The organism is Bradyrhizobium sp. CAR08, from assembly GCF_052871955.1.
In genome coordinates this window covers 55510-112149 of sequence record NZ_JBIXJX010000021.1, presented here as the reverse complement: position 1 = coordinate 112149, position 56640 = coordinate 55510, and the positions used below count along the sequence as shown (strand labels likewise).

The following is a 56640-nucleotide window of genomic DNA, read 5'->3' as shown; positions in this document are numbered from 1 at the left end:
GCATCGAGCCCGGCAAATTTTTGGAGACGCTGGTGCGCGAGGCCTTCGACGGCAGGGTTCTGACTGTGGGCGCCCGCGAGTCGATCATCGTCAGGGCCGTGCAGCAGGTCGGCGAGGAATACGGCCTCAAGATGCTGCCGCCGCTGACGACGCCGTTTGCCGCGGAGACGCTGCGCGACCGTGTCGCGATGCTGTTGCCCGAGGAGCCGGCGCCGAGCCCCGCCGTGCACGTCGGCGAGGCCCTGCACGCCGGCTGGCTCGAGCTCTGGTACCAACCCAAGATCGACGCGCGCACGCTGATTCGCAATAGCGCCGAGGCGCTGGTGCGGATGCGGCATCCGACCTGGGGCGTGGTGCCGCCCGCCTATTTCATCCCCGAAGAGCACGACCCGAATATGCGCGACCTCTCCGAATTCGTGATCGAGCGCGCCATGCAGGACTGGCACTATCTACTGGAGCAGCAGAGCCCGGTCGATCTCGCGATCAATTTGCCGGCGTCCTATCTGAAGGAGCCGCAAGCCGTGCGTGATCTCTGCCGGCGCATGCCGACGCATCCGGCGTTCGGCGGGCTGACGATCGAAATCGACAGCGAGGAGGCGATCCGCGATCTCGATCTCCTGGCCGAGGTCGCCCGCGAACTGCGTCTGCACAATATCGGCCTGTCGGTCGACAATCTCGGCGCCAACTGGCCGTCGCTGATGGACCTTGGAAAAATTCCCTTCATCAAGCTGAAGGCCGACCGGCACTTCGTCACCGGCAGCGGCACTGATCGCCTCAAGCGCACGGTGTGCCGCCACATCGTCGAGCTTTCGCATGGCTATGGCGTGCGCGCCATCGCCGAGGGCGTCGAGAGCCGCGCCGACCTCGTCGCCGCCAACGAGCTCGGCTTCGACCTCGTGCAGGGTTTTCTGTTCGGCAAGCCGATGCCGCTGAAGAAGTTTGCGCGGAGCACGCTGACGCGGACGGTGATGGGGTGATTCCTTGCGCGAGCGGCGGATTACGCTGTTGCCGCGCACCCCTCAGCCGTCGAGTGCACGGAGCTCGTTTCACCCATTGGGCTGCGTGCCTCGACCTGTTCGACGTGAAGCGCGAAGCCGGTCGCGCCGGAATGCCCAAGTCCTGCGCGGAGCCGCATGCTCGGAATCAGGTAATCGCCGCCATTCTGGCGCCGGTAGGGAATCGGGGATGTCGTCGCAAGCGTTCGCATCCTCTCGCGCAAACGTTCGGCAGTCGCCTGGAAACCCGCTTCGTCCAGTTTGTCGGCCTTGTAGACGGCGAACGGCGGAAGCACGTCATAGCCGGGATAATAGAGGATGCCGTGATTGATCGGGAACAGCAGGTCGTCGATCGGCCCGTTGATCCCGCGCGCCGAATAATGCTCCTGCCAGCCGCCGGCGGTCACGATCAGCATCGCGCGTTTGCCCGCCAGCCTGCCTTCGCCGTAACGGTCGCCCCACCGCTTGTCGCTGTGCTCGCCGACGCCATAGGCGAAACCGTAGGCGAACACGCGGTCGACCCAGCCCTTGAGGATGGCCGGCATGCTGAACCACCACAGCGGGAATTGCAGGATCAGAACGTCCGCCCACAGCAGCTTCTCGATCTCGGCCTTGACGTCCGCCGTGAGTGTGCCCGACTCGAACGCCTGCTTGGAGGCGGCGGCCGGCGCCAGCCGCGCGTCCGGCGGCAGCAGCGGAAAATCGGCGCGGCCGATTTCGGATGTCCATCCCTCGGCGTAAAGGTCTGACACCCGCACCTCGTGTCCCTCAGCCTCGAGTTCTCTGACGGCGACATCGCGGAGCGAGCTATTGAGGGAACGCGGCTCGGGGTGAGCGAAGACGATCAACACTTTCATGATCAGCACCTTGGTTGACGATTGCGAGCAGCAGGTAGCGCCTCCGACTGCAATCCGGTAGTTGTCGCCGATGGATAGGATCATGCCGAAATATGGATAAATCGGACGTGACGCTCGAACGCATGCGCAGCTTCGTGCGGGTCGCCGAGCGCGGAAGCCTGTCCGCGGTCGCGCGCGAGCTTGGTCTCGGCCAGTCGACAGTGACGCGACATCTTCGGGAACTGGAGCAGGCCGTCGGCGTGCCGCTGCTCACGCGGACGACGCGCAGCGTGACGATGACGGAGGAGGGGCGCCGCTATTACGCCGACTGCGTGCAGATCCTGCGCCTGGTCGAACTCGCCGGCGACGAGGCGCGCAGCACACGCGGCGCGCCTGCCGGAACGGTACGCGTCTCCTGCACCGCGGCTTTCGGCGTGCTCCACGTCAGTCGTTTGCTGTTCGCGTTCCAGGACCGCTATCCGGACGTGGCGGTGGATCTCAGCCTGACCGACGAGCGGATCGACCTTGTGCGGGAAGGTGTCGATATCGCCCTGCGCCTGGGGCCACTCCCCGACAGCTCGATGAAGCTCAGGCTGCTTGGTCAGTCGCGGCGGGTGCTTGTGGCCGCACCGGACTATCTGGCGTCGCGCGGCAGGCCCGCGCGCCCGCAAGACCTCGCCAGCCACGAGGGTGTCAGGATGTCGAACATCGCCGGCAGCGACGTGCTCGTGCTGCACGGGCGCCGCGGCGGCCGTCATGTGGTCCCCTTCGCAGGGCGGCTGCGGGTGGATCACGGGCTTGCCGCACGCGAGGCGCTCGCGGCCGGTCGTGGCATTGCGCCGGCGCATCTTTGGCTCGTCGACGACCTGCTTGCCTCCGGCCAACTCGAGCGCGTGCTTGAAGACTACGCGCCGCCGTCCGTTCCGCTCAACATGCTGATCGTCCCGGAGCGGTCCGGCATCGCGCGGGTCCGGCTGCTGGTCGATTTTCTCGCCAAGGGAATCGCGCAGCTGCCGGGGATTGAAAAACCGCAACCGGGCAAGAGGTAAGGCCGCATCAATCCGGCCTCAGGCAAACCGCCGTGCGAAGAAGACGCAGGCGACCACCAGCGCGGTCGCGACGATCATGCTCCAGGCCACAGGTTCGTGCAGGAGCAGGCCTGCAAGCGCAAGGCCGAAGAACGGCTGGAGCTGCTGCAACTGGCCGACGCGGGCGATGCCGCCGATCGCAAGCCCGCGGTACCAGAAGATGAAACCGACGAACATGCTGAAGACCGAGACGTAGGCGAGTCCGATCCAGGCGGGCACACCGACGCCGCTCCATGTCGACGGCCAGGTTAGAATCGCGACCGGCACCATCAGCGGCAGCGACAGCAGCAGCGCCCAGGAGATCACCTGCCAGCCGCCGAGCCGGCGCGACAGCGCGGCGCCTTCGGCATAGCCGAGCCCGCACAGCACGATCGCCGCGACCATCAGCAGATCGCCGGTCAGCGATGCGGTGCCGTCGTTGGAGAGCGCAAAGCCGGCGACAGTGGCGCTGCCCAGAATTGCAAAGAGCCAGAACATCGGCTGCGGCCGCTCGCCGCCGCGCAGCACGCCGAAGATCGCGGTCGACAGCGGCAAGAGGCCAATGAAGACGATCGAATGCGCCGAGGTGATGTGCTGCAGCGCAAGCGCCGTCAGCAAGGGAAAGCCGACCACGACGCCGATGGCGACGATCGCGAGCGAGACGAGATCCTTGCGCTGCGGCCGCGCCTGACGGAGCAGGCCGAGCACGGCCACACCGATCAGCGCCGCGATGACCGCGCGCGCCGAGGTCAGGAACAGCGCGGAAAACCCGCCGACCGCCACGCGGGTCGCCGGCAGCGATGCGCTGAAGATGATGACGCCAAGAAGCCCGTTGCCCAAGCCGCTGCCGGAAGAGTGCATGCCCATCTCGCCTTGTCGGTGGTGATCCGAACTGGCGAGGCCAGCCGGTGTCGCGACGATTACCTGTAAGCCTCCCAAGGCCCAACAACAAAAAGCGCGAAAACAACCCCATGCACAGTAGCCGGGAGCTGCAAGATCAATGACTTACGCCGGGGCGGAATCGTGTTTCTAGACCGCGATCGTGATGCGGCGGGCGCTGAAGGCGAGCCGGGGATGATTGCCGACGAGCAGCAGGGCTGCGTGGGACACTTAATTCGCCTTGATGCCCGCTTCACTGATCAGCTTGCCCCATTTCGAGCTTTCGCTTTGGATGAAGCGGCTGAACTCCTCCGGCGAGGTCGGTGCAGGCTCTGCGCCAAGCGTCCGGATCTTCTCGACCACCGATGGATCCTTCAGGGCCTTTCCGAAGGCTTCGTTCAACCGGCCGACGATATCGGCTGGCGTGCCGGCCGGAGCAACCAGCCCGAACCAGCCAACGGATTCGAAACCCGCAATACCGCTCTCGGCGAGTGTCGGCACATCAGGCAAGGACGACAGACGCTGCGCAGACGACACACCGATGGCGTTGAGCTTACCTTCGAGGATCAGTTGCCTCGATGCGGGGATATCCAGTACCGCGAAGGGGACATGGCCTGCGAGAACATCGACCGTCGCCGGCGCGGTCCCGCGATAGGGGACCAGCTCCATGGCGATCCCGGTCTTCTGCGTGAACAGTGCCGCGGTCAAGTGCATGGCGGTCGAATTGCCGCCATGCCCGATCGACAACGCGCCCGGCTTGGCCTTGGCGAGCGCGATCGATTCCGCGACCGTATGCGCCGGCACGTTCGCTGACGCAACCAGCACGAAGGGAATTTTCGCGAGCAGGGTGATCGGCGCAAGATCCTTCGGATCGAACGGCATCGACGAATTGAGATGCGGATTGACCGTCAGGCTGCCTGCCGGCGCAATGCCGAGCGTATAGCCGTCAGGCTTGGCCTGCGCGACCGCGGCCATGCCGATGTTGCCTCCAGCACCCGCGCGGTTCTCGATCACGAGACCCTGTTTGAGCTCGGCAGTGACCAGCGGTTCGAGCGCGCGGATGACGGTATCGGCGCTGCCGCCGGGCGGAAAGGTCACGATGATCTTGATCAATTGCTCGGGATAGACCGCTCGGACCGCCTCCAGCGGCAGCACGGCGAAACTCGCGGCCGTCAGCACGGCCAAAATGCGGCGGCTTGCAACGTGAAACACGTTTCCCTCCTGGTGCGAGTCTTTTTTTGTTTTGTGAACCACGACTTTGTAAATCACCTGCCGGCGGACTTCGCCGCGAGACCGTCCGCTTCAAACCGCCTTACGCCCAAGCGCCGGTGATGCGCGTCAGCAAGCCTTGTGGGTCCGCTGGCGCGGCCTGCCCGCGCCAGGCGATGTGCTGATCGGGCCGCGCCAGCACCAGCTTCTCGGCATACGCGCCGTTCGCTTCGTCCGGCGCAATGTCGAGCAGCGCGAGCGGAATGCCGCGCTGCTCTGCGGCAGACTTCAATGGCGCTACATCGATCGCCGGATCGAACCGCAGCAAAGTGTAGCCGACGCCGAAGGCATCGTAGAGCGATCGCCCGTCCCGCAGAAACAGGTGCGGCGCGCGAGCGCCCGGCACGGTGGAGGGGGTGAAGCTGCCCATCGCGTAAGCGGGCGGCGTCTCGCCGTCATAGGCGATGATCGGCGAGGCATCGTAATAGTAGCCGAAGTTCAATCCGGCACAGCAATATTGCTGCACGTTGAGATCGTAGGCCGCCCTGGCCAGCGCTGCGCGCGCGGCGTGGCCGCGCGGCGTGTCGTCCTCGATCTCCGCGGAGACTCCACCACGCTGCGCCATCATCTTCATCGCATGGTCCATGGCAAAGCGCGACACCTGTTCGGTGATGGGCTGACGCTCCGCCTCGTAGGCATCCAGGATCGAAGCCGGCGCCCACCCGTTCAGATGCGCCGCCACCTGCCAGCACAGGTCGACGGCGTCCGCAATCCCCGCATTCATGCCGTAGCCCGCATACGGCATCCACAGATGCGCGGCGTCGCCGCAGATGAAGACTCTGCGTTCGCGGAAGCGATCGGCGACAAGCCGGCGGCCGACCCAGTCCTCCTTGCTGAGGACGCGGTATTCGAAGCGCTCGTCGACGCCGAGAATGGCGCGGATCGCCCAGTCCCGATCGACCGAATCAAATTCGGGCTCGTCTGGCTTCAGGTGATTATGGATCAGCCAGCGGTCCTGACCGTCGATCGCCACCGTCGTGCCTGAGCGTCGCGGGTTGAGCGAGAGCACCATCCAGGCCGGCTTGTGCGCGCCCATCAGCTCCTTGAGCTGCGGCGCTTCGATGAAGGTCGATTGCACGCGCTGGATCACCGGCGTGCCGGACAGGTTGGCGCCGATCGATCTGCGAACCAGGGAACGGCTGCCATCGCAACCGATCACAAAGGAAGCCTCGATGCGGAGCGAGCTTCCGCTGTCGAGGTCGCGCGCCAATGCGACCACATGGTCGTCATTCTGCTCGATGTCCGTGATTTCCGTGCGCGCCAGAATGGTGATGCGCGACTGAGCGGCGGCATGGCTGAACAGGATCGGCTCGAGATAGACTTGGTTGATCCGGTGCGGCGGCTCCGGCGTCGGCCACCAGGTGTCGGGGCCGCCGGTGGCGCTGTAGCGGCGTGCGCGCGAGGGAATGTCGATGCGGCACAGCTCGATGCCGGTCGCCGTGGTCCGGTAGGAGCAGTCGTTCGGGAAATCTGCGGGCAGGCCTGCGTCGCGCAGCTTTGCGGCGACGCCGAGCCGGCGGAAGATCTCCATCGAACGCGCCGAGACGTGATTGCATTTGACGCTGGGCGGATCGCCGGCATGGCGGATCTCCGCGACCACGACGTCGATCCCACGGGAAGCCAGATCCATCGCCGCGGTCAATCCGACGGGCCCGGCGCCCACCACCAGCACCTGTGTCCTCATGTTCGTTTCCAATCCCTTGGCGATCGCCGCTTCACCGACCACGGCATGCATTTTATTGCATGCTCGCTTATGTGATAAGCCGGAAAGAACTCATCAATTCATGAGCTTTGCCTATGAACGTCACCTTACGGCAATTGCAGGCCTTCACCGGCGTGTACCGTACGCGCAGCATCACGCGGGCTGCGCGCGAGCTGGGGATCACGCAATCGGCGGCGAGCCTGTTGATCCAACAGCTCGAAGCGCAGCTCGGCGTCAAACTGTTCGATCGCTCCACTCGTTCGGTGCAGCCGACGCGGGCCGCTGACGAGGCAGTTCATGCCGCCGAACGGATGCTGGGCGATGCGCTGGGCCTGTCGCGGCGCATGCGTGACCTCGCGCAGGCGCGCGCCGGCCGAGTCGCGTTTCTCGCCTCAGCCGGTACCGCATCGGCACTGCTGCCCTCGGTGCTGGCAAAATTCCGGGCAGGCTATCCCGACATCGAAATCGACATGCGCGACGTCGCCGCCGACGATCTCGTTCCACGTCTGATCGCGACGGATGCGGAGTTCGCGATCGGCAGCGTCGAGGGAGAATTCGCGGAGCTGACGATCGAGACGCTGACCCGCGGCCGCCTGAGCGCCATCGGCCGGCGCACCCCCGACTTCGCGGCACGGCGCTCACTGACATGGGACGAATTGGATCAGATGCCGACGATCGCGATGCGGCGCGAGACGCGGATACGCATGCAGATCGATCAGGCGCTGGGGAGCCAGGGCAAGCACCTCAACCCGACCTATGAAGTGACGCTGATCAACACCGCGCTCGCCATGACGGCGCAGGGCCTCGGCCTTGCTATCCTTCCTGCGACGATGCTGCCGGCCGATCAATTTCCAACTCTGATCGCAAAGCCGCTGATACGCCCTGCCATCACCCGCCCGGTGTCGCTGCTGCAGCGCCAGGGTCGGACGCTGTCGCCGGCCGCGCAGGCGTTCGTGGCGACGGCGCGGACGGTGCTGGCGGAGCGAGAGCCGGCAAGATCAGACTGATCTGCCGAGCTTTCTGGAAAGCCGTTTTATTGTGGCGGATGATGTTGGCGGAGAGGGAGGGATTCGAACCCCCGATAGGCTTGCACCTATGCCGCATTTCGAGTGCGGTGCATTCGACCACTCTGCCACCTCTCCTGAAGGCGCCAAGTAAGGAGCATGGCCCCTGTGGTTCGGGCGTTAATAGGCGAGGATGGCGGGCCAGACAAGGCTTGCGAGGGCGAAAATCGGGCCGGTTTTCCGGCTGGACCCACGAGTCACGGTGATGATCGGGGGCGATCGCGGATTTCGGCGGCGGTTTGCGCGGGAATGGGCCTGAGCCGTTCGCCACTGACCCGGCGCGAGCCCGATGCGGCACGTCGGTGCCGAATCACTGGTACCCGCAAAAGGCGGGGTGGGACCGCCAGACGCGGTAAACACTGGCGGTCCCGGTGCCGCTCATTGAAATACTGGCTGGGAAGGGCGGCTTCGCCGGCCAGGTGAGGCGACGGTTTCGACCGTAGCGTGCGGGCGGTGCACCGCAACGCAATCCGGTCCTTAACCTAACCAGTCAAGGTTACTCCTTGTCGGACTTGGCCTTTTTCTTCCCGTTCTCCGTAGAATCGCGGTCTTTGTCTTTGTCCTTGCCGTTGTCCTTGCGGCGGTTGGTGAAGCGGGCATTGCCGAGGCCGGTGCCGATGGTGAGCACGCCCCAGCGATCGACGTCCTGCATGAACGGCACCTCGGAGAGGCCCTGAACCACGCCGTCATTGTGCATCAGGATCGCGGTGTCGTGCTCGCCGATCTGCGGAATGCCCTCGAGCAGGCTCGCCGGCAGGTTGAACTTGCTGCTCTCCCAATTGCCCGGCAGGTTCTGTGCGCCTTTCTCGATGGAGCCGTCCGCGTTGATCACGCCGGGACAGGCGATGCCGATGAACGGCGCCAGCTTGTAGCCTTCCTTCTCGGCCTCGGTGATCAGCCCCTTCAGCATCTTCGTCAGCCGCTTCACCGCGCCTTCGCGCGTCGGCTCGTCGTCGGCATGACGCCACAGCTCGGACTTCACGACCTTGGCTTTCGACAGGTCTTTTGCCTTTTTCCAGCTGGTCTCAACCAGGCCGCAGCGGATGTTGGTGCCGCCGATATCGACGGCGAGGATGCTGTCATGGGCCTCGAAGATCCACGACGGCGCCAAATGCAGCGCGCCGATCAGGCCGGCCTCGTCGGGATGATGGCGGATCGGCAGCATGTCGATCTTGAAGCCCTCGGCGATGAGGATAATCTCGGTGCGCGCGATCGCGAGCTCGCCGAGCCGGGAATCGCGAAAACCGCCGCCGACCACGATGCGCTCGGTCTTGGCCCAGGCCTTGGACTTGAGGAAGCGGCGGGTGACGTAAGCGAGCTCCTGGGCGAAGTCCTCGATGGCGCTATGCACCACCGCCCAGGCCTCGGTGTCATCGCCGACCAGGATGGCGTCCAGCGTCTTCTTGCTGATCTCGTCCGACGGCTCCTTGCCGAACGGGTCCTCGCCGGACTTGCGCAGCGGCTTGCGCCAGCGCTCGAGGATCTCCCTGAACGCGCCCTTGCTGGCGCGGTCGCCGATGAAGCCGTCCTCGTCCTTCATCTCGATGTTGAAGCTGTCGATATCCACCGACGGCAGCCGCTCGGCGCCGTGATGGGCGATGCCCGTCGTCGTCTTGACCAGCTCGTCTGTTGCCATGGTAAGCCCCTTGCCCGTGTGACCGAATTCGCCGGGACAACGGCGGGGGAACCTGTTGGTTGCGGCGCGGTTCGAAATTCGCCTGCGGGCCGGATCGGGCCCAAATGCTTCAAATCCGGGCCGTTTTCGCCGGCTTTTCCTTGACTCCGGGGGATCAGCGGCTATAAATCCCGCAACCGGCGCGGGGCGTTTCTCGCGCCGCTTGTTTTTGCGTGGGTTTTCAAAGGGATAACTCCCGCCCGCACAAAACTCGCATAAACCCATAACGACTGACAAAAAGCCGGCCCCGACAATATGTCGCGAGGCCGGGAATGAACACGAAGGAAAACAACGATGTTCGCAGTCATCAAAACCGGCGGCCGGCAGTACCGCGTCGTTCCGGATGATGTCCTGGAAGTAGGCAAGATCGAAGGCGAAGTCGGCTCGATCGTGCAGCTCAATGAAGTTCTCCTGGTCGGCGGCGACACGCCGATCCTGGGTCTGCCCACGGTCGCGGGCGCCTCCGTCGCGGTCGAGGTGCTCGACCACAAGCGCGGTCCCAAGGTCATCGCTTTCAAGAAGCGCCGCCGCAAGAACTCGCGCCGCAAGCGCGGCTATCGCGACGAGATCACGGTGCTGCGCATCTCGGAGATCCTGACGGACGGCGCCAAGCCCACCAAGGGGCCGCGTCCGAAGCGGGAGAAGGTCGTCAAGGAAACGACCACCGAAGAGGCCGCCGCATAATTGATCACGCGCCATCACGAATTGATGCGTGAGAAATTGTGAAATGATTCCGTCAAGGAATTGATCTAGAAATACTCAGGATTTCGGAGACGAGCCATGGCTCACAAAAAAGCAGGCGGTTCATCGCGCAACGGTCGCGATTCCAAGGGCAAGCGCCTCGGTATCAAGGCGTTCGGCGGGGAAGTTGTGATTCCCGGCAACATCATTGCGCGTCAGCGCGGCACCACCTGGCATCCCGGCCTTAATGTCGGCATGGGCACGGACCACACCTTGTTCGCCAAGATCGAGGGTCGCGTAACGTTCCAGGCCAAAGCCAACGGCCGCACCTTCATCTCGGTGCTCCCGCTCGCAGAGGCGGCTGAATAGACGGTGGATCAAATTTGGAGTCCGCCGGGTCCCAGACCGAACCGGCGGAGTCCTTGAGATCACAGAGATCGAAGGCTCCAGGGGAGGCGGGAAACCGGCCTCCCCTTTCGTTTGCGTGCTCACTTTTCACTTTAGTGACTTCGACGGAGCCGGACATGTTGCAGGACTTTTCGAGCGTGACCTTGCGGGAGGCGAGACCCAGCGTCGTCGCCACCGAGCGGCTGACCTTGCGGCGGCCGACCCTCGCCGACGTCAGGACCATCGCCCTCCTCGCCAACGACCGTCGCGTCGCCGAAAACACCAGGCGCCTCCCGCATCCCTATTCGCAGGACGACGCCATCGCCTTCATCCGCGCCAGCGCCCTGCCCGGCGGCGAGACCGTGTTCCTGATCGAGCATGACAGCGGCCCCATCGGCATGGTCGGCATCGACTGCTCCACGCCCCAGAATGCCGAGCTCGGCTATTGGCTCGGCGTCGAGCATTGGGGCCGGGGCTTTGCCACCGAGGCCGCGCGCGGCGCGATCGACTTCTTCTTCGAGGAGTTCGAGGACGATCATCTCTATGCAGGCGCGCGCGTCACCAACCCGGCCTCGCGCAACGTGCTGGAGAAGTGCGGCTTCCAGTGGAGCGGCGTCCAGCTGCATCGCTTCCTGTCGCTGGGCTCGTCCACGCCCGTCGACTGCTTCCGTCTCTCGCGCGGCGTGTGGGCGTCGCTGAAGAGCTGGAGCAGTGCGCGAAGGGTGAGGTAGAGGCGGAGGCGGCTCAAACTGTCGTCCTGGTGAAAGCCAGGACGACGCTCGAATTTATTCCGCTGTAATCACGCTGGCGGATTCACATCCGCGTCCCCGCGCCCCAGATCGCGCTCACGCAAATAAATATAGAATCCGGCGCCGATGATGATGGCGGCGCCGACGATGGTGGCGATTTCGGGCACGTCGCCGAACACGACGAAGCCGAAGATCACGGCCCAGACGATCATCGAATATTGATAGGGCACGACGACGCTGGCCGGCGCGAGCTTGAGCGATCGGTTGACGCAGAACAGCGCCGTGACCGAGACGCATCCCGCCAGCGCGAAGATCACGAGGCTGCCCGATGTCGGCGGCACCCAGTGGAACGCCGACAGCACCGCGCCCAGCAAGAACGTGCCGACGAATTGCGACGACGCCATCACGATATCGGGCGTCTTGCGCAGGCTGCGCGTGATCAACATCAGCGTTGCGAAAGAAAGACTGCCGCCAAGCGCGATCAGCGCCGGCAGGCTCACCGTCTGTGCCGAGGGCCGCAGCGCGATCAGGACGCCGCAGAAGCCGATCAGGATCGCCGTCCAGCGCCGCCAGCCGACCTTCTCGCCGAGAAAGATCGCCGACATCGCGGTGACGAAAATGGGCCCGGCGAGATAATAGGTGATGACGTCGGCGAGCGGCAGGTAGACCGTCGCAAGGAAGAAGGCCGCCACTTCCAGCGTCGACAGCACGACGCGAAAGAGCTGGAGACCCGGCCGCTCCAGATGCAGGAACTGGTGACGCTGCCGCCAGACCAACGGCGACAGCAGCAGCAGCGCCGCGCAGGCGCGCAGGAACAGCAGCTGCCCCACCGAATAAGTCCCGACCAGGAACTTGCCCATGGCATCGCCAAACGAGAACATGAAGATCGACAGCACCATGAGCGCAATCCCGGCAAGGCGCGCCGAGCGTTCGTCATAGGCCGAGAGATTCTTGAACAGGGGCATTGAGCGCCGTTGTAATGACGCAGGCCGTCACGACAAGCCCGCGTTGGACGAATTGAACGGATTGTCGCACTCTCCGCGTCGCGGTAGCGACAGGTGTCTCACAAGAGAGCCAGGAAAGAGCTTAGCTATGACCGACTTCGACCCGGCCCGCCATCGCATGATCCCCGCGCAACGCTGGTTTGAGGATTTCGTGGTCGGCGAGCGTTTCGTGCTGCCGAGCCGCACGCAGACGACGGCGGTGTTCGCGGCGTTCCAGACCGCGAGCGGCGATACGCACCCGGTGCATTACGACGTGGAGTATTGCCGCAGCCGCGGCATGCCGCATCTGCTCGCCCACGGTTTCCAGACGCTGATCCACACCGCGCCCGGCGCCGGCCTGTTTCCGTTCATGGTCGAGGACTCCCTGGTCGGCTTCCTCGAGCAATCCAGCCGGTTCCTCAAACCTGTCTTCGCCGACGACACAATCTATCCCGCGCTCGAGGTCACCGAGCTGGTGCCGGGACGCTCGACCGGCGCGGTGACGCTCAAAAGCACCGTGTTCAACCAGCGCAAGGAGCTGGTGCTGGAGGGCACGCAGAAATTCCTGATCCGGCGCCGGCCAGCTGGTTAAGCAAGGCCACAAATCGCCGGGTTTCGGCCGATTTGCGGGTCCATCCGGGTTGCCGCGCGGGACCGGCTGGCCTACCTATGGCCCATGAAATTCCTAGACGAAGCAAAGGTCTATATCCGCTCCGGCGACGGCGGAAACGGCTGCGTGGCGTTCCGCCGCGAAAAATTCATTGAATTCGGCGGCCCCTCCGGCGGCAATGGTGGCCGCGGCGGCAATGTCATCATCGAGGTCGCCGACGGGCTGAACACGCTGATCGACTATCGCTACCAGCAGCACTTCAAGGCCCAGAAGGGCGAGAACGGCTCGGGCTCGGACCGCCACGGCGCCAATGGCAAGTCGATCGTGCTGAAGGTCCCCATCGGCACGCAGATCTTCGATGAAGATCGCGAGACCATGATCCACGATTTCACCACTGTCGGCGAAAAGTTCGTGCTGGCCGAGGGCGGCAATGGCGGCTTCGGCAACGCCCATTTCAAGACCTCGACCAATCGCGCGCCGCGCAATGCCAATCCGGGCCAGCCCGGCGAGGAGCGCTGGATCTGGCTGCGGCTGAAGCTGATCGCGGATGCCGGCCTCGTCGGCCTGCCCAATGCCGGCAAATCGACCTTCCTCGCCAAGGTCAGCGCGGCCAAGCCGAAGATCGCCGACTATCCCTTCACCACGCTGCATCCGCAGCTCGGCGTCGTGAATGCCGACGGCCGCGAATTCGTGCTGGCGGACATTCCGGGCCTGATCGAAGGCGCGCATGAAGGCGTCGGTCTCGGCGACCGCTTCCTCGCCCATGTCGAGCGCTGCCGCGTGCTGCTGCATCTCATCGATGCGACCTGCGAGCACGCCGGCAAGGCCTACAAGACGGTGCGAACGGAGCTGGACGCCTATGCCGGGCAGCTCACCGACAAGATCGAGATCGTCGCGCTGAACAAGATCGACGCGGTCGAGCCGGAAGAGTTGAAGAAGCAGAAGGAGCGGCTGAAGCGCGCCGCCAAGAAGACGCCGCTGCTGCTCTCCGCCGTCACCGGCGACGGCGTGCAGGAAGCGCTGCGCGCCCTGGCGGACGTGATCGGCGAGAGCCCGGTGTCTGCGAAAGCGAAGAGCGCGGCCGAAGCGGAGCCGTGGTCGGTTTGATTTTTCGTCGTCCCGGCGAAGGCCGGGACGACGCTGGAATGTACGGCCGCAGACGCGTGCATCGCTGATAGCTTGTCTTCGCGCCCTCGATAGCGCAGCATCCCACAATCAAGAAACGGCAGGGATCACGCATGGCGCGCGCGAAGAACGTTCTCTGGATCATGTGCGACCAGCTTCGCTATGACTATCTCGGCTGCACCGGCCATCCCACGCTGAAGACACCGAACATCGACGCCATGGCGAAGCGCGGCGTGCTCTTCAGCAAGGCCTATGTGCAGTCGCCGATCTGCGGCCCCTCGCGGATGTCGTTCTACACCGGGCGCTACATGCGCTCGCACGGCTCGCACTGGAACGGCTGGCCGTTGCGGGTCGGCGAGCCCACCCTCGGCGATCACCTCAAGAAGCTCGGCGTGCGCAACGTGCTGGTCGGCAAGACCCACATGGCGCCCGATCTCGAAGGCATGAAGGCGCTCGGCATCCCGCCGGAATCGATGATCGGCGTGCACGTCGCCGAATGCGGGTTCGAGCCCTATGAGCGTGACGACGGCCTGCATCCCACCGGGCGGCCGCGTCCGAAATACGACGAATATCTGCGCCAGCAGGGTTTTGATGCGCCCAATCCCTGGGAGCATTGGGCCAATTCAGGCGCGGCCGAGGACGGCTCGCTCCAGAACGGCTGGCTGCTCGTGCATGCCGACAAGGCCGCGCGCGTGCCGGACGAGCATTCCGAGACGCCCTACATGACGCGACGCGCCATGGATTTCATCGGCGAGGCCGAGACCGACGGCAGGCCGTGGTGCCTGCATCTGTCCTACATCAAGCCGCACTGGCCCTACATCGCGCCCGAACCCTACGCCAGCATGTATTCGACATCGGACATGATCCCGGTGATCCGCTCCGAGCGCGAGCGGCAGAGCCCGCATCCGGTGTTCGGCGCCTATATGGACATGCGCTACTCCCGCAACATGGCGCGCGACGATGCCCGCGAGAAGGTGATCCCGACCTATATGGGCCTGATCACCCAGATCGACGACCAGATGGGCGTGCTGATGAAGTTCCTGGAGGAGCGCGACCTGCTGGACACCACCATGATCGTGTTCACCTCCGATCACGGCGACTATCTCGGCGATCACTGGATGGGCGAGAAGGATCTGTTCCACGAGCAGTCGGCGAAGATCCCGCTCATCATCATCGATCCCTCGAAGGAGGCGGATGCGACGCGTGGCACGCGCAACGATGCGCTGGTCGAAGCCATCGATCTCGCGCCGACCTTCGTCGACTATTTCGGCGGCAAGGTGCCGGGCCATATCCTCGAGGGACGCTCGCTGCTGCCGCTGCTGCGCGGCGAGAGTCCGCCGGATTGGCGCAAGGTGGCGTTCTCCGAATACGACTATGTCATGCAGGACGTGCGGCTGAAGCTGAATCAGCCGATCGAACGCTGTCGCCTGTTCATGGTGTTCGACGGCCGCTGGAAATACATCCACGCCTCAGGCTTCCGCCCGATGCTGTACGACCTCGAAACCGATCCGGAAGAGTTTCTGGATCGCGGCGACGATCCCGAGTGCGCCGGCGTCATCGCTCGACTGCAGGCCGAGCTGTTCGACTGGGCGCTGCATCCCAACGACCACATCACGACGCCGCGCGAGAAGGTCGCCGCCTATGCCGACAACCAGCTCCAGGTGAAGGGCGGGATTTTGATCGGTGTTTGGGACGAAGCGGAGCTGGCGTCGATCAAGGACGGGATCGCGCAGCGCGCGAAGCTGTGAGTGAGCGGAAAGAGCCTCTCTCAGCTCGTCATGCCGGGGCTTGACCCGGGCATCCACGTCTTGCGTTAGGTGGCGGTGCACGTGGATGGCCGGGACAAGCCCGGCCATGACGGCGGAGAGCGGAGCGCAAACAGAAACTAATTCTCGATCTTGTACCCCGTCGCCTTCACGACCGGCTGCCAGAACGCGGTGTTGGCGGCGAGCTCCTTGGTCAGACCTTCCGCGCTGCTGCCCACCGGGATCAGACCGATCGCGGTGAGCTTCTCCTTCACCTCGGGCTTGGCGAGCGCGGCGCTTGCGGCCGCGCCGAGCTTGCTTGCGAATTCCGGCGAGCTGCCGGCGGGAAGCCACATGCCGTACCAGGCGTCGGCGACGAGATCGATGCCGCTCTCTTTCAAGGTCGGCACCTCTGAGGCAAAGGGCGAACGTTCCGCGCTGCTCACCGCGATGATCTTCACGCCCTTGGCGCGATGCTGCGCAAGCGCGTCGGCCAGCGTGGTGATCCCGAACGGAACATGGCCGCCGACGAGGTCGTTGAGGATAGCTGCGCTGCCGCGATAGGGCACGCGGCTCAAGGGAATGCCGAGGTCCTTCTCCAGCTTCGAGCCCATGAAATGCGGAATGGTGCCGCTGCTGGGTACGCCGAACGAGGTCCTGTCCGGATGTGCCTTCAGCCAGGCCGCGAACGACTTGAAATCCACAGCGTCGACCGCCGGGCTGATCACCAGCGCAAATTCAAAGCGCGCCAGCAGCGAGACCGGGACGAAATCCTTTGCAGCATCGAAGCTCGGAATCGTCTCGACCATCGGCAGCAGGTACATCGTGGGTCCGGTCGTCACCAGCACCATGCTGCCGTCGGGGCTTCCCCCCTTCACCGCCTTGATGCCGATCAGGCCGTCACCGCCGGTGCGGTTCTCGACCACGATGGTCCGCTGCAGTGCCGGCGCCATCTCCTGCGCGATCAGCCGGCACAGCGTGTCGCCGCCCGCGCCGGCCGCGAACGGGAAGATGATCTTGGTGAGCCCAGCCTGTGCGCGCGTCGCTCCCACCTGCGCCAGCAGCGGCAGGCTCAGACACCGGACCATGAATTTGCGGCGATCCATGGGTTTCCTCCACCGTTATGGTTGGCAGCATGAGAGCCGGACGGCCGCCCGGGGCAACCCGGCGTTCATCCTTTAGCATGCCGGCGCCTTGCGCGGGCCATCGTCCTGCTGCAAAAGCAGGGCCTCATCGGCGCCGCTCTCGCTCCGCCGTGTCCGATGCAGAGCAATCCGTCACACGCGCCAGCACTTGCACACATGGCCAGCCCCGAACTCAGTCAATTCCGCCGCATCGTCGTCAAGGTCGGCTCCGCGCTGCTGGTCGATTCCGACAAGGGCGAGGTGCGCGCGTCCTGGCTTGCCGCGCTCGCCGACGACATGGCCAAGCTGCATCGCGAGGGGCGTGACGTGCTCGTCGTCTCCTCCGGCTCGATCGCGCTCGGCCGCAGCCGCCTGAAATTGCCGCGCGGCCCGCTGAAGCTGGAGGAGAGTCAGGCAGCCGCCGCCGTCGGTCAGATCGCGCTCGCCCGCATCTGGTCGGAGGTGCTTGGCGCCCACGGCATCGGCGCCGGCCAGATCCTGGTGACGCTGCAGGACACCGAGGAGCGCCGCCGCTATCTCAACGCGCGCTCCACTATCGGCAAGCTGCTGGAGTGGCGCGCGATCCCCGTGATCAACGAGAACGACACGGTCGCCACCAACGAGATCCGCTACGGCGACAACGACCGCCTCGCCGCGCGCGTCGCCACCATGGCCAGCGCCGACCTGCTGGTGCTGCTGTCCGACATCGACGGGCTCTACGACGCCCCGCCGAAGAACAACCCGAACGCCAGGCTCATTCCCGTCGTCGACAGCATCTCCTCCGAGATCGAGGCTGTGGCAGGCGACGCCGAGTCCGAGCTGTCGCGCGGCGGCATGCGCACCAAGGTCGAAGCTGCCAAGATCGCGACCACCGGCGGCACGCATATGCTGATCGCCTCGGGCAAGATCGAGCATCCGTTGCAGGCGATCGCCGATGGCGGCCGCTGCACCTGGTTCCTGACGCCGGCCAATCCCATCACCTCGCGAAAACGCTGGATCGCGGGCTCGCTTGAGCCGAAGGGTACGCTGACGATCGACGCCGGCGCGGTCGCGGCCCTGCGCGCCGGCGCCAGCCTGCTGCCGGCCGGCGTGATCAAGGTCGAGGGCCAGTTCGCCCGCGGCGACGCCGTGATCGTGCGCGGCCCCGACACCAGCGAGGTCGGCCGCGGCCTGATCGCCTACGACGCCGACGATGCCGAGCGGATCAAGGGCCGCTCCTCCCCGGATGTCATGGCCATCCTCGGCATCAGCGGGCGGTCCGAGATGATCCACCGGGATGATCTGGTGGTGGGCGGGTAAGGGCCGACAGACGCCCAAACCGTCATGCCCGGGCTTATCGCGGGCATCCACGTTCTTTCTTGCTGGCGGCAAGGCGTGGATGGCCGGGACAAGCCCGGCCATGACGTCGGAGCTGGGCCAGTGGCCGAGGTGGCACAACACCGGGAGACCAGCCATACCCGCCCCGCCCTTCGCAAAAGCGGGATTTCCGTGCTAGGACACTGCCTTAGCAGAAGGTTGAAACTCCCATGGCCGCCCCCCTCAAAGCCGTCGACGGCAATGCCGATCTTCAGGCGCTGATGACCGATCTCGGTACCCGTGCCCGCGCTGCCGCGCGCGTGCTGGCGCTGGCGCCGCCGGAGCAGAAGAACCGGGCGCTCGAGGCCATGGCGCGGGCGATCCGCAACAATTCAGCTGCGATCCTCGCCGCCAATGCCGAGGACGTCACCGAGGCCCGCGCCTCCGGCAACGCCACCTCGTCCTTCATCGACCGCCTGACGCTGACGCCGGCGCGGGTGGAGGGCATGGCCGAGGGCATCGGCATCGTGCGCGGCATTGCCGATCCCGTCGGCATCGTCACCGAGAGCTGGCAACGGCCGAACGGCATGACCATCGAGCGCGTGCGCGTGCCGCTCGGCGTCGTCGGCGTGATCTTCGAGAGCCGGCCGAACGTTGCGGCGGACGCCGGCGTGCTGTGCCTGAAGTCGGGCAATGCCGTGATCCTCCGCGGCGGCTCCGACAGTTTCCGCTCCTGCCGCGCGATCCATGACTGCCTGGTGCAGGGCCTGCGCGAAGCGGGCCTTCCCGAGGCTGCCATCACGCTGGTGCCGACGCGCGACCGCGCGGCGGTAGGCCAGATGCTGTCGGGATTGAATGGCGCCATCGACGTGATCGTGCCGCGCGGAGGCAAGAGCCTCGTCGCGCGCGTCGAGCAGGAAGCGCGCGTGCCGGTGTTCGCGCATCTCGAAGGCGTCAACCACATTTACGTCGACGGCAGCGCCGACCTCGCCATGGCGAAATCGATCGTGCTCAACGCCAAGATGCGCCGCACCGGCGTCTGCGGCGCCGCCGAGACGCTGCTGGTCGATCGCGCCGCAGCCGGTAAAAACCTCAAGCCGCTGGTTGAGATGCTAATCGAGGCCGGCTGCGAAGTGCGTGGCGACGACGCCGTGCAAAAGATCGATGCGCGCGTCAAACCCGCGAGCGCGGACGATTGGGACACCGAATATCTCGATGCGATCATCGCAGCGAAGGTGGTGGACGGCGTCGACGGCGCGATCGCGCATATCCAAAATCACGGTTCGCACCATACCGATGCGATCGTGAGCGCCGACGAGACCGCTGCGAAAAAATTCCTGAGCGAGGTCGATTCCGCGATCGTGCTGCACAACGCCTCGACGCAGTTCGCCGACGGCGGCGAGTTCGGCTTCGGTGCCGAGATCGGCATTGCCACCGGCAGATTCCACGCCCGCGGCCCGGTTGGCGCCGAGCAGCTGACGAGCTTCAAATATCGCGTTCACGGCACCGGGCAGACGCGGCCGTAGACGACGCAGGGCGCGGGGCATTGAGCAACAATTTCGTCGCGCCACGTTTCTTCGCGCAGGCCATACCGACCCATACCTCGGGCATGCGCATCGGCCTGCTCGGCGGCTCGTTCAACCCGCCGCACCAGGCCCATCGCGCGATCAGCCAGTTCGCGCTGAAACGACTCCAGCTCGATCGCGTGTGGTGGCTGGTGACGCCAGGCAATCCGCTGAAGGAGAACGGCGCGCTGCATGAGCTCGGCGCGCGCATGCAGGCGGCGCGCGAAATGGCCGACGATCCCAGGATCGAGGTGAGCTGTCTCGAATCCGTCATTCGCACGCGCTATACCATCGATACGATCAACACCTTGCGCCGCCGCCTCTCGGGCTTGCGCTTTGTCTGGATCATGGGCGCCGACAACCTCGCTCAATTCCATCGTTGGCAGCACTGGCGGCGCATCTCCGACCAGGTGCCGATCGCGGTCATCGACCGTCCGCCGCAGAGTTTTCGCGCCCTCGCCTCTCCCGCCGCCCAGGCGCTCAGGCGCTATCGGATGCCGGAGAATGAGGCGCCATTGCTTGCGGATCGGGCCGCCCCGGCCTGGGTATTCCTGACCGGAATGAAGCTGAATCTCTCGTCGACCGGCTTACGGAACCCGGACGGAAGCTGGAAAGGTACGAAGTGAGTCAGATTGTGCGAACGCCATGCGGTCTTCGGGCTCTCTGGCATATTGAAACCCTTAACCCCACATGATGTAGTGTAACCAGTGGGCGCCGGATTCGGCGTTCGCGATACAGTGAAAGGAATGGTCCCTGACCACATCTGTATTGTCCAAGACAGCCTCACCCAAGACGGCTTCACCGAAGTCTGTTTTACCCAAGGTTGCCAAGCCGACGCGTAAAACATCGACCAAAGCTGCGGCCTTGAAGGCGCAACCCGACGCCGACAAGACGCTGAGCCTGATCCTCTCCCGCCTCGACGACATGAAGGCGGAAGAGACTGTGACCATCGACCTTCGCGGCAAATCGGCCTACTCCGACTACATGATCGTCACCACCGGCCGGGTGAACCGGCATGTCGGCGCGATCGCGGAGAACGTCGCCAAAGGCCTCAAGGAAAACGGCATCAAGAACATCCACGTCGAGGGCTTGCCCAATTGCGACTGGGTGCTGATCGATTCCGGCGATGTGATCGTGCACGTGTTCAGACCCGAGGTCCGCGAGTTCTACAGTCTCGAGAGATTGTACACGCAGGGCCCAGGGGCGGCGAAGGCGATCTGAGAGGCTGCTGGCCGATTTCGAATCGGCTGACGCGCATGCTAGCGTCGTGCGCGCGCTGATCGCGCGCGGTCCAGAAAACGCGACCCTGAACATATCATGCGCATAGCCGTCATTGCGGTGGGCCGGCTGAAGCAGGGCCCCGAACGGGAGCTTGCCGAGCGCTATTTCGAGCGGTTCGACGAGGCCGGCCGCAAGCTCGGATTCCGCGAGCTCGCCATCCACGAATTGCCCGAAAGCCGCGCGCGCGATACGGCGACGCGGATGGCCGAAGAGGCCGCGGCGATCTCCGCGCACATTCCCGAAAAATCGGTCCTGGTGGCGCTGGACGAGCGCGGCCAGAATCTGGATTCGACCGTATTCGCACGGCATCTCGGGCGCTGGCGCGACGAGGGTGCCGGTCATACTATCTTCATGATCGGAGGGGCGGACGGACTTTCGCCCGAATTGCGCCGTAAGGCCAAGCTCGCGATCGCGTTCGGCTCTGCGACCTGGCCGCATCAAATGGTCCGCGTCATGCTTCTGGAACAGCTTTATCGGGCCGCCACCATTCTGGCGGGCCACCCCTATCACCGCGCGTGATCCGCGCCACAACGAGCACCTTTGCTTAAAGCGATGCGAGCGCCGATTTTCAACCTGCTGCTGATCGCCGGCGTTGCCGGCGCAAGCCTCGCGCAAGCTCAGACGCCTGCACCGCAGACTGCGGCCGTAGCGCCCGATGCGATCAAGCAGCGCGAGCAGGAGCTCGAAGCCGCGCGCGCCAGCAAGAAGAGCGCTGAGGAAGCGCAGGCCAAGCTCAAGGCCGAGATCACCTCGCTCGGCCAGGACCGCACCCAGCTCAATCAACAGTTGATCGACACCGCCGCCAATGTGCGCACCGTCGAGACCAAGATCGACGAGGCCGAAGCGCGGCTGCGATCGCTGAACGGCCGCGAACAGGCGATGCGCAGCTCGCTCGATTCACGCCGCGCCGACATCGTCGAGGTGCTGGCGGCCTTGCAGCGCGCCGGAAGGCGGACGCCGCCGGCACTTCTGGTACGGCCCGAGGATGCCCTGCAATCGCTGCGCACGGCGATGCTGCTCGGTGCCGTGGTGCCGGAGTTGCGCGGCCGTGCCGAGAAGATCGCGGGCGAGCTCGGCGAGCTCGTGGCCTTGCGCAAGACCATCGCGACCGAGCGCGACCAGCTTGCCTCCGACCGCGACAAGGTGCGCAACGACCAGACCCGGCTCGCGGCTCTGGTCGACGAACGGCAGCGTCAGCAGGCGTCGCGCGAAAAGGACCTCGACGCCGAGAACGCGCGCGCCGTTGCGCTCTCAAGACAGGTCGGCGATCTCCAGGGGCTGATCGCCAAGATGGAGCAGGATCTGCAAAGCGCCGCCAAGGCGGCCGAGAAAGCAGCTGAGGCCGCCAAGCAGGCCGAGGCCAAGGCGGCTGCAAACGCGGCCGCCAGCGCCAAGACCGGCCCCGGCGCATTCAAGGATCGTTCCCGCACCACCCCTGCGATGGCCTTCGCCGCGGCCAAGGGCCTGCTGCCTCTTCCGGTTAACGGTAACAAGATCAGGGATTTCGGCGGTTCGGACGGGCTCGGCGGGGTCCAGAAGGGCATTTCGCTGGCGACCCGGCCCGGCTCCCAGGTCACGACGCCGTGTGATGGCTGGGTGGTCTATGCCGGCCCGTTCCGCAGCTATGGACAACTCTTGATCCTCAATGCCGGGGGCGGGTATCATGTGCTGATCGCCGGGATGGAGCGCATTTCGGTCAACATCGGACAATTCGTGCTCACGGGGGAGCCTGTCGCGACCATGGGGTCGACCTCTCAAGTCGCCTCCATTCTCGCCACGAACGCGAGTCAACCTGTGCTCTATGTCGAGTTCCGCAAAGACGGCACTCCAATCGATCCAGGCCCATGGTGGGCCGCAAATGAAGGCGAGAAGGTTCGCGGATGATGCGCAAGACTTCAGTTATCCTCCTCAGCGCGGCCACCGGTGCGGCGCTGACGCTGTTCGTGACGCAACCGCGCGCGGTCTTCATGGGCTCCAGCGCGCGAGCCGCCACTGCGGACACCTATCGCCAGCTCAATTTGTTCGGCGACGTGTTCGAGCGCGTGCGCTCGGACTATGTCGAGAAGCCCGACGACACCAAGCTGATCGAATCCGCGATCAGCGGCATGCTCACCGGTCTCGATCCGCATTCGAGCTACATGGACGCCAAGAGCTTCCGCGACATGCAGGTGCAGACCCGCGGTGAGTTCGGCGGCCTCGGCATCGAAGTCACGATGGAAGACGGCCTGATCAAGGTGGTCTCGCCGATCGACGACACCCCGGCCTCGCGCGCCGGTGTCATGGCCAACGACATCATCACCAATCTCGACGACGAGGCGGTGCAGGGCCTGACCCTGAACCAGGCGGTCGAGAAGATGCGCGGCCCGGTCAACACCAAGATCAAGCTGAAGATCATCCGCAAGGGCCAGGACAATCCGATCGACGTCACGCTGGTGCGCGACAACATCCGCGTCCGTTCGGTGCGCGCCCGCGTCGAGGCCGACGACATCGCCTATATTCGCATCACCACCTTCAACGAGCAGACCACCGAAGGCCTGAAGCGCGAGGTCGCCAACCTCTCGAATCAGATCGGCGACAAGCTGAAGGGCTACGTCATCGACCTCCGCAACAACCCGGGCGGCCTGCTCGAGGAAGCGGTCACCGTCTCCGACTCCTTCCTGGAGAAGGGCGAGATCGTCTCGACCCGCGGCCGCAATGCCGAGGAGACCCAGCGCCGTACCGCGCATACGGGCGACCTCACCAAGGGCAAGCCGGTCATCGTGCTGGTCAACGGCGGCTCGGCTTCGGCGTCGGAGATCGTCGCCGGCGCGCTGCAGGACCACAAGCGTGCGACCATCGTCGGCACGCGCTCGTTCGGCAAGGGCTCGGTGCAGACCATCATTCCGCTCGGCTCCGGCAACGGCGCGCTGCGTCTGACCACGGCGCGCTACTACACGCCGTCGGGTAAGTCGATCCAGGCCAAGGGCATCGTGCCCGACATCGAAGTGCTGCAGGACGTGCCGGACGAGCTGAAGTCGCGCACCGACACCAAGGGCGAAGCTTCGCTGCGCGGCCATCTCAAGAACGACGGCGACGAGAAGACCGGCTCGCAGTCCTACGTTCCGCCGGACGCCAAGGACGACAAGGCGCTCAAGCTCGCCGACGATCTGCTCCACGGCATCAAGAACAGCGCGTCCGCGGCGCCCACGCCGGGCGGCGACAAGGCCACGACCGACAAGCCCAAAGCGGCGAACTAGGTCGGCGCATCGCGATCTGACGAAAAGGGCGGCTCCCGGAGCCGCCCTTTTTGCTTGAAACTCCTGATATCCCCGGCCTATCCCGGCCTGCCGCCGCTTGACCCCGGCGTGGTATCGTCATTGCTGAGTGATTCGGGATCGCGCATGACTGAAACGGCCGATGATCTGAGCGCCCCGCTCGGACGGGACAAGCCGCGCCGGAAACGCCGGCTGCGGCTGCCGTTCACGGCCATGCAGCTGCTCGCAGTCCTGCTCGGACTGTTCCTGGTCACCTTTGCCGGCTTCGCCATCTTCAACAAGGATCCGCTCGGCGGCGAGCCAATGACGCGGCTCGCGATCCGCGAACCCAATGCCGCAGACAAGGCTGGCGACGACAAGCCGGCCGCGGCCGGCCATGGCCAGGACAGCAAGCAGGAAAGCAAGCAACAGACCAAGGACGCACCGAAGCAGGCGGGCGAGCAGAAGACCGTCACCATGATCGACGGTTCCACCGGCATGCGCCACGACGTGGTGATCGGCGGCGATGCCGCCGGCAAAAGCGAGACGGCGGCGGCCGCCGCACCGCCGCCCGTCATGGCCGGGATCGACCCAAAACTTCTTGAGAAATCGCGCTATGGCATGATCCCCGCGGTTTCCGGGGATCTGAAGCCGTTCAACGTCTATGCGGCGGATGCCGACCGCGCCAAGGCCGCCAAGATGCCGGTGGTCGCGATCCTGATCGGCGGCCTCGGCGTCGGCGCCGCCAAGACCACCGATGCCATCATGCGGTTGCCAGCGGCGGTGACGCTGGCCTTCACGCCCTATGGGTCCGATCCAGGAAAACTCGCCGAGCGCGCCCGCGCCCAGCGCCACGAGATCTTCCTCCAGATCCCGATGGAGCCCTATGACTTCCCCGACAACGATCCGGGACCGCAGACGCTGCTGACCTCGCTGAGTGCCGACCAGAACATGGACCGCCTGTACTGGCATCTGAGCCGGATGCAGGGCTATGCCGGCCTCACCAATTTCATGGGCGCCCGCTTCATCGCAACGGAGCCGGCGATGCAGCCGATCATCCGCGAGGCGGCCAAGCGCGGCCTCGGCTTCTTCGACGACGGCTCCTCGCCCCGCAGCATCGCGCCGCAAGCGGCCGGCAGCCAGGCGATGCCGTTCGGCAAGGGCGATATCGCGATTGACGCGGTGCCGACCCCGGCCGAGATCGACCGCGCCCTGACCAAGCTCGAAGCGGCGGCGCGCGAGCGCGGGGTGGCCGTGGGCACCGCCTCCGCCCTCCCGGTTTCGATCGAACGCATCGGCGCCTGGACCAAGACATTGGGCGACCGAGGTATCCTTTTGGTGCCATTGACAACCGCGATGCTGAAATCAAAATCCAGCTAAATCAACGGATTGGTATGGTACAGGCCCGCGGGGCCTGCTTAAGCCTTACCGACAGCATGCGAGAGGTCTGGCGGAATGGCGCGTTACGAGGATCTGCCCTACCGGACCTGCGTCGGCGTGATGTTGCTCAACAAGGACGGACTGGTGTTCATCGGCCGGCGTGCCGGCGGCATCGAGCATGTTGACGACACCCATGTCTGGCAGATGCCGCAGGGCGGCGTCGATCCCGGCGAGGACAATTGGGAGGCCGCCAAGCGCGAGCTCTATGAGGAGACCAGCGTGCGTTCAGTTGAGCGGCTCGGCGAAGTTCCGGACTGGCTCACTTACGACATTCCGCGCACGGTCGCCGGGCGCACCTGGAAGGGCCGCTACCGCGGTCAGCGCCAGAAATGGTTCGCGGTCCGCTTCACCGGCAAGGATAGCGAGATCAACGTCGAAAAGCCCGGCGGCGGCCACAAGGCCGAGTTCGTGAGCTGGCGCTGGGAGCCGATGAAGAACCTGACCGGGCTGATCGTCCCGTTCAAGCGCCCGGTCTACGAGCGCGTGGTGAAGGAATTTTCCGCACTGGCGCAGGATTAGTTCAAGTCGCCATTCCAGGTTGATGCTAGAGCCGTTCCGTTCCGATAGAATCGGAACGGGGCTCTAGTTTTTTATTTTGACGCGTTTTCTTGACGCGAACCGCGGTATCCACTTCGCTCGAAAACGCTCTAATGCACAGCCTGAAATGACGACGAGAGATCCGCGCGTGAGCACTGAAAAACCCTACCGTCCCAATGTCGGAATCGCGCTGTTCAATGCCGATGGCCGCGTGCTGATCGGGCACCGCTTCAAGGGCGACGGACCCGAGATCATCCTGCCGGGTCTGGACTGGCAAATGCCGCAGGGCGGCGTCGACGAGGGCGAGGATTTGCGCGATGCCGCGCTGCGCGAGCTCTGGGAAGAGACCAGCGTCAAGAGCGCATCCTATCTCGGCGAGACCGACTGGCTGACTTACGAATTCCCGCCTTATGACGGGCCGCAGACGCATCGGCTGGCGAAATTCCGCGGCCAGCGCCAGAAATGGTTCGCGTTACGCTTCACCGGCAAGGATGACGAGATCGATCCGCTGACGCCGCGCAACGGGCAGCCCGCCGAGTTCGACGCCTGGCGCTGGGAGCGGCTCGACCGCGTCCCCGATGTCGTGGTGCCGTTCCGCCGCCACGTCTACAGCGCAGTGGCGCAGCAGTTTGCGCCGTTCGCGACCTAAAACGCGAAAACAACCCCATGCACAGTAGAACTGGGTTGAAATCATTAGAGAACTTTGCCCGGAAATTTGCGTGAACCTAATTGATCGGTCCCACCGTGAACGGGCCGATTGCGATGATGTGGCAATCGCTGTCGCGCTTGGCGCAGTCGGCGAGCGCGGAATTGACGGCGGTCTGCTCGTCCGCGGCCTTGAGGCCGAGGCCCGGCCGGCCCGCGGTGCCGACCGCGACGGCGTTCCAGCCCATGCCGTCGGCGAGCTTGCGCACGACCTCGTCGCGCGCATCTGCGACGATCGAGGCGTTCGACGCCGCATGGAAGAATCCGGTGATCCTCAGCAGGGTTGGGATCGGCACGACGAAATTCTCGTCGACGGCAACGACCAGGCAGGCGACGCCGGCGATCGCGCCGCACGATTCCAGTGAACGCCGCGCGGCATCGTCGGCGGACGATGCGCCCATCACCATGAAATATTGGCCGCCGGGGCCGAGCGCGACCGCGCGGGATTTTGCCGCGGGCACGAACATGTTCTCGAGCCGGACCTTGGCGGGATCGCGCACCATCGGAAAGTCTTTCGAGGCGAAGGCGCGCTCGGTCATGGCATCATGCCGGACGAACGGTTGCGGCGGCATCGGCGGTTTGCCGTGCGTGTAGACCACATTGTTGCCGACTGCATAGAGCTCGCAACGCCGCGGCGACTGCGCGGCATCGGCGCGCTTCTGGCACTGATCGAGTGCGGCGTTGCGCGCGGCTTCCTCGTTCGGCTGATTCAACGACGCGCCGGTGAACCCGCCGACATTGAGTGCGAACGCCTTGTAGTCGCCGGCAGCGGAATAGTCGCCGGCCAGGTAGTTGCGGATGCGCTCGTTGATGAAGGGGACGCTGTCGGCAGGAAACTTGCCGGCCATCGGTGAAGCCGATGGTGCCGGCATGGGCATCGGCGCTTTCGCCGCCATGGTGGATGACGGGCTTGGCGCTGCTGCCGCAGCCGCGTTGGGCATCGGACTTGATGCTGGGCTTGGCGCGGTCACTGCAACCGCCGGCGCCCTGGTCGTCTCGAGCTTGGTGAAATAGAGGAAGCCGCCGACGCCGATGGCGACGACGGAGACGACACCGACCACCAGCGGCCACATCCAGTTCGGCGCGGCCTCAGCCTTCGTCACCTTCTTGATCTGCGGCGTCGCGTAGCTACCGTCCCCGCGCCGCATCGCCACCATATAGGCGTGCACCGGCGTCGGGATGTTCTTGACCTCCTGCGCGCCGATATCGGCGAACTGCACCGACAGCTTGTTGGCGACCTGCTCGTGCACGGCGCGGGAGACGCAGATGCCCCCGACCTCGGCGAGGCCCTCGAGCCGGGCGGCGATATTGACGCCGTCACCGAGCAGATCGCCGTCGCGCTCGACCACGTCGCCGATGGTGATGCCGATGCGGAACGACATCTGCCGGCTCGGCGGATAGGCCATGTTGCGGGTTCGCAGGGATTCCTGAATGTCGATCGCGCAGCGCACCGCATCGACCGCGCTTGGAAATTCCGCAAGCACGGCATCGCCCGCGGTGTTGAAGATGCGTCCGCCCGCCCTGGCAATGAAATCATCGACGACCTCGCGATAGGCGGCGAGACGCCGCAGCGTCTCCTCTTCGTCTTCCGCAACCAGTCGCGAGTAACCGGCAATATCGGCCGCGAAAATCGCTGCGATCTTGCGTTTCATCTGCGGCCGGCCCCCGGAACAAAGTTCGCGGGCGCAGAATGGCGCTATCGGCGGCGCCGTGCAACAAAGTTTCAGCGCCCGCCACTTCCGTGACGAGCGCTGAACTTATTCAGGAATTTTCAGCTCGGGCCCCGGCGCAGTGCACCGGGGCTTAGTGCATCGCCGTGCTGCTGAGCTGCTGCTGGATGCTCTTGAAGTGGTCGAGCCGGGCGATGGCTTGATCGAGCTCGTTGCCTTCGTGCTCCTTCAAGCCCTCTTCCATCTCCGAGATGGTCGCGGCGAACTGCGCGCGGTCGAGCTCGGCCAGCGAGGTCGCGACGTCGGCGAGTACGGTCAGGCCCTTCTCGGAGACTTCGGCGATACCGCCGAGCACGATGATCTTCTCGTGCTTGCCGCCGGTGGTCACGGTGAGAATGCCGGGCCGGATCGCGGCCACGACCGGCGCGTGTCCCGCCAGCACGCCGAAGTCACCTTCGACGCCGGGGATATCGACCTGGTCGACCTCGCCCGAGAAGGCGAGCTTTTCCGGCGAGACGAGATCGAAGTGGAAGGTGGCCATTGGAAACCTGCGAATGGTGAGTAGCGAATTGCGAATGGAGCGGGAGCGGCGCGACTATTCGCTACTCCCTGCTCGCCCTTCGCAGCTTAGGCCGCCTCGGCCGCCAGCTTCTTGCCCTTCTCGATCGCCTCTTCGATGGTGCCGACCATGTAGAAGGCGGCTTCCGGCAGGTGGTCGTACTTGCCTTCGCAGAGGCCGCGGAAGCCCTTGATGGTGTCCGCGAGGTCGACGAACTTGCCGGGCGAGCCGGTGAAGATTTCGGCGACGTGGAACGGCTGCGACAGGAAGCGCTCAATCTTGCGGGCGCGGGCCACCGTCAGCTTGTCCTCTTCCGAAAGCTCGTCCATGCCGAGAATGGCGATGATGTCCTGCAGCGACTTGTAGCGCTGCAGCACCTGCTGGACCTGACGCGCGGTGTCGTAGTGCTCCTGGCCGACGACGAGCGGCGAGAGCATGCGCGAGGTCGAGTCGAGCGGGTCCACCGCCGGATAGATGCCCTTTTCCGAGATCGCGCGGTTCAACACGGTGGTGGCGTCCAAATGCGCGAACGAGGTCGCGGGCGCCGGGTCGGTCAAGTCGTCGGCCGGAACGTAAATGGCCTGCACCGAGGTGATCGAACCCTTCTGCGTGGTGGTGATGCGCTCCTGCAGCGCACCCATGTCGGTGGCGAGCGTCGGCTGGTAACCCACGGCGCTCGGGATACGACCGAGCAGCGCCGACACTTCAGAACCGGCCTGGGTGAAGCGGAAGATGTTGTCGACGAAGAACAGCACGTCCTGGCCCTGATCACGGAAGTGCTCGGCGACGGTCAGACCGGTGAGGCCGACGCGGGCGCGAGCGCCGGGCGGCTCGTTCATCTGGCCGAACACCAGCGCGCACTTCGACTTGACGCTCGGATCCGGATTATGCGGATCGGCGTTGACCTTGGACTCGATGAACTCGTGATAGAGGTCGTTGCCCTCGCGGGTACGCTCGCCGACGCCGGCGAACACGGAATAACCACCGTGCGCCTTCGCGACGTTGTTGATCAGCTCCTGAATCAGCACGGTCTTGCCGACGCCGGCGCCGCCGAACAGGCCGATCTTGCCGCCCTTGGCGTAGGGCGCGAGCAAGTCGACGACCTTGATGCCGGTGACGAGAATTTCAGCTTCGGTCGACTGGTCGGTGTAGCTCGGCGCTTCCTGGTGGATGGCGCGCATGCCTTCGGACTGGATCGGACCGGCTTCGTCGATCGGCTCGCCGATCACGTTCATGATGCGCCCGAGCGTGCCCGCACCCACGGGAACCGAGATCGGCTGACCGGTGTCGGTCACTTCCTGGCCGCGGACCAGACCTTCGGTCACGTCCATCGCGATCGTGCGCACGGTGGACTCACCGAGATGCTGCGCAACTTCCAGCACGAGGCGGATGTTGCCGTTCCTGGTTTCCAACGAATTCAGAATGGCCGGCAGATGGCCTTCGAACTGAACGTCGACGACGGCGCCCATGACCTGGGTGACACGACCGACCTGGGTAGCTGCTGTAGCCATGAAGCTCTCCTTCGAAATTCTTTACTTGAACGACCGTCGTTTGGTTCGTGCGTCAGACCGCCTCGGCGCCGGAGATGATCTCGATCAGCTCCTTGGTGATCTGGGCTTGACGGGTTCGGTTGTAGATCTGGGTTTGCTTGCGGATCATTTCGCCGGCGTTGCGGGTGGCGTTGTCCATGGAGCTCATCTGCGCGCCATAGAACGAGGCGTTGTTTTCCAGCAGCGCACGGAAAATCTGCACCGCGATATTCCGCGGCAACAGGCCGGAGAGGAGTTCGTCTTCCTCCGGCTCATAGTCGTAGGACGTCGACGGCGCGGTCGCCGCCTTTTCTTCCACGGTCAGCGGAATGATCTGCTGCGCGGTCGGGACCTGGGCAATCACCGACTTGAACTGCGCGTAGAACAGCGTGCAGACGTCGAATTCGCCGTTGTCGAAGCGGGCCAGAACCTTCTTGGCGATGTCGTCCGCGTTGACGAAGCCGAGCTGACGAACGCCGCGCAGGTCGAGATGCTCGACGATCTGCTTGTCGTACAGGCGGCGGAGCTGCTCGTAGCCCTTGCGGCCGACGCAGAAGAATTTGACTTCCTTGCCCTGCGCCATCAGCGACTGGGCGCGCTCGCGCGCGAGGCGCACGATCGAGGAGTTGAACGCGCCGGACAGGCCGCGCTCGCCGGTGCAGACCAGCAGCAGGTGAACCTGATCCTTGCCGGTGCCGGCCAGCAGCACCGGGGCGCCGGGCGAACCGGCGGCAGCGCTGGCGATGTTGGAGATCACCGCGCTCATCTTGTCGGCATAGGGCCGCGCCGCCTCGGCCGCTTGCTGCGCGCGGCGCAACCGGGACGCCGCGACCATTTGCATGGCCTTGGTGATCTTCTGCGTCGCCTTGGTGGAGGCGATGCGGACGCGCATGTCTTTAAGTGACGCCATTCTTCGTTCACCCCGGCGGTTCGATCCCTTGGATCAAGCCGCTAGCCTATCCCAGTCGTCATGCCCGGGCGTGTCCCGGGCATCTACGTCTTCGTCTCCATGCAGTGAGGCACGGAAGGCCGGGACAAGAAGCCCGGCCATGCGACCGTTCTTATGCGAAGCTCTTGGCGAAACCTTCGACCACCGACTTCAGCTTGGCGGCGGTGTCGTCGGAGAGATCGCGGCTGTCGCGGATCGCGTTGAGGATCTCGACGTTCTTGCCGCGGAGCAGCGACAACAGACCGTCCTCGAACGCGCGCACCTTGTTAACCGGCAGCGGGTCGAGATAGCCGTTGGTGCCGGCCCAGATCACGCAGACCTGCTCTTCCATCTTCAGCGGCGCGAACTGCGGCTGCTTCAGGAGCTCGGTCAGACGCGAGCCGCGATTGAGCAGGCGCTGGGTCGAGGCGTCGAGGTCGGAGCCGAACTGCGCGAACGCCGCCATTTCGCGGTACTGCGCGAGCTCGCCCTTGATCTTGCCGGCGACCTTCTTGGTGGCCTTCGTCTGTGCCGAGGAGCCGACGCGCGACACCGACAGACCGACGTTCACCGCGGGGCGAATGCCCTGGAAGAACAGGTCGGTTTCCAGGAAGATCTGGCCGTCGGTGATCGAGATGACGTTGGTCGGAATGTAGGCCGACACGTCGTTGGCCTGGGTTTCGATGACCGGCAGCGCCGTCAGCGAGCCCGAACCCTGGTCCTTGTTCAGCTTCGCCGCGCGCTCGAGCAGGCGGGAATGCAGATAGAACACGTCGCCCGGATAGGCTTCGCGGCCCGGCGGGCGGCGCAGCAGCAGCGACATCTGGCGGTAGGCGACGGCCTGCTTGGACAAATCGTCATAGATGATGACGGCGTGCATGCCGTTGTCGCGGAAGTACTCGCCCATGGTGCAGCCGGTGAACGGCGCGATGTACTGCATCGGTGCCGGATCCGACGCGGTGGCGGCGACGATGATCGAATATTCGAGCGCGCCCTGCTCTTCCAGCACCTTCACGAACTGGGCAACCGTCGAGCGCTTCTGGCCGATCGCGACGTAGACGCAATACAGCTTGATGTTCTCGTCCGGCTGCGCGTTGAGCGGCTTCTGGTTGAGGATGGTGTCGAGCGCGATCGCGGTCTTGCCGGTCTGACGGTCGCCGATGATCAGCTCGCGCTGGCCGCGGCCGATCGGGATCAGGGCGTCGATCGCCTTGAGGCCGGTCGCCATCGGCTCGTTCACCGACTTGCGCGGAATGATGCCGGGCGCCTTGACGTCGACGCGCATGCGCTTGTCGGCCTGGATCGGGCCCTTGCCGTCGATGGGGTTGCCGAGCGCGTCGACGACGCGGCCGAGCAGGCCCTTGCCGACCGGCGCGTCCACGATGGCGCGGGTGCGCTTGACGGTCTGACCTTCCTTGATCTCGCGGTCAGCGCCGAAAATGACGATACCGACGTTGTCGGTTTCGAGGTTCAGCGCCATGCCGCGGGTGCCGTTCTCGAATTCGACCATTTCACCGGCCTGGACGTTATCCAGACCGAAAACGCGGGCGATACCGTCGCCGACGGACAGCACCTGTCCGACTTCGGAGACTTCAGCTTCCTGGCCGAAATTCTTGATCTGGTCCTTGAGGATCGCGGAAATTTCCGCGGCGCGGATGTCCATCAGCCTGCCTCTTTCATCGCGTGCTTGATCGAATTGAGTTTGGTGCGAAGCGAGCTATCGATCATTCGGCTGCCAAGCTTGACCACGAGGCCACCGATGATCGAGGGATCGACCTTCACGTTGAGCGCGACGTCCTTGCCGGTCACCGACTTCAGGGCAACCTTGAGGGCGTCGAGATTCTTGTCCGAGAGCGCCTCCGCCACGGTGACGTCGGCCGTGGCCTCGCCCTTGAACTTGGCGACCAGGGCGCGATAGGCGCGGATGACGTCAGCCACCGCGAACAGGCGGCGGTTGGCGGTCAGCACTTTCAGGAAATTGGCGGAGATGCCGGCGATGCCGGCCTTGTCCAGCACGGCCGAGAGGGCTCTGGACTGGGCATCGGCCGCGAACACGGGGCTCCGGACGAGGCGCTTCAAATCGGCGCTCTCGTTCAGCATGCCCTCGAATTTCTCGAGATCGGCCTTGACCTCGTCGACCACTTTCTGGTCGCGGGCCAGTTCAAACAAGGCCGTTGCATAACGGCCCGACACACCGGAAACGGACGTATCTTCTGCAGCCACAGACGTGCTCTTTTTGCTGTCAAACTCGCAAGGGAAAAACCGTCGCCACGAAGCGGCGCCTAGCGATCCAAGCCCTTGGAATTCAAGCGGGACTTCGATTTTCGACCCCGCACGGAAGTGCCGGGCTCGTTAAAATCGCGGCTTTGCTAACATAGCAGGCGCGCACGTGCAACATGACGCCAAATTAAAGGCATGACGTTCTGTCGCCAGTTCGTCGCACTCCACGACGACGCGACGACGACCTTGCATGCCGCGGAATTGCCACAGCGCTTAAGCCCACCCCTGAGCCGAGGCCGGCGATTGGTTCCTGCCCTCAGCGCATAGCGGCCATGAACACGGATCGCTGAGGCATGATTCCGGCCCTCCCGGCTCCGCTCGCCGAATACTTTCTGAATTCTAAATGCGGAAATCGATGACTTCGTTTTACAGTATTCGTAAGTAATATAGAGGTTAACAAATCGTTAAATTCCAATATTACGGAATGTCGGCCGAATATCCCTGCCGGTAACAAGATATTACAGGGCGACACAGAACGGATTTACTGCCCAATTCATGCCTCATTAGGAATCGAAACGCGATCCCGCTCGCAAACTTACGGGGGCTCCACTTGCCACATATGTGGCAATACTAGTTAGGGACCAATATATGCTTTGTTTGAAGACGCTGGGCTCAGTGACCCGGCCGCGTACGGCGATCGCCTTCGTTGCCGCAACTCTTCTCATCGGGGGAACTGCCACCGAAGCTTCCGCCAAATCCCGCCATCACCATCGCTATTCCCACCATCATCACCGCCACCACGCCCAGACCGATGCCAACACGACCTCCGATTGGCGTAACGCCAATGCATCGATGACGCCGTCGCAGGGCACCGGACGTTCCTTCTCCGGCATGGCTTCCTTTTACGGGAACGAGTCCGGCAGCAGGACCGCCTCGGGCCAGCGCTTCAACCAGAACGCCATGACCGCGGCGCACCGTTCACTGCCGTTCGGCACCAAGCTGCGTGTCACCCATGGCGGCTCGAGCGTCATCGTCACCATCAACGACCGTGGCCCGTTTATCCGCGGCCGTGTCCTCGACCTCTCCACGGGCGCTGCCCGTGCCATCGGCCTCACCGGCGCCGGCGTCGGCCGCGTCACCGCGGAAGTCGTCTCCTAAGACGCGCGACGCGTGAAACAAGCCCGCCGTCTTGGGGGACGGCGGGCTTTTTGTTTGTTCCTCCGCCGTCATTGCGAGGAGCGCAATGACGGGGAGAGAGCGGGGGGCCTACAAAAAGCTCTGCGGATCGACGTCGACTTCGAGCTTTTGATTGCCCTTCGGCTTCGGGCATACGGCAAGCCAGTTGCGCAAATAATCCGACAGGTCGAAGCCGCGCGCGGATTTCACCAGAATGCGGAAGCGGTAACGGCCCTTGATGACCGCGAGCGGGGCTTCCGCCGGGCCCAGCACCACCACGCGCTCGTCGCGCGGCGCGAGCGCGACGAGGTGGCGGCCAAAGCCTTCGGCGCTCGGCCGGTCGCCGGCGGAAATGATCAGGCTCGCGAGCCGCCCGAACGGCGGATAGAGCGTGCGTTCGCGCAAATCGATCTCGCTGTCGTAGAATGCTTCGCGGTCGCAGGCGATCAGCGCCTTCATCACCGGATGATCGGGCTGATGGGTCTGGAGATAGCCGACGCCGCGGCCCTGCTCGCGGCCGGCGCGGCCGATCACCTGGTTGAGCAATTGCCAGGTGCGTTCCGAGGCGCGCGGATCGCCATTGGACAGGCCGAGATCCGCATCGACCACGCCGACCAGATTGAGCCGCGGGAAATTGTGGCCCTTGGCGACGAGCTGGGTGCCGATGATGACGTCGACGCGGCCCTCCGCGATGTCATTCAGCTCGGAGCGCATCGTCTCGATCGAGGTGATGAGATCGCTCGACAGCACCATGGTGCGCGCCTCCGGGAAGAGCGCCGCCGCCTCCTCCTGCAAGCGCTCGACGCCGGGCCCGACCGCGACCAGCGATTCCTCCGCCGCGCAATGCGGACAGGTTTGCGGGCGCGGCATCGAGAAGCCGCAATGGTGACAGACGAGGCGCTGGCGGAAGCGGTGATCGACCAGCCAGGCATCGCAGATGGTGCAGGCGAAGCGATGGCCGCAGGCGCGGCACAGCGTCAACGGTGCATAACCGCGGCGATTGAGGAACAGTAGCGCCTGCTCGCGCCGCTCGATCGCGGTCCTGATCTCGGACGCCAGCCGCGGCGAGATGAAGCGGCCGCGCGCCGGCGGCTCGCGGCGCATGTCAATGGCCTCGATATGTGGCATGTGCTGGCCGCCGAAGCGCGACGGCAGAGCGATGCGCTGATAGCGGTTCTTGCGCGCATTGACCTCGGATTCGACCGACGGCGTCGCCGACGCCAGCACGATCGGAACCTTTGCGATATGCGCGCGCACCACCGCCATGTCACGGGCGTGATAATGCACGCCCTCGTCCTGCTTGTAGGCTTGGTCGTGCTCTTCATCGACCACGATGAGGCCGAGATTGGCGTAGGGCAGAAAGAGCGCTGAGCGCGCGCCGACCACAACCGGCGCGCTGCCCTCGGAGATCGCCGCCCAATTGCGCGCGCGGGTGCGCGGCGTCAGTTCGGAATGCCATTCCAGAGGGCGCACGCCAAAGCGCTGCGCGAAGCGATCGAGGAACTGGCCGGTGAGCGCGATCTCCGGCATCAGGATGAGCGACTGTTTTCCGCGGCGGATCGCCTCGGCGACGGCTTCGAAGTAAACCTCGGTCTTGCCCGAGCCGGTGACACCGTCGAGCAGCGCGACGTGAAAGCTGCCGTTGGCGGCGAGTGCGCGCATGGCATCGACCCCGGCGCGCTGAAGCGGCGAAAAATCCGGCCGGCTGAAATCCGGATCTGGGGCCGGCGGCGGCGGCGGCGGGGGCATCGGCTCGACCGAGAGCGTTCCTTCGTCGACGAGGCCGTCGATCACGCCGGCCGAAACCCCGGCCTCTCTGGCCGCCTCGGACTTGCCGTGCAGCAGCCGGTCCGACAGCACCTCGATCAGGCGCTGCCGCGCCGGCGTCAGACGTTTTGGCGGATCGCCGACCAGGCGCACGCCGGCGCGCACCCGCTCGGGGCCGAGGTTGTCGCCCATCCGCAGGCACATGCGCAGCACCATGCCGCGCGGGCTCAACGTGTAATTGGCGATCCAGTCCACGACCGCACGCAGCTCGGGCTTCAGCGGCGGGATGTCGAGCTTTTCGCTGACCTCCTTAAGGCGGTTGTGCAGGCGCGGATCAGGATTGGCGTTTTCGGCCCAGACCACCGCGAGCACCTCCCGCGGGCCGAGCGGCACGCCAATAATGTCGCCCGCCTTCAGCTCCATCCCGCGCGGCACCTTGTAGGAATAGGTCTGGTCGAGCGCGACCGGCACCAGCACGTCGACCATGCGGGTCGCGTTGGCGGAGACGGCGTTGCTGCGCGACGTGTGATCCATGGAGGGGAATCGGAACCCGAGGGCTTCAAGGCTAGCGCCCTGAGGCGGCCTTAGCGAACGATAAACGAGTGTGATGCGATATACTGAGTGGAATCACCACGTCCAGAGCGCATGAGCAAAGCGGCCGCCCCACAAATCGACCTCGCCAGCGCCGATCCTGATATCGCGCAGGAGATGACGCGCTGGCTGTCGCATCTCGGCGCGGAGCGGCGGCTGTCGCCGAAGACGCTGGAAGCCTATGCCCGCGATTTGCGGCAATGCCTGAATTTCCTCTGCGGCCATTGGGGCGAGCGAGTGACGCTAAAGCGTTTCGGCGCGCTGGAGGCCACCGATATCAGAGCCTTCATGGCGATGCGCCGCGCCGACGATATTGCCGGCCGCTCGCTGATGCGCGCGCTCGCGGGCCTGCGCTCGTTCGGCCGCTTCCTCGAGCGCGAAGGCAAGGGCAAGGTCGGGGCGCTCTCGGCGATCCGCGCGCCGAAAGTCGCAAAGAGCCTGCCCAAGCCGCTGCCGATGGCGTCGGCCAAACGTCTTGCGGACGCCGACGAGCGCGCCGGCGAGGACCGCGAGACCTGGATTCTTGCGCGCGACGCCGCCGTGATGGCTCTCCTCTACGGCTCGGGCCTGCGCATCTCCGAAGCGCTGGGGCTGACGCGCCGCGAGGTCCCGCGTCCCGGTGAAGGCGACGTGCTGATCGTGACGGGCAAAGGCAACAAGACCCGCATGGTGCCGGTGCTCCAGAACGTGCTCGCACTGGTGCAAGAATACGCTTCCATGTGCCCGTATCCGCTGCCGGCGGAGGGGCCGATCTTCGTCGGCGCACGCGGCGGGCCCTTGAGCCCGCGCATCATCCAGCTCGCGATGGAGCGGCTGCGCGGCGCGCTGGGCCTGCCCGACAGCGCCACGCCGCACGCCCTCCGGCATTCCTTCGCCACGCACCTGTTGTCACGCGGCGGCGATTTGCGCGCGATCCAGGAATTGCTCGGCCATGCCTCGCTCTCGACCACGCAGATCTATACCGGCATCGATGCCGAGCGGCTGCTGGAAGTCTATGCCAGCGCGCATCCGCGTCGCTGATGCTGACATGAAGCTGGCATAGCAAGCCTCTCAGCGCGGATGCCTCTTGCGCGGCGCCCGCGGTTCGGTCAATCGTGAGGAATCGAGCCAGGAGGGACTTATGAGTGCACATGAAAGCATGGAGCATGCCGAGCACGCCGAACACGCGTCCGGCTCGAACAAGAAGATCGCGCTCCTGATCGCCGTGCTGGCGCTGTTCCTGGCGATCTCGGAGACGCTCGGCAAGGGCGCCCAGACCGAATCGATCAGCAAGAACGTCGAGGCTTCCAATCTCTGGGCCTTCTTCCAGGCCAAGAGCATCCGGCGCACCATGGTGCAGACCATGGCCGACCAGGGCAAGCTGATCCTCGGCGCGGCGAGCGACGAGGCCAACAAGGTGGCCGTGCAGAAGCAGATCGAGGACTGGCAGAAGACCGCGCAGCGTTACCGCTCCGAGCCCGAGACCGGCGAAGGCACCGAGCAGCTGGCCGAAAAGGCCAAGCACGCCGAGCATGAGCGCGACGAGGCGACTGCGAAGTATCATCACTTCGAGCTGGCGTCGGCGGCTTTCCAGATCGGCATCGTGCTGGCCTCGGCGACGATCATCACCGGCATGATCGCACTCGCCTATGTCGCTGGCCTGCTAACGATCGGCGGGCTCGTCATGACCGGGCTCGGCCTGTGGTTGCCGCATCTGCTGCATTTGCATTGAGACTACATCGCGCGACATACGCGGTGTCATGCCCCGGCTTGACCGGGGCATCCAGTACGCCGCGGCTTTTCCGTATGCATTGCCGTCTCTGGAATACTGGATCGCCCGGTCAAGCCGGGCGATGACAGCGAGTGTGCGTCGAGCTCAGCGCGCTTCGTGCACGCTCTTGCGGAAACGCTGGATCAGGCGGAGCGTGCGGGAGGACCAGCCTTCGCCGTTGCCGGCGATCATGTCCTTGATGCGTCGCTTGATCGGATCGACCAGCTCGGCGGCCTTAGCACGCAGCTTCAGCACCAGATCGTAGAGCCGCTCGAACCACGCCATCTCCATCAGCTTGTCGCGCGTCACGTCGAACACGAAGGCGGTGACGCCGACCCCGAGCAGCTTTGCGAACACGATGGTGAAGACCGCGCTGGTCCAGTATTCGTGCGTGAGCAGCCACAGGCCGACCAGCTTGAGCGGAAACAGCGGGATGATGGGCACGGCGAACACGATCAGCGTCATCGCCGGCGACAGCGCATCGACGCGGTCCGACAGCCATTGCTTGAACCGGGCGAGCGGGACAATTGCGACAACCCGCGCGACGATCGGTTCGAGATGGTCCCACAGCCAGGCTTCGATCAGGAAGATGATCGCAAGCAGGACCCAGACCGGTTGAAGCAGGCGGCGTAGCATGTGTTTCCCGCCCGATTCGGCGCTGGGCGCGACCTACATATGGATGGCCCGCTTGCCGACTGCAAGCGCGGCTTCCTTGATGGCCTCCGAGCGCGTCGGGTGCGCGTGGCAGGTGCGCGCGAGATCCTCCGCGCTGCCGCCAAACTCCATGAGAACGGCCGCCTCATGGATCATTTCGCCGGCTTCGCGGCCGATAATGTGCACGCCGAGCACGCGATCGGTCTTCGCATCTGCGAGAATCTTCACAAAGCCGTCGGTGGTCTGGTTGACCTTGGAACGGCCGTTGGCGGTAAAGGGAAACTTTCCGACCGTATAAGCCACGCCCGCCTGCTTCAGCTCCTCCTCGGTCTTGCCGACGGAGGATACTTCCGGCGTGGTATACACGACGCTTGGGATAACATCGTAGTTCACGTGGCCGGCCTGCCCGGCGATGATCTCGGCAACCGCGACGCCTTCATCCTCGGCCTTGTGCGCGAGCATCGGGCCCGCGACGACGTCGCCGATGGCATAGACGCCCTTCACGCTGGTCGCGAAATGCGGATCGATCTGCACGCGGCCGCGATTGTCGAGCGCAACGCCGGCTTCCTTCAGGCCAAGCCCCTCCGTGTACGGCACACGGCCGATACAGACGAGAACGACGTCGGCTTCCAGCGTCTCGGCAGCGCCGCCGCCGGCGGGCTCGACCGTCGCCTTCAGCGTCTTGCCGGACGTGTCCACGCCCGTCACCTTGGCACCCAGCTTGAACGCAAACCCCTGCTTCTCCAGGATGCGCTGGAATTGCTTGGCGATCTCGCCGTCCATGCCGGGCAGGATGCGGTCGAGGAATTCGACGACGACCACTTCGGCGCCGAGACGGTGCCAGACCGAGCCGAGCTCGAGGCCGATCACGCCGGCGCCGACGATCAGCAACTTGCCGGGGACCTTGTCCAGCGACAGCGCACCGGTCGACGACACGATGCGGGTCTCGTCGATCTCGATGCCCTTGAGCCGCGCGATGTCCGAGCCGGTGGCGATCACGATGCTCTTGGTTTCGACGACCTGCGACTTGCCGTCGGCGGAGATCTCGACCTTGCCGGTGCCGAGAATCTTGCCGGCGCCCTTGAGCACGTCGATCTTGTTCTTCTTCATCAGGAACTCGACGCCTTTGACGTTGCCGTCGATGCCCTGCTGCTTGAAGTTCATCATCGCAGGCAAATCGAGCTTCGGCGCGGAGACGCTGACGCCCATCTTGGCGAAGGAATGCCCGGCCTCCTCGAACATTTCGGAGGCATGCAGCAGCGCCTTCGACGGCATGCAGCCGACATTGAGGCAGGTGCCGCCGAGCGTCGCGTTCTTTTCCACCACGGCGACTTTCATGCCGAGCTGCGCTGCACGCACCGCGCAGACATAACCGCCCGGTCCGGTGCCGATGACGACGAGATCGTAGGTAGCCATGAGAGAAAGTCCCGTAAGTTTAGCGTTGAAGGATGTGTCAGCGTCCGCGCGGCGCGTCAGCGTCCGCCGGACACATCGAGAATGGCTGAGGTAACGTAGGAGGCATCGTCCGACATCAGCCAGACGATGGCATTGGCGACTTCATCGGCCGTACCGACGCGCTTCATCGGCACCATATGGGCCAAGCGATGGGCGCGGTCGGGCTCACCGCCGGCAGCGTGGATTTCGGTGTCGATCAGGCCGGGGCGGATGCCCGCGACGCGAATGCCCTCGCCGGCAACCTCATAGCCGAGGCCGATGGTGAAGGAATCGATCGCGCCCTTGGACGCGGCATAGTCGACATAGGTGTTCGGCGCGCCGAGCTTGGCCGCAACCGACGACAGATTGACGATGACGCCGCCCTGGCCGCCATGCCTGGTCGACATCCGCTTCACGGCTTCGCGCGCGCAGAGGATGGAGCCGGTGACGTTGACCGCCATCACACGCTGGATGCGCTCGGCCGACATCTCGTCGACGCGCACGCCGCTGGTCCCGACAATACCGCCATTGTTGACGAGCGCGCCGAGCGTGCCGAACGCGTCCGCGGCCTTGAACAGCGCCAGGATGTCGCTTTCCTCGGCGACGTCGCATTTCACCGCGATGGCCTTGCCGTTGCTGGCCGCGATCTCGGCGACCACCTCATCGGCGGCCGTCTTGTTGCTGGCATAGCCGACAACGATCCGGAAGCCGCGTGCCGCGGCGGCAATTGCGGTCGCACGGCCGATGCCGCGGCTGCCGCCGGTGATGACAACGACTTTATCCGTCACGCGCGCCTCCATAGTTCGACACGCGCCGTCGCGAAAAGCGACGGCGCTCGCAGAGCATCAGCGATCAGAGATCGAGCACCAGGCGCGCCGGATCTTCCAGGCTCTCCTTGACGCGGACAAGGAAGGTCACGGCTTCCTTGCCGTCGATGACGCGGTGATCGTAGGACAGCGCCAGATACATCATCGGGCGGACCTCGATCTTGCCGCCGACGACCATCGGCCGCTCCTGGATCTTGTGCATGCCGAGGATGCCGGACTGCGGCGCGTTCAGGATCGGGGTCGACATCAGCGAGCCGTAGATGCCGCCATTGGTGATGGTGAAGGTGCCGCCCTGCATCTCGTCGATCTTGAGCTGGCCGTCGCGGGCGCGGCGGCCGAAATCGGCGATGCCCTTCTCGATGTCGGCGATCGACTTGTTGTCGCAGTCGCGCACCACGGGCACGACGAGGCCCTTGTCAGTGCCGACGGCGACGCCGATGTGATAGTAGTTCTTGTAGATCAGATCGGTGCCGTCGATCTCGGCGTTGACGGCCGGGATGTCCTTCAACCCCTGGACGACGGCCTTGGTGAAGAAGCCCATGAAGCCGAGCTTCGAGCCATGCTTCTTCTCGAACGCATCCTTGTAGTGAGCACGCAGCGCCATGACGTTGGTCATGTCGACCTCGTTGAAGGTCGTGAGCATCGCGGCGGTGTTCTGCACGTCCTTGAGGCGGCGCGCGATGGTCTGGCGCAGCCGGGTCATCTTGACGCGCTCTTCGCGGGCGGCGTCATCGGCCGGCGAGGGCGCGCGGACCTGAACCGCGGCGGCCGGCTGGTTGATCGGGGTCGGCGCCGAGGCCGCACGCTCGATCGCGGCGAGCATGTCGCCCTTGGTGACGCGCCCGTCCTTGCCGGAGCCGGGAACGGTCGAGGCGTCGACGCCGGTCTCGGCCGAGAGCTTTCGCACGGAGGGAGCGAGCGGCGCGTCGGCCGGGGGTGCCTTCGCCGCGGCGGGAGCAGCCGCAGCAGCGGCCGCAGGAGCGGCAGCCGCGGGTTTTGCAGGCGCAGCGGGCGCCGGCTTGGCAGCGCCGGCGGCGCCTTCGGTAATCTGGCCGAGCAGCGCGCCGACGGCGACGGTGGCACCATCGGCGGCGATGATCTCGCTCAGCGTGCCGGCGGAGGGCGCCGGGACTTCGATGGTGACCTTGTCGGTCTCGAGCTCCACCAAGGGCTCGTCGACGGCGACGGGATCGCCGGCCTTCTTGAACCAGCGGCCGATGGTGGCCTCGGTGACGGATTCGCCGAGGGTCGGCACACGAATTTCAGTCATGGTCTTTTCCTTAAGGAGATCGCCAATGCGGACATAGGTGCAGATGTCAGCGCCCGCGGATGCGGGCGATCCAGTACGCCGTGACAGTCGTGATAGAGACGGGCGGCGCGGAATACTGGATCCCCCGCCCCGGTGCGCAATTGCGCACAAGGCGGGGCATGACGAGGTGTAAAAACTTCTCAGCTCAATGCTTCGTCCAGGAACGCCTTCAGCTGCGCCTGATGCTTCGACATCAGACCCGTGGCGGTCGCGGCGGAGGCGGCGCGGCCGACATAACGCGGACGCCGGCTCGCACCGTTCACCTGGTTCAGCACCCATTCCAGATAGGGCTCGATGAAGTGCCAGGCACCCATGTTGCGCGGCTCTTCCTGGCACCACACCACTTCGGCCTTCTTGAAGCGCGACAGTTCGGCCACCAGCGCCTTGAGCGGCACCGGATAGAGCTGCTCGACGCGCATCAGATAGATGTCGTCCATGCCGCGCTTCTCGCGCTCCTCGTAGAGGTCGTAATAGACCTTGCCCGAGCAGAGCACGATGCGGCGGATCTTCTCGTCGGGAACGAGCTTGATCGCTTCGCTCGGCAGCATCTGGGCGTCGTCATAGAGGATGCGGTGGAAGGTCGTTCCCTTCGCGAGCTCCTCGAGACGCGACACCGCCCGCTTGTGACGCAGCAGGGACTTCGGCGTCATCACGATCAGCGGCTTGCGGATCTCGCGATGAAGCTGCCGGCGCAGCACGTGGAAGTAGTTCGCCGGCGTGGTCGGATAGACCACCTGCATGTTGTCTTCCGCGCACATCTGCAGATAGCGCTCCAGACGCGCCGAGGAGTGCTCCGGTCCCTGGCCTTCATAGCCGTGCGGCAGGAGGCAGACGAGGCCGGACATGCGCAGCCATTTGCGCTCACCCGAGGAGATGAACTGGTCGAACACGACCTGCGCGCCGTTGGCGAAGTCGCCGAACTGCGCTTCCCACAGGGTGAGCGTGTTCGGCTCGGCGAGCGAATAGCCGTATTCGAAGCCGAGCACGGCTTCTTCCGACAGCAGCGAGTTGATGACCTCGTAATGGCCCTGCTCGTGACCGAGATGGTTGAACGGCGTGTATCGGCTCTCGTCTTCCTGGTCGATCAGGACCGAGTGGCGCTGCGAGAAGGTGCCGCGCTCCGAATCCTGCCCGGACAGGCGGACATGGTGGTTCTCGTTGAGCAGCGTGCAGAATGCCAGCGCCTCGCCGGTGGCCCAGTCGATGCCCGTGCCGCCGTCGATCGCTTTGGCGCGGTTTTCGAGGAAGCGCTGAATGGTGCGGTGGACGCGGAAACCGTCCGGCACCTTGGTGATCTTGCGACCTATGTCCTTCAGGGCGGCGATGTCGACGCCGGTGACGCCACGCCGCGCATCTTCTTCCTGATCGGCGATCTTGAAGCCGGCCCATTTGCCGTCGAGCCAGTCGGCCTTGTTGGGCTTGTAGCCGGAGCCGGCTTCGAGCTCGGCATCGAGCCGCGCGCGCCAGTCGGCCTTGGCCTTCTCGACCTCGCCCTCGGTCAGCACGCCTTCGCTGATGAGGCGGCGGGCGTAGAGCTCGAGCGTCGACGGATGGGCCGCGATCTTCTTGTACATCACCGGCTGCGTGAAAGCCGGCTCGTCGCCCTCGTTATGGCCATGCCTGCGGTAGCAGAACATGTCGATGACGACGGGCTTATGGAATTTCTGCCGGAACTCGGTCGCGACCTTGGCCGCGAACACGACGGCTTCCGGATCGTCGCCGTTGACGTGGAAGATCGGCGCGTCGATCATCTTCGCCACGTCGGACGGGTAAGGCGACGAACGGGAATAACGCGGATAGGTGGTGAAGCCGATCTGGTTGTTGACGATGAAGTGCACGGAGCCGCCGGTGCGGTAGCCCTTCAGGTCCGACAGGCCGAAACATTCCGCGACCACGCCCTGGCCGGCGAACGCGGCGTCGCCGTGCATCAGGAGCGGCATCACCGAGATGCGCATATCCGGCGGATCGCCGTGCTGATCCTGCTTGGCGCGGACTTTTCCGAGCACCACGGGATCGACGATCTCGAGATGCGAGGGGTTGGCGGTCAGCGACAGATGGATGCGGTTGCCGTCGAACTCGCGATCCGAAGACGCGCCGAGGTGATATTTGACGTCGCCCGAGCCTTCGACCGCATCAGGATTGGCCGAACCGCCCTTGAACTCGTGGAACAGCGCGCGATGCGGCTTGCCCATCACCTGGGTCAGGACGTTGAGGCGGCCGCGGTGCGGCATGCCCAGCACGACCTCCTTCACGCCGAGATTGCCGCCGCGCTTGATGATCTGCTCGAGCGCGGGGATCAGCGATTCAGCACCGTCCAGGCCGAAGCGCTTGGTGCCGGTGAACTTGGTGTCGCAGAATTTCTCGAAACCTTCGGCTTCGACCAACTTCATCAGGATGGCACGGCGACCTTCGCGGGTGAACGAGATTTCCTTGTCCGGCCCCTCGATCCGCTCCTGGATCCACGCCTTCTGCGCCGCGTTGGTGATGTGCATGAACTCGACGCCGAGCGTCTGGCAGTAGGTACGCTCGCAGATCGCGGTGATCTCGCGCAGGCTGGCGTATTCGAGACCGAGCACATGGTCGAGGAAGATCTTGCGGTCGAAATCGGCTTCGCTGAAGCCGTAGGTCCGCGGATCGAGCTCTTCGCGATTGCGCTGGGCTTCGATGCCGAGCGGATCGAGCTTGGCGTGGAAGTGCCCGCGCATGCGGTAGGACCGGATCAGCATCAGGGCCCGGACCGAGTCGCGCGTGGCCTGGAGCAGGTCTGCGGAGGAGAGGCCGCCGCCCTTGTCGCCACCCTTGGCCTGCGCCTTGGCAGCGATCTTGGCTCCGACCGTCTTCTCGACTTCCGCCCAATTGCCGTCGAGCGCGGAGGTCAGATCATCCTGGGGGGTCAGCGGCCAGTTGGCGCGCTCCCAGGACGGGCCTTGGGCGTTCTTGCTGATGTCACCCGGCTGGTCGTTGAGGCTCTTGAAGAAGTCCTGCCACTCGGCATCCACCGAGGACGGGTCCTTCTCGTAGCGGGCGTAGATTTCGTCGATGTAGGTGGCGTTGGTGCCCTGCAAAAAGGAGGAGAGGGCAAAGGCTGCGTTCGCGTCTTGGCGAGACATACTTGAGTTCCTGGCGATTTCGGTTCGCGCATAACAAACGGCGCTGGCGCTGGGCTCCCCGGCAGAGGACCAGCGCGACAGGCACCATTTACCCTATTTGCTGCGAAACTTCGCCCGGAAAATTACGAAGGTGTGAATCAAGCTTTCAATTTTTCGGCAAGCGTGTGGCCGAGGCGCGCGGGAGATGGCGACACTGAAATTCCAGCCGATTTCATCGCGTCGGTCTTGGAACCGGCGTCGCCCTTGCCGCCCGAAATGATCGCACCGGCATGGCCCATGCGACGGCCGGGAGGGGCCGTGACACCGGCAATGAAACCGACCATCGGCTTCTTGCGGCCACGCTTGGCCTCGTCCTTGAGGAACTGGGCGGCGTCCTCCTCGGCGGAACCGCCGATCTCGCCGATCATGATGATCGACTCGGTCTTGGGGTCGCCGAGCAGCATTTCCAGCACGTCGATAAACTCGGTTCCCTTGACCGGATCGCCGCCGATGCCGACCGCGGTGGTCTGGCCGAGGCCTTCCTGGGTGGTCTGGAACACGGCTTCGTAGGTCAGCGTCCCGGAGCGGGAGACGATGCCGACGCTGCCGGTCTTGAAGATGTTGGCCGGCATGATGCCGATCTTGCACTCGCCGGCGGTCATGACGCCCGGGCAGTTCGGCCCGATCAGGCGCGACTTGGAGCCGGCCAGCGAACGCTTCACCCTGACCATGTCGATGACCGGGATACCTTCCGTGATGCAGACGATCAGCGGGATCTCGGCGTCGATGGCTTCGCAGATCGCATCGGCCGCGCCCGGCGGCGGCACATAGATCACCGATGCCTCGGCACCGGTCTTCTCACGCGCCTCGCGCACGGTGTCGAACACCGGCAGCCCCAGATGCGTCGCGCCGCCTTTACCCGGCGAGGTGCCGCCGACCATCTTGGTGCCATAGGCAATCGCGGCCTCCGAATGGAAGGTGCCGTTCTTGCCGGTAAAGCCCTGGCAGATGACCTTGGTGTTCTTGTCGATCAGGATGGACATGAGGTCTGCTTTCGCGAAACTAACGAGTGAGAGGTCAGTGGATGCGGCGGTAGACGCCGGTGAGCACGTCGGCCCAGCCTTCTGCGTCCGGCGAGAACTGGATCTTCAACGAATAGGAATCGTCGTCGATGATTTCATAGACGTGGCGCGCATTGCCGCGGAGCGAGCCGCGCACCAGCGTCAGCGTCTTGCCGACCCACCCGCCGGAGGCGGGCGAAGGCGGCGTGTAGCCGAGCGAGTCGTACCAGAACAATTTGTAGGTCCGGTCTTCGCGGTCGAAGGTGAAGATGCCGTGGGTGGCGAAGCTCTGCTTGCCGTCGCGGGTCTGGACGGAGTCCTGGATCAGATAGAAGCCGTTCAGGTCCATGTGCGCGACGACGTGAGAGGTTGCCGTCCCGCCCTCCGTCCAGCGCGACGGAAAGACCACCTCTTCGCCATTCCATTCACCGGCGAACGCGGCAAGACGCGCGTGCTCCGGCAGCGGGGATGATGCAGCGAGATGGTCCTGAGTCATGGCCTCAGCCTCCCTTGACGGCCTTCACGATCTTCTGCGCGGCGTCGTCGAGATTGTCGGCCGGCACCACGTTCAGGCCGGATTCACGAATGATCTTTTTGCCCAGCTCGACATTGGTGCCTTCGAGGCGAACCACCAGCGGCACGCTGAGGCCGACTTCACGCACGGCGGCCGTGACGCCCTCGGCGATCACGTCGCACTTCATGATGCCACCGAAGATGTTGACCAGGATGCCCTTCACGTTGGGATCCGCGGTGATGATCTTGAAGGCGGCCGCGACCTTTTCCTTGCTGGCGCTGCCGCCGACGTCGAGGAAGTTCGCCGGCGCCATGCCGTAGAGCTTGATGATGTCCATCGTCGCCATCGCGAGACCGGCGCCGTTGACCATGCAGCCGATATTGCCGTCGAGGGTGACGTAGTTGAGGTCGTATTTGGACGCCTCGATTTCCTTGGCGTCTTCCTCGGTCTCGTCGCGCAGCGCGAGCACCTCGGGGTGACGAAACAGGGCGTTGTCGTCGAACGACACCTTGGCGTCGAGCACGCGGAGCTGGCCCTGCTTGGTCACGACGAGCGGGTTGATCTCCAGCATCGACATGTCCTTCGCGACGAAGGCCGCGTAGAGCTGCGCGGTGAGCTTCTCGGCCTGCTTGGCGAGATCGCCGGAGAGTTTCAGCGCGTTCGCGACGGTGCGGCCGTGATGGCCCATGATGCCGGTCGCGGGATCGATCGAGAAGGTCACGATCTTCTCAGGCGTGTTGTGCGCGACGTCCTCGATGTTGACGCCGCCCTCGGTCGACACCACGAAGGAGACGCGGGAGGTCTCGCGGTCGACCAGGATCGAGAGGTAGAATTCCTTGTCGATGTCTGACCCGTCCTCGATGTAGAGGCGGTTGACCTGCTTGCCGGCGGGTCCGGTCTGGATGGTGACGAGCGTTGCGCCGAGCATCTGCTTGGCGAATTCGGAAACTTCCGCGGCCGACTTGGCGATGCGGACGCCGCCCTTGTCGCCGGCCGAGGCTTCCTTGAACTTGCCCTTGCCGCGGCCGCCGGCGTGGATCTGGCTCTTCACGACCCAGACCGGGCCCGGGAGTGCCTTTGCCGCCGCGTCCGCATCAGCGGCCTTCAGGACCGGAACGCCCTTGGAGATCGCGACACCGAACTCGTTCAGCAGCGCTTTGGCCTGATATTCATGGATATTCATATGGTCGCTCCCTGAACCCGCGGGCGGTGACCTCGTAGGCCCACCTCAGTCTTGTGGCTGGCATACCATATACCACAGGAACTGCAACCCGGATTCTCTGACATCGATCTCTGGACTGCCGATCCGGAGCCCGCCCCGTCCTCTACAAGAGTTGCAGCGCGGGCCCGGAAGTGAAACCGCCGAAGACCGGTTTTTCGATCTTCGGCGGGGAATGTTGGGTTTAGCGGCCCAGAAGATCGGGCGCGATCTTCTTGCAGGCGTCAACCAGACCCTGCACTGCGCCGACCGACTTGTCGAAGGCTTCGCGGTCCTTGCCGACGAGCTCGATCTCGACGACGCGCTCGACGCCCTTGGAGCCGATCACGACGGGCACGCCGACATACATGTCCTTCACGCCGTATTCGCCGTTCAGGTAGGCGGCCGAGGCCAGCACGCGCTTCTTGTCACGCAGATAGCTCTCGGCCATCGCGATCGCGGAAGCCGCCGGAGCATAGAAGGCCGAGCCGGTCTTGAGCAGATTGACGATCTCGGCGCCGCCGTTGCGGGTGCGGTCGACGATCTCGTCGAGGCGCGCCTGCGAGGTCCAGCCCATCTTGACGAGATCGGGCAACGGGATGCCGGCGACGGTGGAGTATTTTACCAGCGGCACCATGGTGTCGCCATGGCCGCCCAGCACGAAGGCGGTGACGTCTTCGACCGAAACGTTGAACTCGTCGGCCAGGAAGTAGCGGAAGCGCGACGAATCCAGCACGCCGGCCATGCCGACGACCTTCTTGTGCGGCAGGCCGCTGGCCTTCTGCAGGGCCCAGACCATCGCGTCGAGCGGGTTGGTGATGCAGATGACGAAGGCGTCGGGAGCGTACTTCTTGATGCCGGCGCCGACCTGTTCCATGACCTTGAGGTTGATGGAGAGGAGGTCGTCGCGGCTCATGCCGGGCTTGCGCGGCACGCCGGCGGTGACGATGCAGACCTTTGCGTTGTCGAGCGCCTCGTAGGAGTTCGCGCCGGTGTAGTGCGCGTCAAAGCCGTCGACCGGCGAGGACTGCGCGATGTCGAGCGCCTTGCCCTGCGGCACGCCCTCGGCGATGTCGAACATCACCACGTCGCCCAGCTCTTTCAGGCCGATGAGATGAGCCAGCGTTCCGCCGATCTGACCGGAGCCAATCAAAGCAATCTTGTCGCGCGCCATGTGAGCCTGTCCTTTAGACACGTAAGGAGGGGAAAACTGAGACGGGTGGTTATCCCTTTCGCCTCCCCCGTTCAAGTCACGGGTTGCCCAATTGTCGGGCTTGCCGCGTATTCAAGCGCAACCTTGTCATTCCGGGGCTTGGGGAAGCGCCGAGCCCGGAATGACAGCGCTGGCAAATAGGACTTAAGTCTCGACCAAGCCCTTGGTCGAGCCGCTGGCGGTGGAATCCTTGCGGCCGTGAGGCAGCGCCAGATAGGATTCCGAGCTCATTTCGATCAGGCGCGACGCGGTGCGCTTGAACTCGTTGGCCTCGTTGCCCTCATTGGCAAGATAGAGCGAGATCGGGTTGGCATCGGCGGAGGCCATCAGCTTCACGGCATTGTCATACAGCGTGTCGATCAACGTGATGAAACGCTTGGCGGCGTTGCGCTGGGAGAAATCCATCACTGGAATATGGTCGACCAGGATGGTGTGATAGTCGTGCGCCAGCCTGAGATAGTCGGATGCCCCGAGCGGCTTGTCGCAGAGATCGGCGAACGTGAAGCGCGCCACGCCGTGGGCCGAGCACGGCACGTGCAGGATGCGGCCCTTGATCGAAATATCGCGCGACTTGCATTTGGCGCCGCCTGACATCTTCGACCAGGCGCGGTCGAGCGCGGCGTCCGCCTCGGTGTCTGCCGGCGTCAGCCACATCGGTACGCCCTGAAGTTTTTCCAGCCGGAAGTCGGTGCGCGCGTCGAGCCGCAGCACGTCCATGTGGTCGGTGATCTGCATGACGAAGGGCAGAAACAGCGAACGGTTCAGGCCGCCCTTGTAGAGGTCGTCAGGCGCGACGTTGGAGGTCGCGACCACCACGGTGCCGAGCTCCAGCAGCTTTGCGAACAGGCGGCCCAGGATCATCGCGTCCGCGATGTCGGTGACGTGGAATTCGTCGAAACAGAGCAGCCAGCTCTCCTCGAAGATCGCATGCGCGGTCAGCACGATGACGTCGCCGTCGCCAATCTCGCCGCGCGCGATGCCCTGGCGATAATTGTAGATGCGCTCGTGCACCTCGGCCATGAATTCGTGGAAATGCGCGCGCCTCTTGTGCTCGACTGTCGAGTGCTGGAAGAACAGATCCATCAGCATGGTCTTGCCGCGGCCGACCTCGCCATGGACGTAGAGCCCGTGCGGCGCCTCGTCCTTGTCGCTGCTGAACAGGCGGCTGAGCAGGCCCTGCTTGCGCGGCGGCTTGTAATCGGCGAGCCGCTGGTCGAGCGCGGCATAGGCGTCGGCGATTTCGGCCTGCGCAGCGTCGGGCTCGATCGCGCCGGACGCGATCTGGGCCTGATAGGCCTCGCGGAATGAGGAACTGGGGGTCGAGAGCATGCTCTTTACCGCCAGAGATGAGCGGAAATTGCAAGCCGTGAATTGGGGCGGGGCGCTATGCATTCCGTGTCCCGGACGCGCTGCGGCACGCAGTGACGCTGCGCAGAGCCGGGACCGACTGTTTCGTACAGGACCGTTCGTCTATCGCCGCGTAATGGGCCCCGGCTCTGCAGCGCACCGCTTCGCGCTGCGCAGCGTCCGGGGCACGAGAGCTTCGCTACTCACACAGCTCGTAGGCGTCCTCGACCACATACGGGCCGCCGCCGGTTGAGGCGCGGGACGAGAACAAAACAAACCGTTCGGCCGTGAATGCCTTGCTGGGAAAATAGCCACGCAGCGAGAGATAATCGGCGACGTCACGGTCGGTGGCGTCGTGCAGCCGGGCCAGCGTGACATGCGGTATGAACTTGCGGCCTTCCGGGTCGAGGCCGATCCGCTGCATCAGGCGCTCGAGCTCGGCCTGCAATTCCATCAGCGGCTTGCTCGGCACGATGGTGGCGACCACCGCGCGCGGCTTGCGTCCGCCGAAACTCTGCAAACCCTGCACCTTCACCTCGAACGGCTTACGGTCGACGCGAAACAGCATCGAGGCGATTTCGTTGGCGGACATGCCATCGATATTGCCGATGAAGCGCAGGGTGACATGGTAATTTTCGGGATCGATCCAGCGGGCGCCGGGAAGGCCGCCCCGCAAATTGGAAAGCGACTGGCCAATCTCGGCCGGAATTTCCAGACCAGTGAACAAACGCGGCATCGTTTCGTACTCCCGATGCTTGGACATGATCCCAGGGCAAGATCATATCCAAATTTTAGAGCCGGCGACGAATCACCGGTACCCTAATTCCTATCGCAGTTGTGTGACTCTGCGAAGCATTGCGCGCCTTACTCCGGTAAAACCCTGGGAATTACGGCTAGCGTTGCCTGGTTTTCAACGCCGTTGCTCAGCGATGGTGCCAAGAAATGCCTCAACCGTGGGCAAGATATTCCTGACGATGATATCGACGCCGGCCGCGGTCGGATGAATGCCGTCGGCCTGATTGAGCTTGGCATCGGCCGCGACACCATCGAGAAAAAACGGATAGAGCGGCACGCCGAATGTTTTCGCCAGATCCGGATAAATCGAATTGAAGCGGGCGGCATAATCCGCGCCGTAGTTCGGCGGCGCCAGCATGCCGCACAGCATCACCGCGATCTTGCGTGCCTTGAGGCGCTGGACGATCTCGGTCAGCGCGGCGCGCGTCAGGTCGGGATCGATGCCGCGCAGCGCATCATTGGCGCCGAGCTCGATGATCACACCGTCGGTTCCGTCAGGGACCGACCAGTCGAGCCGGTCACGGCCCCCCGAGGAGGTGTCGCCGGATACCCCGGCATTGGTCATGCCGACCTCTATGCCTTTGTCTTGTAAAGCTTTTTGAAGCTTTGTGGGGAACGCTTCCTGGGCCGGGAGGCCAAGACCCGCGCTCAGGGAATCGCCGAGAACCACCAGCTTGATCGGTTTCGCCGCCTCAGCCCATGCCGGATTTGCGACGGTCATCAAAGCGAACATCAACACGGCTATGTGCATGAACAATCCGTAACGCCTCTCGACCGCGCGGGCGGAGTTGCCATATGACCGGACCATGGACACTCGCATCTCTTCCTCTTCGCTCGCCGACAGTTCGGCCGACACCATCGCCATCTCCAACGTCAATCTGTCATTGGGTACGGGCGCGGCACGCGTTCACATCCTCAAGGATATCAGCTTGCGCGTGGGCCGGAGCGAGACGATCGGCCTGATCGGCCCGTCAGGTTCGGGCAAATCCACGCTGCTGATGGTGATGGCGGGGCTGGAGCGTCCTGATAGCGGAGAGGTGGTGGTCAACGGCACGCCTTTCAATGCCCTCGACGAGGACGCACTGGCCCGCTTCCGCGGCCGCCAGGTCGGCATCGTCTTCCAGTCCTTCCATCTGATCCCGACCATGACCGCGCTGGAGAATGTCGCGGTGCCGCTCGAGCTTGCGGGCAATCCCGACGCCGCAAAGCGCGCGGCGCAGGAGCTGCAATCGGTCGGGCTCGGCGACCGTCTGCATCATTATCCGACGCAGCTCTCCGGCGGTGAGCAGCAGCGCATGGCGCTGGCCCGCGCATTGGCACCCGATCCCGCGATCCTCGTTGCCGACGAGCCGACCGGCAATCTCGACGAAGCCACGGGACAACAGATCGTCGACCTCCTGTTCAGCAAGCATGCCGAGCGCGGCATGACGCTGGTGCTGGTCACGCACGATTCTTCGCTCGCGCAGCGCTGCGATCGCGTGATCCGCCTCCGTTCGGGGCGCATCGACACGCAGTCGGCGCCGGCATGAGTGCTGCTGCCGCACCGTTTGCGAAGCCCAACGGCGTCGCGCTGTCGCTGCGTTACGCGCTGCGCGAATTGCGCGGCGGCCTGCGCGGCTTCTACGTCTTCATTGCCTGCATCGCGCTCGGCGTGATGGCCATCGCCGGCGTCGGCTCGGTCTCGGCGAGCCTGAGCGACGGCCTCGCCCGCGAAGGCCGTACGCTGCTCGGCGGCGACGTGTCGTTCGTCCTGTTTCAGCGCGAGGCGAAGCCGGAGGAAGTCGCCTTCCTGCGTTCGCGCGGCACCGTTTCGAGCGCCGCCACACTGCGCGGCATGGCGCGCTCGGCCGAGGGCAAGCTGGCCCTGGTCGAGATGAAGGCGGTCGACGACACCTATCCGATGCTGGGCCAGCTGACGCTGGCGCCGCCGCTGCCGATGTCCGAGTTGCTCGCGGAGCGCGACGGCGCGTTCGGCGCGGCCGCCGATCCGACACTGCTGGCGCGGCTGTCGCTCAAGACCGGCGATCGCGTCACCGTCGGGGCTGCGACGTTCCAGATCCGCAGCGCCGTCGAAGCCGAGCCCGACAAGCTCGCAGGCGGCATCGGCTTCGGCCCGCGCTTCCTGATCAGCGAAGCGGGCCTGCGCGCGACAGGGCTCGTCCAACCCGGCAGCCTGGTGCGCTGGGTCTATCGTGTGAAGCTGCCGGAGATCGCCAACGACGAGCGCGCCACCGACGCCTTCATCGCGGACGTCCGCAACGCCGCGCCGCAGGCCGGTTGGGAGGTCCGCAGCCGCTCCAATGCCTCGCCGCAGCTCGAGCGCAACATCAACCGCTTCACGCAGTTCCTGACGCTGGTCGGCCTCGCCGCGCTGCTGGTCGGCGGCGTCGGCGTTGCCAATGCCGTCAAGGCCCATATCGACCACAAGCTCGAGGTGATCGCGGCCTTCAAGGCCGTCGGCGCCACCGGGCGCGACGTGTTCGGCATCTATCTCGCCCAGGTTCTCCTGCTCGCCGCGATCGGCTCAGTGATCGGCCTCGCACTAGGCGCCGCCATGCCGTTCGCGATCGTCGGCCTATTCGGCAAGCTGCTGCCCCTGCCGGTGGTGCCGGCGGTGCATGCCGACGAGCTCGCGCTGTCGTTCGTCTACGGGCTGCTCACGGCGCTTGCCTTCGGCCTGTGGCCGCTCGGGCGAGTGCACGACGTGCCGGTGGCGGCGCTGTTCCGCGACACCATCAGCTCCGAATGGCATCGGCCACGCTGGAGCTATCTCGTCTTCATGGCCGTCGTGATCGCGCTGCTCATCGCGGTCGTGATCGGGCTGTCCTTCGACAAGCGCATCGCCGCGGTGTTCGTGGCCTCCTCCGTGGTCGTGTTCGCGCTGCTCCGCGGCATTGCCGCCCTGCTGATGACCATCGCGCGGCGGCTGCCGCGCACGCGATGGCCGATGCTGCGACTTGCGATTGCCAACATCCACCGGCCGGGCGCGCTGACGCCCTCGGTCGTGCTGTCGCTCGGGCTCGGGCTCGCCGTGCTCGTCACCATCACCCAGATCGACGGCAATCTGCGCCGGCAGTTCCTGGCGGCGCTGCCCGAGCACGCGCCATCGTTCTTCTTCATCGACATTCCGAGCACGCAGGCCGAGCAGTTCGACACATACCTGCGCCAGATCGCCCCTGGCGCGAAAGTCGACGACGTGCCGATGCTGCGCGGACGGATCGTCGGAGCCCGTGGTGTCCGCGCCGAGGAGCTCAAGCCCAGCACCGATTCCGAGTGGGTGCTGCAGAGCGACCGCGGCCTGACCTATACCGCCGAGCTGCCGAAGGGCTCCAAGGTGGTCGAGGGCGAGTGGTGGAGCGCCGATTATTCCGGCCCGCCGCTGGTTTCGATGGAGAAGAAGATCGCGGACGGACTCGGCCTCAAGGTCGGCGACGAGGTCGTGGTCAATATCCTCGGCCGCGACATCCCCGCGAAGATCAGCAATCTGCGCAGCATCGACTGGCAGGGCCTCGGCATCAATTTCGTCCTCGTGTTCTCGCCGAACGCATTCAAGGGCGCGCCGCACACCCACATCGCGACGCTGACGGAAGCCGGCGGCGATGCGGCCGGCGACGGCAAGATCATCAAGGAGGTCGCTGACGCCTATCCGATGGTGACGAGCGTGCGCGTGCGCGAGGTGATGGAGACGGTCGGCTCGGTCGTGACCAACCTGGCGCTGGCGATCCGCGGCGCCAGCGCGGTGACCCTGATCTCGGCGATCCTGGTGCTCGGCGGCGCGCTCGCCGCCGGCCATCGCCACCGGGTCTACGATGCGGTGATCCTCAAGACCCTGGGCGCGACCCGGCTGCGGCTGCTCGGCGCCTATGCGCTCGAATACCTCCTGATCGGGCTTGCCACCGCGGTCTTCGGCGTTTTCGCCGGCAGCGTCGCGGCCTGGATGATCGTGACCCGGCTGATGACCCTCACTTTCGTCTGGCAGGGCGGCAGCGCAGCCGGCGTGGTCGCGGCTGCCTTGGTCGTCACGGTCGGCCTCGGGCTCGCCGGCACCCTGCTGGCGTTGA

The 56640-nt window shown here is 64.9% G+C and carries 50 protein-coding genes and 1 tRNA gene (2 of these 51 cut by a window edge); 24 read left to right on the top strand and 27 right to left on the bottom strand.

Translation table 11 applies throughout. The annotated features are described in order from the left end of the window. Window positions 1-977 carry the 3' portion of an EAL domain-containing response regulator gene (locus ACIPUD_RS33060; protein WP_026233896.1) on the top strand. 232 nt of this gene lie to the left of the window's left edge, so the window shows 977 of its 1209 coding nt (coding positions 233-1209); its start codon lies beyond the left edge, outside the window; it ends in the stop codon at window positions 975-977. A 20-nt stretch (window positions 978-997) separates the two neighbouring features. Here the strand turns inward: ACIPUD_RS33060 and ACIPUD_RS33055 are convergent, their stop codons facing one another. Continuing rightward, window positions 998-1852: an NAD(P)H-dependent oxidoreductase gene (locus ACIPUD_RS33055; protein ID WP_446482298.1), complete on the bottom strand. Its 855-nt coding sequence runs from the start codon at window positions 1850-1852 to the stop codon at window positions 998-1000. 92 nt (window positions 1853-1944) lie between these two features. Here ACIPUD_RS33055 and ACIPUD_RS33050 point away from each other — a divergent pair, with 92 nt between their 5' ends. Further along, entirely contained in the window at window positions 1945-2880 is a 936-nt protein-coding gene (locus tag ACIPUD_RS33050) for a LysR family transcriptional regulator (RefSeq protein ID WP_446482297.1), read from the top strand. Window positions 2881-2898: 18 nt separating this feature from the next. On the opposite strand, the gene ACIPUD_RS33045 is transcribed toward ACIPUD_RS33050, so the two are convergent. From ACIPUD_RS33045 to ACIPUD_RS33035, 3 genes are all read right to left on the bottom strand, one after another. Beyond that, window positions 2899-3759, bottom strand: coding sequence for a DMT family transporter (locus ACIPUD_RS33045; RefSeq protein WP_026233895.1), 861 nt, complete (start codon window positions 3757-3759; stop codon window positions 2899-2901). 249 nt (window positions 3760-4008) lie between these two features. Further along, entirely contained in the window at window positions 4009-4989 is a 981-nt protein-coding gene (locus tag ACIPUD_RS33040; RefSeq protein WP_377828721.1) for a Bug family tripartite tricarboxylate transporter substrate binding protein, read from the bottom strand. Window positions 4990-5089: 100 nt separating this feature from the next. After that, window positions 5090-6730, bottom strand: a complete 1641-nt coding sequence (locus ACIPUD_RS33035; protein WP_446482296.1) for an FAD-dependent oxidoreductase — start codon at window positions 6728-6730, stop codon at window positions 5090-5092. Between the two features lie 113 nt (window positions 6731-6843). Between ACIPUD_RS33035 and ACIPUD_RS33030 the strand changes: the two genes are divergently transcribed. After that, complete coding sequence (locus tag ACIPUD_RS33030; protein WP_018459865.1) at window positions 6844-7755, top strand: LysR family transcriptional regulator; 912 nt, start codon at window positions 6844-6846, stop codon at window positions 7753-7755. 45 nt (window positions 7756-7800) lie between these two features. Here ACIPUD_RS33030 and ACIPUD_RS33025 read toward each other — a convergent pair. Next, a tRNA-Ser gene (locus ACIPUD_RS33025) sits at window positions 7801-7890 on the bottom strand. Window positions 7891-8308: 418 nt separating this feature from the next. After that, complete coding sequence (locus tag ACIPUD_RS33020) at window positions 8309-9448, bottom strand: ROK family protein (RefSeq protein WP_018459864.1); 1140 nt, start codon at window positions 9446-9448, stop codon at window positions 8309-8311. 333 nt (window positions 9449-9781) lie between these two features. Here ACIPUD_RS33020 and rplU point away from each other — a divergent pair, with 333 nt between their 5' ends. The 3 genes from rplU to ACIPUD_RS33005 all read left to right on the top strand — a co-directional run bounded on the left by rplU (window position 9782) and on the right by ACIPUD_RS33005 (window position 11286). Continuing rightward, window positions 9782-10171, top strand: coding sequence for a 50S ribosomal protein L21 (gene rplU, locus ACIPUD_RS33015; protein ID WP_007598925.1), 390 nt, complete (start codon window positions 9782-9784; stop codon window positions 10169-10171). Window positions 10172-10267: 96 nt separating this feature from the next. Further along, entirely contained in the window at window positions 10268-10537 is a 270-nt protein-coding gene (gene rpmA, locus ACIPUD_RS33010) for a 50S ribosomal protein L27 (RefSeq protein ID WP_018459863.1), read from the top strand. A gap of 155 nt (window positions 10538-10692) precedes the next feature. After that, on the top strand, window positions 10693-11286 hold the full coding sequence (locus ACIPUD_RS33005; protein ID WP_446482295.1) for a GNAT family N-acetyltransferase: 594 nt from the start codon (window positions 10693-10695) through the stop codon (window positions 11284-11286). Between the two features lie 68 nt (window positions 11287-11354). Here ACIPUD_RS33005 and ACIPUD_RS33000 read toward each other — a convergent pair whose 3' ends face one another. Continuing rightward, the gene (locus ACIPUD_RS33000) at window positions 11355-12269 is read right to left on the bottom strand and encodes a DMT family transporter (protein WP_275174163.1); all 915 of its coding nucleotides are present in this window, start codon (window positions 12267-12269) and stop codon (window positions 11355-11357) included. Window positions 12270-12396: 127 nt separating this feature from the next. Between ACIPUD_RS33000 and ACIPUD_RS32995 the strand changes: the two genes are divergently transcribed. The 3 genes from ACIPUD_RS32995 to ACIPUD_RS32985 all read left to right on the top strand — a co-directional run bounded on the left by ACIPUD_RS32995 (window position 12397) and on the right by ACIPUD_RS32985 (window position 15770). After that, window positions 12397-12879 carry a MaoC family dehydratase gene (locus tag ACIPUD_RS32995; protein WP_085383878.1) on the top strand — a complete coding sequence of 161 codons (483 nt, stop codon included), beginning with the start codon at window positions 12397-12399 and terminating at the stop codon, window positions 12877-12879. A gap of 84 nt (window positions 12880-12963) precedes the next feature. After that, on the top strand, window positions 12964-14004 hold the full coding sequence (obgE, locus tag ACIPUD_RS32990) for a GTPase ObgE (RefSeq protein ID WP_446482294.1): 1041 nt from the start codon (window positions 12964-12966) through the stop codon (window positions 14002-14004). 131 nt (window positions 14005-14135) lie between these two features. After that, the gene (locus ACIPUD_RS32985) at window positions 14136-15770 is read left to right on the top strand and encodes an alkaline phosphatase family protein (RefSeq protein ID WP_446482293.1); all 1635 of its coding nucleotides are present in this window, start codon (window positions 14136-14138) and stop codon (window positions 15768-15770) included. Window positions 15771-15907: 137 nt separating this feature from the next. Here ACIPUD_RS32985 and ACIPUD_RS32980 read toward each other — a convergent pair whose 3' ends face one another. Further along, entirely contained in the window at window positions 15908-16873 is a 966-nt protein-coding gene (locus ACIPUD_RS32980; RefSeq protein ID WP_018459857.1) for a Bug family tripartite tricarboxylate transporter substrate binding protein, read from the bottom strand. 195 nt (window positions 16874-17068) lie between these two features. Between ACIPUD_RS32980 and proB the strand changes: the two genes are divergently transcribed. The 10 genes from proB to ACIPUD_RS32930 all read left to right on the top strand — a co-directional run bounded on the left by proB (window position 17069) and on the right by ACIPUD_RS32930 (window position 26892). Then, window positions 17069-18190: a glutamate 5-kinase gene (gene proB, locus ACIPUD_RS32975; protein WP_018459856.1), complete on the top strand. Its 1122-nt coding sequence runs from the start codon at window positions 17069-17071 to the stop codon at window positions 18188-18190. Window positions 18191-18417: 227 nt separating this feature from the next. After that, window positions 18418-19713 (top strand): glutamate-5-semialdehyde dehydrogenase, encoded by a 1296-nt coding sequence (locus ACIPUD_RS32970; RefSeq protein WP_085348679.1) that lies wholly within the window; start codon window positions 18418-18420, stop codon window positions 19711-19713. A 20-nt stretch (window positions 19714-19733) separates the two neighbouring features. Beyond that, window positions 19734-20378: a nicotinate-nucleotide adenylyltransferase gene (locus tag ACIPUD_RS32965; RefSeq protein ID WP_446482292.1), complete on the top strand. Its 645-nt coding sequence runs from the start codon at window positions 19734-19736 to the stop codon at window positions 20376-20378. 238 nt (window positions 20379-20616) lie between these two features. Continuing rightward, window positions 20617-20973, top strand: a complete 357-nt coding sequence (gene rsfS, locus ACIPUD_RS32960; RefSeq protein ID WP_007598906.1) for a ribosome silencing factor — start codon at window positions 20617-20619, stop codon at window positions 20971-20973. Window positions 20974-21069: 96 nt separating this feature from the next. After that, a complete protein-coding gene (rlmH, locus tag ACIPUD_RS32955; RefSeq protein ID WP_085348681.1) occupies window positions 21070-21552 on the top strand; it encodes a 23S rRNA (pseudouridine(1915)-N(3))-methyltransferase RlmH in 483 nt (160 codons plus the stop codon). A 33-nt stretch (window positions 21553-21585) separates the two neighbouring features. Then, window positions 21586-22917 carry a murein hydrolase activator EnvC family protein gene (locus ACIPUD_RS32950; protein WP_085358283.1) on the top strand — a complete coding sequence of 444 codons (1332 nt, stop codon included), beginning with the start codon at window positions 21586-21588 and terminating at the stop codon, window positions 22915-22917. Then, a complete protein-coding gene (locus ACIPUD_RS32945) occupies window positions 22914-24269 on the top strand; it encodes a S41 family peptidase (RefSeq protein WP_018459850.1) in 1356 nt (451 codons plus the stop codon). Before ACIPUD_RS32950 ends, ACIPUD_RS32945 begins: the two co-directional genes overlap by 4 nt. Before the next feature lie 144 nt (window positions 24270-24413). Further along, a complete protein-coding gene (locus tag ACIPUD_RS32940) occupies window positions 24414-25646 on the top strand; it encodes a divergent polysaccharide deacetylase family protein (protein ID WP_085348684.1) in 1233 nt (410 codons plus the stop codon). Window positions 25647-25721: 75 nt separating this feature from the next. Then, window positions 25722-26225 (top strand): RNA pyrophosphohydrolase, encoded by a 504-nt coding sequence (locus tag ACIPUD_RS32935; protein ID WP_018459848.1) that lies wholly within the window; start codon window positions 25722-25724, stop codon window positions 26223-26225. A 166-nt stretch (window positions 26226-26391) separates the two neighbouring features. Further along, complete coding sequence (locus ACIPUD_RS32930) at window positions 26392-26892, top strand: RNA pyrophosphohydrolase (protein ID WP_377828715.1); 501 nt, start codon at window positions 26392-26394, stop codon at window positions 26890-26892. A gap of 76 nt (window positions 26893-26968) precedes the next feature. Here ACIPUD_RS32930 and ACIPUD_RS32925 read toward each other — a convergent pair whose 3' ends face one another. From ACIPUD_RS32925 to ACIPUD_RS32900, 6 genes are all read right to left on the bottom strand, one after another. Beyond that, a complete protein-coding gene (locus ACIPUD_RS32925; RefSeq protein ID WP_446482291.1) occupies window positions 26969-28600 on the bottom strand; it encodes an adenylate/guanylate cyclase domain-containing protein in 1632 nt (543 codons plus the stop codon). A gap of 151 nt (window positions 28601-28751) precedes the next feature. After that, window positions 28752-29159 carry a F0F1 ATP synthase subunit epsilon gene (locus tag ACIPUD_RS32920; RefSeq protein ID WP_018459845.1) on the bottom strand — a complete coding sequence of 136 codons (408 nt, stop codon included), beginning with the start codon at window positions 29157-29159 and terminating at the stop codon, window positions 28752-28754. Between the two features lie 86 nt (window positions 29160-29245). Beyond that, window positions 29246-30688: a F0F1 ATP synthase subunit beta gene (gene atpD / locus ACIPUD_RS32915; RefSeq protein WP_007598896.1), complete on the bottom strand. Its 1443-nt coding sequence runs from the start codon at window positions 30686-30688 to the stop codon at window positions 29246-29248. 52 nt (window positions 30689-30740) lie between these two features. Then, window positions 30741-31616 carry a F0F1 ATP synthase subunit gamma gene (locus ACIPUD_RS32910; RefSeq protein ID WP_377787038.1) on the bottom strand — a complete coding sequence of 292 codons (876 nt, stop codon included), beginning with the start codon at window positions 31614-31616 and terminating at the stop codon, window positions 30741-30743. Between the two features lie 151 nt (window positions 31617-31767). Then, window positions 31768-33297: a F0F1 ATP synthase subunit alpha gene (gene atpA / locus ACIPUD_RS32905; protein ID WP_018459843.1), complete on the bottom strand. Its 1530-nt coding sequence runs from the start codon at window positions 33295-33297 to the stop codon at window positions 31768-31770. Beyond that, window positions 33297-33857, bottom strand: a complete 561-nt coding sequence (locus ACIPUD_RS32900) for a F0F1 ATP synthase subunit delta (protein WP_027566412.1) — start codon at window positions 33855-33857, stop codon at window positions 33297-33299. Before ACIPUD_RS32900 ends, atpA begins: the two co-directional genes overlap by 1 nt. A gap of 645 nt (window positions 33858-34502) precedes the next feature. On the opposite strand from ACIPUD_RS32900, the gene ACIPUD_RS32895 reads away from it, so the two are divergent. Further along, on the top strand, window positions 34503-35012 hold the full coding sequence (locus tag ACIPUD_RS32895; RefSeq protein WP_085348687.1) for a septal ring lytic transglycosylase RlpA family protein: 510 nt from the start codon (window positions 34503-34505) through the stop codon (window positions 35010-35012). 108 nt (window positions 35013-35120) lie between these two features. Here the strand turns inward: ACIPUD_RS32895 and ACIPUD_RS32890 are convergent, their stop codons facing one another. Continuing rightward, on the bottom strand, window positions 35121-37331 hold the full coding sequence (locus tag ACIPUD_RS32890; RefSeq protein ID WP_085358289.1) for a primosomal protein N': 2211 nt from the start codon (window positions 37329-37331) through the stop codon (window positions 35121-35123). A gap of 111 nt (window positions 37332-37442) precedes the next feature. On the opposite strand from ACIPUD_RS32890, the gene ACIPUD_RS32885 reads away from it, so the two are divergent. Together ACIPUD_RS32885 and ACIPUD_RS32880 are read left to right on the top strand one after the other, a co-directional pair. Beyond that, window positions 37443-38408: a tyrosine recombinase XerC gene (locus ACIPUD_RS32885; RefSeq protein WP_085383877.1), complete on the top strand. Its 966-nt coding sequence runs from the start codon at window positions 37443-37445 to the stop codon at window positions 38406-38408. Window positions 38409-38508: 100 nt separating this feature from the next. Further along, window positions 38509-39099 carry a DUF4337 domain-containing protein gene (locus ACIPUD_RS32880; RefSeq protein ID WP_446482290.1) on the top strand — a complete coding sequence of 197 codons (591 nt, stop codon included), beginning with the start codon at window positions 38509-38511 and terminating at the stop codon, window positions 39097-39099. 144 nt (window positions 39100-39243) lie between these two features. On the opposite strand, the gene ACIPUD_RS32875 is transcribed toward ACIPUD_RS32880, so the two are convergent. The 12 genes from ACIPUD_RS32875 to ACIPUD_RS32820 all read right to left on the bottom strand — a co-directional run bounded on the left by ACIPUD_RS32875 (window position 39244) and on the right by ACIPUD_RS32820 (window position 53330). After that, complete coding sequence (locus tag ACIPUD_RS32875) at window positions 39244-39774, bottom strand: hypothetical protein (protein ID WP_446482289.1); 531 nt, start codon at window positions 39772-39774, stop codon at window positions 39244-39246. Window positions 39775-39807: 33 nt separating this feature from the next. Next, entirely contained in the window at window positions 39808-41208 is a 1401-nt protein-coding gene (gene lpdA / locus ACIPUD_RS32870) for a dihydrolipoyl dehydrogenase (RefSeq protein WP_446482288.1), read from the bottom strand. A 56-nt stretch (window positions 41209-41264) separates the two neighbouring features. Next, entirely contained in the window at window positions 41265-42026 is a 762-nt protein-coding gene (locus ACIPUD_RS32865) for an SDR family oxidoreductase (RefSeq protein WP_018459834.1), read from the bottom strand. A gap of 52 nt (window positions 42027-42078) precedes the next feature. Beyond that, window positions 42079-43323 carry a 2-oxoglutarate dehydrogenase complex dihydrolipoyllysine-residue succinyltransferase gene (gene odhB, locus ACIPUD_RS32860; RefSeq protein WP_377828713.1) on the bottom strand — a complete coding sequence of 415 codons (1245 nt, stop codon included), beginning with the start codon at window positions 43321-43323 and terminating at the stop codon, window positions 42079-42081. A 179-nt stretch (window positions 43324-43502) separates the two neighbouring features. After that, window positions 43503-46472 (bottom strand): 2-oxoglutarate dehydrogenase E1 component, encoded by a 2970-nt coding sequence (locus ACIPUD_RS32855; RefSeq protein WP_247475298.1) that lies wholly within the window; start codon window positions 46470-46472, stop codon window positions 43503-43505. Window positions 46473-46609: 137 nt separating this feature from the next. Next, on the bottom strand, window positions 46610-47494 hold the full coding sequence (gene sucD / locus ACIPUD_RS32850; protein ID WP_446482287.1) for a succinate--CoA ligase subunit alpha: 885 nt from the start codon (window positions 47492-47494) through the stop codon (window positions 46610-46612). Between the two features lie 34 nt (window positions 47495-47528). Then, window positions 47529-48008, bottom strand: a complete 480-nt coding sequence (locus ACIPUD_RS32845) for a DUF1579 family protein (RefSeq protein WP_007598873.1) — start codon at window positions 48006-48008, stop codon at window positions 47529-47531. A gap of 4 nt (window positions 48009-48012) precedes the next feature. After that, window positions 48013-49209, bottom strand: a complete 1197-nt coding sequence (gene sucC / locus ACIPUD_RS32840; RefSeq protein ID WP_027566399.1) for an ADP-forming succinate--CoA ligase subunit beta — start codon at window positions 49207-49209, stop codon at window positions 48013-48015. A gap of 220 nt (window positions 49210-49429) precedes the next feature. Beyond that, window positions 49430-50398 (bottom strand): malate dehydrogenase, encoded by a 969-nt coding sequence (gene mdh / locus ACIPUD_RS32835; RefSeq protein ID WP_007598869.1) that lies wholly within the window; start codon window positions 50396-50398, stop codon window positions 49430-49432. 183 nt (window positions 50399-50581) lie between these two features. Next, complete coding sequence (gene zapE / locus ACIPUD_RS32830) at window positions 50582-51766, bottom strand: cell division protein ZapE (protein WP_446482286.1); 1185 nt, start codon at window positions 51764-51766, stop codon at window positions 50582-50584. A gap of 217 nt (window positions 51767-51983) precedes the next feature. Then, window positions 51984-52520 carry an RNA 2',3'-cyclic phosphodiesterase gene (thpR, locus tag ACIPUD_RS32825; protein ID WP_007598862.1) on the bottom strand — a complete coding sequence of 179 codons (537 nt, stop codon included), beginning with the start codon at window positions 52518-52520 and terminating at the stop codon, window positions 51984-51986. 174 nt (window positions 52521-52694) lie between these two features. Continuing rightward, window positions 52695-53330 (bottom strand): arylesterase, encoded by a 636-nt coding sequence (locus ACIPUD_RS32820; protein WP_446482301.1) that lies wholly within the window; start codon window positions 53328-53330, stop codon window positions 52695-52697. Between the two features lie 55 nt (window positions 53331-53385). On the opposite strand from ACIPUD_RS32820, the gene ACIPUD_RS32815 reads away from it, so the two are divergent. Together ACIPUD_RS32815 and ACIPUD_RS32810 are read left to right on the top strand one after the other, a co-directional pair. Then, a complete protein-coding gene (locus ACIPUD_RS32815) occupies window positions 53386-54108 on the top strand; it encodes an ABC transporter ATP-binding protein (protein ID WP_446482285.1) in 723 nt (240 codons plus the stop codon). Next, window positions 54105-56640, top strand: partial view of an ABC transporter permease gene (locus ACIPUD_RS32810; protein ID WP_446482284.1) — the 5' portion only. 35 nt of this gene lie beyond the right edge of the window; only the first 2536 of its 2571 coding nucleotides appear in the window; its start codon is at window positions 54105-54107; the stop codon falls past the right edge of the window. The genes ACIPUD_RS32815 and ACIPUD_RS32810 overlap by 4 nt, the downstream gene beginning before the upstream one ends.

Excerpts from the sequence above, each read along its gene's own strand:
- ACIPUD_RS33055 (WP_446482298.1), bottom strand. The coding sequence starts at position 1,852 with ATGAAAGTGTTGATCGTCTTCGCTCACCCCGAGCCGCGTTCCCTCAAT.
- ACIPUD_RS33050 (WP_446482297.1), top strand. The coding sequence starts at position 1,945 with ATGGATAAATCGGACGTGACGCTCGAACGCATGCGCAGCTTCGTGCGG.
- ACIPUD_RS33045 (WP_026233895.1), bottom strand. The coding sequence starts at position 3,759 with ATGCACTCTTCCGGCAGCGGCTTGGGCAACGGGCTTCTTGGCGTCATC.
- ACIPUD_RS33035 (WP_446482296.1), bottom strand. The coding sequence starts at position 6,730 with ATGAGGACACAGGTGCTGGTGGTGGGCGCCGGGCCCGTCGGATTGACC.
- ACIPUD_RS33030 (WP_018459865.1), top strand. The coding sequence starts at position 6,844 with ATGAACGTCACCTTACGGCAATTGCAGGCCTTCACCGGCGTGTACCGT.
- ACIPUD_RS33020 (WP_018459864.1), bottom strand. The coding sequence starts at position 9,448 with ATGGCAACAGACGAGCTGGTCAAGACGACGACGGGCATCGCCCATCAC.
- rplU (WP_007598925.1), top strand. The coding sequence starts at position 9,782 with ATGTTCGCAGTCATCAAAACCGGCGGCCGGCAGTACCGCGTCGTTCCG.
- rpmA (WP_018459863.1), top strand. The coding sequence starts at position 10,268 with ATGGCTCACAAAAAAGCAGGCGGTTCATCGCGCAACGGTCGCGATTCC.
- ACIPUD_RS33005 (WP_446482295.1), top strand. The coding sequence starts at position 10,693 with ATGTTGCAGGACTTTTCGAGCGTGACCTTGCGGGAGGCGAGACCCAGC.
- ACIPUD_RS33000 (WP_275174163.1), bottom strand. The coding sequence starts at position 12,269 with ATGCCCCTGTTCAAGAATCTCTCGGCCTATGACGAACGCTCGGCGCGC.
- ACIPUD_RS32995 (WP_085383878.1), top strand. The coding sequence starts at position 12,397 with ATGACCGACTTCGACCCGGCCCGCCATCGCATGATCCCCGCGCAACGC.
- obgE (WP_446482294.1), top strand. The coding sequence starts at position 12,964 with ATGAAATTCCTAGACGAAGCAAAGGTCTATATCCGCTCCGGCGACGGC.
- ACIPUD_RS32985 (WP_446482293.1), top strand. The coding sequence starts at position 14,136 with ATGGCGCGCGCGAAGAACGTTCTCTGGATCATGTGCGACCAGCTTCGC.
- ACIPUD_RS32980 (WP_018459857.1), bottom strand. The coding sequence starts at position 16,873 with ATGGATCGCCGCAAATTCATGGTCCGGTGTCTGAGCCTGCCGCTGCTG.
- proB (WP_018459856.1), top strand. The coding sequence starts at position 17,069 with ATGGCCAGCCCCGAACTCAGTCAATTCCGCCGCATCGTCGTCAAGGTC.
- ACIPUD_RS32970 (WP_085348679.1), top strand. The coding sequence starts at position 18,418 with ATGGCCGCCCCCCTCAAAGCCGTCGACGGCAATGCCGATCTTCAGGCG.
- rlmH (WP_085348681.1), top strand. The coding sequence starts at position 21,070 with ATGCGCATAGCCGTCATTGCGGTGGGCCGGCTGAAGCAGGGCCCCGAA.
- ACIPUD_RS32950 (WP_085358283.1), top strand. The coding sequence starts at position 21,586 with ATGCGAGCGCCGATTTTCAACCTGCTGCTGATCGCCGGCGTTGCCGGC.
- ACIPUD_RS32945 (WP_018459850.1), top strand. The coding sequence starts at position 22,914 with ATGATGCGCAAGACTTCAGTTATCCTCCTCAGCGCGGCCACCGGTGCG.
- ACIPUD_RS32940 (WP_085348684.1), top strand. The coding sequence starts at position 24,414 with ATGACTGAAACGGCCGATGATCTGAGCGCCCCGCTCGGACGGGACAAG.
- ACIPUD_RS32935 (WP_018459848.1), top strand. The coding sequence starts at position 25,722 with ATGGCGCGTTACGAGGATCTGCCCTACCGGACCTGCGTCGGCGTGATG.
- ACIPUD_RS32925 (WP_446482291.1), bottom strand. The coding sequence starts at position 28,600 with ATGAAACGCAAGATCGCAGCGATTTTCGCGGCCGATATTGCCGGTTAC.
- ACIPUD_RS32920 (WP_018459845.1), bottom strand. The coding sequence starts at position 29,159 with ATGGCCACCTTCCACTTCGATCTCGTCTCGCCGGAAAAGCTCGCCTTC.
- atpD (WP_007598896.1), bottom strand. The coding sequence starts at position 30,688 with ATGGCTACAGCAGCTACCCAGGTCGGTCGTGTCACCCAGGTCATGGGC.
- ACIPUD_RS32910 (WP_377787038.1), bottom strand. The coding sequence starts at position 31,616 with ATGGCGTCACTTAAAGACATGCGCGTCCGCATCGCCTCCACCAAGGCG.
- atpA (WP_018459843.1), bottom strand. The coding sequence starts at position 33,297 with ATGGACATCCGCGCCGCGGAAATTTCCGCGATCCTCAAGGACCAGATC.
- ACIPUD_RS32895 (WP_085348687.1), top strand. The coding sequence starts at position 34,503 with ATGCTTTGTTTGAAGACGCTGGGCTCAGTGACCCGGCCGCGTACGGCG.
- ACIPUD_RS32890 (WP_085358289.1), bottom strand. The coding sequence starts at position 37,331 with ATGGATCACACGTCGCGCAGCAACGCCGTCTCCGCCAACGCGACCCGC.
- ACIPUD_RS32885 (WP_085383877.1), top strand. The coding sequence starts at position 37,443 with ATGAGCAAAGCGGCCGCCCCACAAATCGACCTCGCCAGCGCCGATCCT.
- ACIPUD_RS32880 (WP_446482290.1), top strand. The coding sequence starts at position 38,509 with ATGAGTGCACATGAAAGCATGGAGCATGCCGAGCACGCCGAACACGCG.
- ACIPUD_RS32875 (WP_446482289.1), bottom strand. The coding sequence starts at position 39,774 with ATGCTACGCCGCCTGCTTCAACCGGTCTGGGTCCTGCTTGCGATCATC.
- lpdA (WP_446482288.1), bottom strand. The coding sequence starts at position 41,208 with ATGGCTACCTACGATCTCGTCGTCATCGGCACCGGACCGGGCGGTTAT.
- ACIPUD_RS32865 (WP_018459834.1), bottom strand. The coding sequence starts at position 42,026 with ATGGAGGCGCGCGTGACGGATAAAGTCGTTGTCATCACCGGCGGCAGC.
- odhB (WP_377828713.1), bottom strand. The coding sequence starts at position 43,323 with ATGACTGAAATTCGTGTGCCGACCCTCGGCGAATCCGTCACCGAGGCC.
- ACIPUD_RS32855 (WP_247475298.1), bottom strand. The coding sequence starts at position 46,472 with ATGTCTCGCCAAGACGCGAACGCAGCCTTTGCCCTCTCCTCCTTTTTG.
- sucD (WP_446482287.1), bottom strand. The coding sequence starts at position 47,494 with ATGTCCATCCTGATCGACAAGAACACCAAGGTCATCTGCCAGGGCTTT.
- ACIPUD_RS32845 (WP_007598873.1), bottom strand. The coding sequence starts at position 48,008 with ATGACTCAGGACCATCTCGCTGCATCATCCCCGCTGCCGGAGCACGCG.
- sucC (WP_027566399.1), bottom strand. The coding sequence starts at position 49,209 with ATGAATATCCATGAATATCAGGCCAAAGCGCTGCTGAACGAGTTCGGT.
- mdh (WP_007598869.1), bottom strand. The coding sequence starts at position 50,398 with ATGGCGCGCGACAAGATTGCTTTGATTGGCTCCGGTCAGATCGGCGGA.
- zapE (WP_446482286.1), bottom strand. The coding sequence starts at position 51,766 with ATGCTCTCGACCCCCAGTTCCTCATTCCGCGAGGCCTATCAGGCCCAG.
- thpR (WP_007598862.1), bottom strand. The coding sequence starts at position 52,520 with ATGCCGCGTTTGTTCACTGGTCTGGAAATTCCGGCCGAGATTGGCCAG.
- ACIPUD_RS32820 (WP_446482301.1), bottom strand. The coding sequence starts at position 53,330 with ATGCACATAGCCGTGTTGATGTTCGCTTTGATGACCGTCGCAAATCCG.
- ACIPUD_RS32815 (WP_446482285.1), top strand. The coding sequence starts at position 53,386 with ATGGACACTCGCATCTCTTCCTCTTCGCTCGCCGACAGTTCGGCCGAC.